We start from the raw sequence: 55,240 nt of genomic DNA, 5'->3' as shown, positions 1-55,240 counted from the left end.
GCCGGGGTCGGCGCGGGGGTCGCGGCTGACGCCGGAGCCGCCGCCGGAACGACGGCCGGAGGCGCAGCCGGCGCGCCCGCCGTCGCGGCGGCGGCGCGGGCCGCGTACTGCTGCGCCTGGAAGCGCTTGGCCAGCTTCTCGGTCAGTTCGCGGGCGCCCGCGGGGGGCATCTGGGCCATGATGGCGGCCAGGGTCCGGGGCCGCATGGCGGCGGCGACCGGCAGGCGAACCGAGTCGTCCAGGGTGTTGAACACCGCCGCAGCCTCCTTGGGCCGCATGGCGGAATAGACGGCGACCAGACGGTCGTTCTCGGCCTTTTCCTTCTCGTCGACCTGACCGACCAGGGTCGCGATCTCGCCCTTGAGGGCTTCCAGCGCCTGCAGCTTGGCGTCCAGCTTCTGCTCGGCGGCGACCATCAGCGGCAGGGTGGTGGCGAAGTCGGCGTCGCGGGCGTCCAGGGCGTCGCGGCGCTTGGACAGGGACTGGATGATGCGCAGTTCAGCCGGGGAAATGCCCGCCTGCTGGGCCAGTTGTTCCGGCGTCAGGGCGCAGACGGCGGGCGCGGGCTTGGCCGCCGCCGTCCCGCCGCCCTCGCCGGGCGCCTCGGCGGTCACCGCGTCCTGGGCCCAGGCGGTCGCGCCCTGGAACAGTTCCGGCGCCACGCCCGCCGCGCGCACGGCCACGACCCCGCCGATGGCGATGGCGATCAGGGGCAGAAGGCGGGGCAGCTTGCTCATGGGTGGCACTCGAAAAGCGGTTCAGACGCCGCACAGGCATAGGGACTGCAAAGATGCTTCGCCCCTCAAGTCGTCCGACGCCGCGCGTCGGACATAGAGGCTCTTAGAATCATGCGGCGAAAAGATCTTCGTCCAGACTACGACGGGCGCGGTTTAGGCTCTGTTGCGCAGCGTGGTTAGCGGCGAGGGCCTGCATCACCGGAGCGAAGCGATCGGCGGCGGCCGGCGCCGGCGGCGCAGGGCGGGCGGCGGGGGCCTTCATGACAGCGCGAGCGCCCTCGATCCGTTCCATCAGCGACGCCATGCGACGGGCGCGGGACTCGTCGTCCAGCAGAGGGGCGACCGCCGAAGCCGGGACCTTCAGCTCCAGGGGCGGCTCCGGGTGGACCTCCGGTTGCGGCGGCGCGGCTGACCGCGAAGGCAGACCGGCAGGGGCGCGGGCGATTAGCACTTCCAGCTCCTGCTTCACCGCGCGGGCCTTGATGATCCGGTCGTGCAGCAGGTCGGTCTCCTGACCCGAGGCGCGCAGGGTGGCCAGGGCCTGTTCGGCGCGACCGGCGGCCGAGTTCAGCTCGCTCACGGCGCCGGCGAAAGCCAGCTGTCCCTCGCGCAGGGCCTTGAGCTTCTTCTCCAGCTTGATGCCGTAGCCGATGGCCGCGACCAGCAGCAGCATGAGGATGGAATCGAGAATGATGCCGGTCATGTCAGCGTTTCCCTCTGCCCAGGTTGGAAGCGATATCGGGGTTGATCGGGCCTTCGACCCGCACGGCGATATGCTGGCCTCTGCGGCCCATCTTGCCGGTCGTCAGCGGAATGGTGCCGGCCCGGATCGACACTTCGCAGTCCGGTGAAACGTTCAGCATCAGGGTGTCGCCGACCTTGAAATCCAGCACCTTGGACAGGGGGATCTGCTGCTCGTCCAGCACGCAGCGGACCTCGGTCTCCGTGGTCCACAGCTCGGTGGCCAAGTGGCCTTCCCAGATGTTGTCGCGGCCGAACTTCTCGCCCATGAACTGCTGCAGCAGCATCTTGCGAATGGGCTCCAGCGTCGAATAGGGCAGCAGCAGTTCGACCCGCCCGCCCCGGTCTTCCATGTCGATGCGCAGCTTGACCAGGATGGCGGCGTTGGCCGGGCGCGCGATGGCGGCGAAGCGCGGATTGGTCTCCAGCCGGTCCAGGTTGAAGTGAACCGGCGTCAGCGGTTCGAAGGCCTGGCGCGCGTCGTTCAGGATGACCTCGACCATCCGCTGCACCAGCACCCGCTCGATGGTGGTGTAGGGCCGTCCCTCGATGCGCAGCGCCGCCGTGCCGCGACGCCCGCCCAGCAGGACGTCCACAATCGAATAAATGAGATTGGAATCGACCGTCAGCAGGCCGTAGTTGTCCAGTTCCTCGGCGCGGAACACCGCCAGAATGGCCGGCAGCGGGATCGAGTTCAGATAGTCGCCGAAGCGGATCGACGAGATGGTGTCGAGGCTGACCTCGACGTTGTCCGAGGTGAAATTCCGCAGGCTGGTCGTCATCAGCCGCACCAGGCGGTCGAAGACGATCTCGAGCATCGGCAGACGCTCGTAGGACACCAGCGCCGAGTTGATGATGGCGCGAATGCCGCTGCGCTCGCCATCGTCGCCGTCGCCCATGTCGAAGCCCAGCAGGCTGTCGATCTCGTCCTGGTTCAGCACGCGCTCGGACAGGGCCGCGCCCGCGTCGGGCTCGCCGCCGAAGGGATCCAGTTCGTTCTCGGCCGCCAGGGTGTCGGTCATGCCTACTGCACCAGCATTTCTTCGATCAGCACGGCGTCCACCTTGCCTGGGGCGGCGATCAGGTTAACGCGGCGTAGGATCTCGGCGCGCAGCTGATAGGAGCCGGCCGATCCGGCCAGATCCTCAGGCCGCAGTTCGCGCAGAAAGCCCTGGAACATGTCCTGCATCCGCGGGGCCTCGCTCTGCAGATGGGTCGCCAGCTCGGCGTCCTTCATCTCCAGCGTCAGCTTCAGCTTCAGATAGGTCGGACGTCCGTCCGTCGACTGAATGTTCACGATCATGTCGGGCAGGGTGTAGAAGGTGACGCCGTCAGGTCCGGGCGCGATCTTGCCCAGCGACGGGTCGGCCGCACCGCCCTCGCCGCCGCCGTGATCGCCGCCCTTCTTCGCAGCCTTCTCGTCCTTCTTCGCAGGCCCGCCATGGTCGGCGCCCGCTTCGGCCTCGGCCGGCTTGGGCTTCATCAGAAGGAAGGCCGCCGCCCCGCCGCCGCCCAGCACGACCAGCGCCGCCGGGATGATGATGAACAGCAGGGGCAGCTTCTTCTTGGCGGCCGAGCCTTCGCCGCCCTCGCCGTCCGACACGGCGGGCAGGTTGGCGTCGTCGCCGCCCGGCGTCGCATCTTTCTTCTTGCCCAGCTTGAGCTTCAGCATCCGCACGTCGCCCCGATCCTCACAGCCTTCCTGATGAGGCGTTTTTGGTTAACGAGGCGTTTACAATCGGCAAATCCTGCCGGGCGCCGCAGGGGGTGAAACCGCTCAAACCCCCATTCCGCCTGGATTAACCCTGTTGGCACGGTCGTTGCGACGAGAGGGGCGAAGGAGCCGCACTCGTGGAAAACGCCGCCTATATCGGATTGTCACGCCAGATGACGCTGCGCCGCGAGCTGGACATCGTGGCCAACAACGTCGCCAACGCCGACACCACCGGATTCAAGGTCGAACAGCTGATGGTCGGGACCGAGATCGGTCAGCGCGCCCGCAACGACAACATCCGCCCCTCGGCCAGCTTCGTCCTGGACAAGGGCGTGGGCCGCGACTTCGGCCAGGGCTCGATGAAGCAGACGGGCCGCACCCTGGACTTCGCCATCGAGGGCGAAGGCGCCTTCTTCACCGTGCAGACGCCGACGGGCCCGGCCTATACCCGCGACGGCGGCTTCACTACGGACGCCGAAGGCAGGCTGACGACCAAACAGGGCCTGCCGGTGCTGGGCGACGGCGGCGAGATCGTTCTCGACCCGCAACGCGGTCCGGTCAGCGTGGGCCAGGACGGCACCATTAGCCAGCAGGGCCTGCCGGTCGGTCGCCTGAACGCCGTGCGCTTCGACGCCCTGTCGGTGCTGCAAAAGAGCGGCGACGGTCTGTACCGCAACGCCTCCAACGCCCAGCCGCAGGCCGCGCCCGACGTGCAGATTCGCCAGGGGATGCTGGAAGGGTCGAACGTCAACACCCTGCTGGAAATCACCAATCTGATCGAGATCAGCCGCGCCTACGAGCGCATCTCGAAGATGATCGAGAACACCAACGACCTGTCGCGCCGCTCGGTCGAGCGGCTGGGCCGGGTCGGCTAGAAGGAACGCTGAACGATGCGCGCTCTCAGAACCGCCGCCTCCGGCATGCTGGCCCAACAGCTGAACGTCGAGGTCATCTCCAACAACATCGCCAACATGAACACGGTCGGCTTCAAGCGTCAGCGAGCCGAGTTCCAGGACCTGCTGTACCAGAACGTCGAGCGCATGGGGGCCCAGTCGTCGACCCAGGGCACCGTCGTTCCGACCGGCATCCAGATCGGCGCGGGCGTCAAGGCCGGCAGCGTCTATCGCATCACCGAGCAGGGCAGCCCCAGCCACACCGGCAACACCTATGACGTGGCCATCGACGGCAAGGGCTATTTCCAGATCACCCTGCCCTCGGGCGAGATGGCCTACACCCGCGCCGGCAATTTCTCGGTCAACGGCGAGGGGCAACTGGTCACCGACGACGGCTATGCGGTCGAGCCGGCCATCACCATCCCTCAGGACGCCATCGACGTCTCCATCTCCAAGTCGGGCCAGGTCCAGGTCACGACCCAGGGCCAGAGCACGCCGCAGGTGGTGGGTCAGCTGGAGCTGGCGACCTTCTTCAACGAGGCCGGTCTGGAAGCCATCGGCGACAACCTGCTGCTGGAGACCGCCGCCTCGGGCGCGGCGACCGTGGGGGCGCCGAACGAACCGGGCTTCGGTTCGCTGATGCAGGGCTATACCGAAGCGTCCAACGTGGATGCGGTCAGCGAGATCACCGCCCTGATCGTGGCCCAGCGCGCCTATGAGATGAACTCCAAGGTCATCAAGACCGCCGACGAAATGCTGTCCGTCTCGGCCCAGGTGAAGAACTAGGTCATGGGCATGATCCGTCTCCTCGGCCTGACCCTTCTCGCCGCCGCCCTCGCCGGTCCAACCCTGGCCGGCCCCGTCAGCCTGCTGCCCGATCCGACGGACGACGACGGTCGCGTCACCCTGGGCGAGTTGTTCGACGACGCGGGCGCCGCCTCGGGCGTCGTGGTCGGTCAGCGCACCGGCGCGACCGCCGTCTTCGATGCCGCCCAGATTCAGGCGGCCGCCCGCCGCGCCGGTCTGGAATGGAGCAATCCGCAGGGCCTGCGCCGCATCGTCGTGCGCGCCGGAACGGGCGGGGCCCTGCCCGCCGAAGCCTCCGCCCGCCCCGCGGTCGCCAGTGTTGGGGCCAGCGCGGCTTCGCGACCCGGCGCCACGGTCGAGGTCCTGACCTACGCCCGCAGCCTGGCCGCCGGCGACATCGTGCAGCCGTCCGACGTCGTCTGGTCCGTGGTTCAGGCGCATCAGGCCCCGGCCGGCGGTCCCCAGGACGCCGATCAGGTTGTCGGCCTGTCGGCCAAACGGCCCTTGCGCGCTGGCGCCGCCGTCGCCAGCCGCGACCTGGCCTCGCCCCAGGTCATCGCCCGCAACGACATGGTCGAAGTCGCCTACATCGCCGGCGGCGTCGAACTGACTGTCACCGGCAAGGCCGTCCGCAACGCCTCGGCCGGCGAGGCGGTGCCGGTGCTCAACGTCCAGTCCGGCCGCACCATCGACGCCGTCGCCGTCGCCCCTGGTCGGGCCGTGGCCGGCCCCGCCGCCGCCGCCGCCCGCGCCAACCCGCAACAGTTCGCCGCCCGCTGAGAGCGCAGAAAGATCCTGTCATGCGTAAAGCCCTGATCCTCGCCGCCGCCGTCTCTGCCCTGTCCCTGGGCGCCTGCTCCACCGCCATCGAGGCGGTGAAAGGTCCCCAGTTGGCCCCCATCGGCTATCCCGCCGCCCTGGTCCCGGTCGAGCAGGCCTACCTGCCCGAACCGACCCCGGCCTCCGCCAACAGCCTGTGGCGCACGGGCGCGCGCAGCTTCTTCGGCGACCAGCGCGCGCGCCGCGTCGGCGACATCCTGACGGTCAACATCGACATCAACGACCGCGCCCAGACCCAGAACACGACCCAGCGCTCGCGTTCCAACAGCGCCTCGGGCGGCGTCACCAACTTCTTCGGCCTGGAGAACAGCCTGGGCCGCGCCTTCCCCGGCGGCTTCGACCCGGCCAAGATGGTCGGCACCGAGGGCGAGGCCAACGCCGCCGGTTCGGGCAGCGTCAACCGCTCGGAACGCGTCAACCTGACCGTCGCCGCCGTGGTCACCGCCGTCATGCCCAACGGCAACATGGTCATCCAGGGTCGGCAGGAAGTGCGCACCAACCGTGAGGTCCGCGAACTGACCGTCGCCGGCATCGTGCGGCCCGAGGACATCTCTTCGGCCAACACCATCGCCCACACCCAGATCGCCGAGGCGCGCATCAGCTACGGCGGTCGCGGCGACATCAGCCGGATGCAGGCCACCCCGGCGGCTCAGTCCCTGGTGGAGCGTTTCAGCCCCTTCTGACCCGCGTTCGATGAGGCGTGTGATTCCGGCGACAGGCGGTCACGGAATCGCGCGCGGCCAAGCGGGGCGGTGAACCCTTAACAAGCGACCCGCGTTTGCCCTGTCGAACGCGAGTGATTTGTAATGTTGAAGTCCCTGCTTCCCGCCGCCGCCGCCCTGGGTCTCGCCGCCCTGGCCGGGCAAGGCCTGACCAGTGCCCCCGCCGCCCCGGAAGAAGGCGCGGTCGGATGGCATCTGTTGCGTGAAGGAACGATGGCCAAGCTGGCTTACGGCCTGGCGGATTCAGACGAGGTGGCGCTGATGCTGACCTGCTCGCCCGGCGACCGGACGGCGGTGGTCTATGGCGATTCCCAGCCGCGCAGCCCCGCCCTGACGCCCGTCTCCCTGGGGCCGCAGCCGATCGATCCCCTGTCCGACGGCGAAGCCTTCGAGGCCCGTCTGCCCCTGACCGACGCGGCCCTGACCGGTCTGGCGCGCGGCGGGCGCATGGCGGTGCAGACCGAGGCCGGCGACCGGGAATTGCGGGCGACGCGCGCGGAGCGCCGCATGGTTCAAAGCTTTCTCGGCTATTGCGCTTCCAGCCACGCCTGATCAAAGTCCGCCCGAACCATTCAGCGGGGGCTGAACCATGACCGCCTTGCTGGGGCTTGCGCTCGCCCTGACCTTGCAGACCACGCCGCCGTCTGCGGCCCCGGGCTGGACCTGGACGCTTTATTCCGGCGACGGCCCTCTGGTGCTGGCCAACGAGATTCCCGACACCCCGCGCCTGCGCACCACGCTGGAATGCGCCCCGGGCTCCAGCATCGTGCGGCTGACCCTCTATGACGTCCCTTCGACCGACGGCTACGCCACCGTCACCGCCGGGGCCGCCGTCACCAATACCGAGATCCGCGCCCGCCGCGGCCAGCTTCAAACCATGCTGCGCGCCGACCACCCGGTCTTCACCGCCTTCATGGCCAGCGGCAAGCTGGAGATCACAGTCGGCGAACAGTCATCGGCGGTGGAGATCGATCGGGCGAATCTGTCCAAGCTGCGTCGGTTCGCCGAACTTTGCACTGGCTAGGATTCCCCATGCGTCCCGTTGTCTGGATCGCCCCCGCTCTCGCGGCGCTCGCCCTTTCGGCCTGCGCGCCGACGGTGAAGTCCAACCTGATCGCCGCCTCCAGCGGGGCGCCCGTCGCCACGCCCGGCTACGACTGGCACCTGAACGAGGACGCCGACGAAGCCAGCCTGTCCTACGGCGTGGCCGACACCGACGACGTGCCGCTGGACCTGTCCTGCCGTCCCGGCTCGGGCGCCCTGCAGATTTTGCAGACCGTGGCGGCGGGCCATCCCCGCGTGATCGGGCTGGAGTCGGGCGGCGACACGGAATCCTATCCCGCCAAGGCCGAACCCTCGGCCCTGCAGGACGGGCTGGACCTGACCGCCGCCGCCCGCGCCTCGGACCCGGTCTTCCTGCGCTTCCGCCAGTTGGGCTGGCTGGCGGCCTATGGCCCCGACTACCGCACCCCCTTCGTGGCCCAGCGCGGATCGACCAAACGGATCGACCGCTTCTTCGCCCTCTGCGGCTGAGGCCCGCCGAACAGCTTGACCGTCGCGCGCCGCCCCTGTCTGCTCCTCCTCGCTTGAGGGAGGACAGCATGGACAAGCAATTTCTGGCTGGGCGATTTCTGATCGGGGCGGCGCTGGCTGCCTTCATGGCGGCGACGCCCGCTCTGGCCGAGGGCGCCCAGACGGGTCCCGCCGCCGCCGCGACGACCGCCGAGGCCGGGGCGCTGGCCGGGGTTCTGGCCGGGGTTCTGGCCGACTATGAAGCCTATCTGCGTCGCGTCGATCCGATCAGTTCGGGCATGGACGGCGATCGCGACGCCCTGTCGCGCCTGCCCGACCCCAGCCGCGCCGGCGATCTGGCGCGTCAGGCCCCGCTCAAGGCCCTGCTGACCCGGCTGGACGCCATCAACCCGGCCGCGCTCGACGCCGACGCGCGGCTGAACCACGCCTTCTCCCGCTATCTGATCGCCCGCGAGTTGGAGCGCATCGCGCTGGACCCGTCGCGCCTGGCCTTCGATTCCGAAGGCGGCCCGGCCCAGACCCTGTCCTACCTCGCCGGTTCGACCCGCATCGCCACCCGCGCCGACGCCGACGCCTGGCTGGCCCGGCTGGAAGCCGCGCCCGCCTTCTACGACGCCGACATCTCCAACGCCCGGCGCGGCCTGTCTTCGGGTCTGATCCAGGCCAGGTCCGTGGTCGAAAGCGCCCTGGGTCAGGCCCAACGCGACGTCGCGGTCAATCCCGACGGCGACGTGCTGATGAAGCCCTTCGCCGCCCTGCCCGCCAATATTCCGGCGGCGGATCAGGAGGCCTTGCGCGCCCGCGCCCGCGCCCTGATCGACGGCCCCATCGCCGCCCGCCGTCAGGCCTGGCTGGCCATGCTGCGCGACGACTACCTGCCCAAGGCCCCGGTCGAGCCGGGCCTGGTCCACCGTCCCGGCGGCCGCGACCTCTACGCCTTCTTCGTGCGCAGCGACACGACCACCGATTTGACCCCGGATCAGGTGCATCAGATCGGCCAGGAAGAGGTCGCCCGCATCCGCGCCCGGATGCAGGACGAAATGCGCGCCGCCGGCTGGACCGGCGACTTCGCCGGCTTCCTCAACTTCCTGCGCACCGACCCGCAATTCTATGCGACCAGCCGCGAACAACTGCTGGAAAAGGCCTCCGAGATCGCCAAGCGCGCCGACGACGGTCTGCCGGCCCTGTTCGGAACCCTGCCCCGCCTCCCCTACGGCGTTAGGCCGGTCCCGCGCGAGATCGAAGAGACCTACACCACCGGCCGCTACAACTCCGGCTCGCTGCAGAACGGCGTGGCTGGCGGCTATATCGTCAACACGTCCAAGCTGGACCAGCGCCCGCTCTATGAACTGCCGGCGCTGACGGTGCACGAGGCGGTGCCCGGCCACCACCTGCAGATCGCCCTGCAACAGGAAGCGGCGGATCAGCCCTATTATCGCCGCGGCGCCGACGTGACCGCCTTCATCGAGGGCTGGGGCCTGTATTCCGAGTTCCTGGGCGAGGAGATGGGCGTCTATCGCACGCCCTACGAGCGCTTCGGCCGCCTCAGCTACGAGATGTGGCGCGCCTGCCGCCTGGTGGCCGACACCGGCCTGCACTGGCTGGGCTGGACCACCGAACAGGCCCGCGCCTGCTTCCGCGACAATTCGGCCCTGGCGCCGCACAACATCGAGACAGAGCTGCAACGCTACATCGGCTGGCCCGGTCAGGCCACGGCCTACAAGATCGGCGAGATTCGCCTGCGTCAGATCCGCCAGAAGGCCGAGCGCGAACTGGGCGACCGCTTCGACGTCCGCACCTTCCACGACGCCCTTCTGGTCGACGGCCCCCTGCCGCTCGACCTGCTCGACGCCCGCATGGACCGCTGGATTGCCGAACAGAAGGCCAAGTAGCGACCGCAGCCCCCTCCGCCGTCATCCTCGGGCTTGACCCGAGGATCCAGCACCACTGGCCGCGAAGCCATCAGCCGCCCCTCGGGTCAAGCCCGAGGGGAACGCCGCGCGCCATCCCCGCCCAGCCATCCTATCCGCCGCACCCAAGCCGTTGAAATCTCGTCACTCCCATCGACGCTCGCCCCCTTTTGCTCGCCTTGGTTCAACACCGGTTTAGGCTGCGCGCGTTCTTTGACATCGCCGCCCGCCTCCTCCGCTCAGGAACCCAGGCCCGCTCCCCGGCCCGACCGACCTCGGATCGCCGCGCCCGCCGTCATTGCACCAATTGCACTGTTTTTTTTCGCCGCACCGTGCAATGCGCCCCTCCTCTTTCCTCCCCATTCCATGGGGAGGGGGACCGCGTAGCGGTGGAGGGGGCGGCACAGAGATCGGACGTGGAGTCGCCCCCTCCGCCTCATCGCCTTTTCGGCGACGATCCACCTCCCCAATCGCTCCGCGATAGGGAGGAAAGGGATTCTAAAGCCCCAGTTCCGCCCGCGCCTTCTTCGTCAGCTTCCCAACGATAATCGCGTGCGCCGACCCGATATGGTCCGCCAATTCGTCGTCCGCCCAGTCGTCGATCTGAGGCAGGTTCACCCACTTGGCGCGCGCCATATAGGGCGCCGGCCGCGCACGGCCGCTCTCGGTCAGCACCTCATAGGCGATGTCCGAAACCTTGAACGACACGCCGCCGGTCGCCCCCACCATGACGAACATCTTGCCGCCGACCTTATAGGCGTCGTGGTCGTCGCCGAACGGATGCTCCAGCGTCGTCCCCGGCAGCGCCAGACAGACCTTGCCGACCCCCGCCCGGTCCATCAGGCCCCCACGCCCATATCGACGCCCACGCCGATGGGGCAGACCACGCCGGTCCCGCCGATGCCGCAGTACCCGGCCGGGTTCTTGGCCAGATAGCCCTGATGATAGTCCTCGGCGAAATAGTAAGGCCCCGCCGGTTGGATCTCGGTCGTGATCATCCCCTTGCCCGCCGCCGTCAGCGCCGCCTGATAGGCGTCACGCGAGGCCTCGGCCTCGGCCTGCTGCGCGTCGTTCAGCGTATAGACGGCCGAGCGGTACTGCGTGCCCTGGTCATTGCCCTGACGCATGCCCTGCGTCGGATCGTGGTTCTCCCAGAAGGCCTTCAGCAGGTCGCCGTAAGAAATGACCTTCGGATCAAACACCACCTGCACCACCTCGGTATGCCCGGTCCGGCCCGAGCAGACCTCCTCATAGGTCGGGTTCGGCGTGATCCCGCCGGCATAGCCCGCCGACGTCACCCAGACGCCCGGCAGCGACCAGAACACCCGCTCCACGCCCCAGAAACAGCCCATGGCGAAGATCGCCGTCTCGACCCCCTCGGGGTGCGGCCCCTTCAGCGCATGACCGAGGACAAAGTGAGTCGCATCGGTCGCCAAAGGCATCTCTCGACCAGGCAAAGCGGTCTCGACGGTCGGCAGTTCGGCGGTCTTGTGCAGCAACATGAGAAAAATCTCGCAGAATCGGGGGCAAAATCGACTTCCCCCCATATGGGACGTCACAGGGCGCTTGCCGAGGGGGTCATGCTGTTCTATCAGCCTCGCCTCCGCTGGAACGACCGTCCGGCGGCTACACGGCGACGTCGTGGAAACGGACAGGTGGCGGAGTGGTCGATCGCGCACGCTTGGAAAGCGTGTGTAGGTGAAAGCCTACCGAGGGTTCGAATCCCTCTCTGTCCGCCACCCCGTGAAAATAGTCGTGTAAAATCATAATTTTAAACCTCCGTTTGTCTAACATGTTCGATTTGGTTAGACAGATTTGTTCCGTCTTCGTGCCTCAGCCCACGCGCTTCATCGCGCCGTCGGCTAACCCCCGTCGATTGGCTTCACGCGTGTAGCGTTCCACCTCCTTGAGGCTTTGGTGGCCTGTGATCGCCATGATTTCGTGGACGGAGCAGCCCGCTTCAGCCAAACGGCGTGCTGCCGCTTTCCGCAGCCCATGCGCCGAGCAATGCGGAAGGCCAGCGCTTACCGCCGCCTTCTTGATCCAGTTCCCAAAGCCCTTCTCGCTGTACGGTTGTCCGTTTGGCGTGGTCAGAAGCACCAGATGCCCAAGCTTGCTGGCGGCCAGTGATGCTTGCAGGCAGGGGTGCTGCGGAATGTCGATCGGCTGACCAGTCTTCTCCTGGCGCACGATGACTCTGTCACCTGCAATCTGATGAATGGTCATCTGCCTCACGTCACCCGAGCGTTGGGCTGTGTGGAGCAGCAGATCGAAGCCCAGACGCTGTTTGGAACCAACGGGCCAATGGGCCTCGAACTGGGCGATTTCGTCATCGGTCCAAGTGTGAAATCCCTTGGCTCTGTACTTCAGCATTCTCACTCCTGTTGTAGGGTCCGATCGCGTGAAACCACGGTCCACCGCGAACCGCATGACTGCGCGTAATACCTTGAGCATGTTGTTGGCGGCGGTTGGATGAGCCGCCAGCTTATCCATCTGATTCCGGATATGCCTGGGTTCGAGCAGCGCCACCGGATTGTCGCCGTACTTGTCGCGGTAGCGGTCGAAGATGCCCTTGTAGGTCCGCTGGGTGCTCGGTCGCAGCCCCAAGAAATCGGCTGATTCATAGTACGCAACACCGAGCGCATGGATGGAGCCAGCCTTCGTTCGACTGGACGCCACCGGCTTCGGCTGCGCCACCGACGCGCCATGATACCAGGCCCACCAATCCTCAGATCCAAACAGGGCTGTTGTCTGAGACTCGGGCAAGCCGACGCGGCGATATCGCCACCTGAGCTTTCCTCTGACATCCCTGTAGGAGGAGGCGTGGGGCGGCTTTCTCTTCACGCCGCCGCGTCCCACGGGTTGTCTTGAGGGTCGGGGCCATCCTCGGGCAAAGCCCAGAACGCCGTGTCCAGGGCATCACGGTCCCACAGCTTACGACTGTCTATTCTTTTGGCAGCCGGCATCCTTCCTTCGTCAACGAGCTGATCGAACTTGGAGACGCTGATGCCGATGTATCGGCTCGCCAAGTCGCGGCTCAGGCCGCGAGGGGGAAGGCTGTTTGGAAAATCGGGCTGCTTGCGGGACATAATCTGCCATGCGTTGAGGACTACATTCCAATAGGAAATATTCAGAATGGACGATTGTCAATGTTCATTCCGATTTTTTCCGTTATAGGAGCGGCATGGCTACAGCTGGCGAAATGATCAAGGTGATCGCTGGAGCGATCGCTCGTCCGCAGGCGACGGTGACGTCCTATTATGCTGTGCTCCGCAAAGGCGGGATGATCTCGACGACAGGGCGAGGAAGAAGCGCTCAGCACCTCTCATCATTGGACGCCGCCCGGATCCTCATCGTCATGCTGTCGGCCGACTCCTTGCAGGAAGGCGAGGCTATCACCGAGCTTGTTGGTGAGCTGCGGCATGAGCGTTTTAATCGGAACATGGAGCTCATCGGCGACATCAAGTTCGAAGACGCTTTGGCTCATATGATCGAGTTCCATGCGGCCTTGCTACATGGGCGTGCACCCCCGGAATGCAGCCTTCTGGGAGACCTTCAGTCGGACGAAGTTCAGATCAGGGTCACTGCAACCCACATGCGGGCGGAGATCGTCGTCGAAGAGGAGGAGATCCAGTTCATCGACACGATGATGGAGAACCCAGGCATGACTTATCCCGACGATTGGGAAGGGATCTCCATGAAGGACCGTCTGATCAATAGGGCCATCATGGATGGGATGTCCGTCACCCGCGCGATCGATCAGCTGGCGATCAAGCGGATCGCGGCGGCGATGCCGTAGCGGTCACTATGTCTCGATCACCCATCTCTCGGTTCGGTTCGATTTGGCTTAGGCCGCCGACCGGCTGCCGCCGCCCGGTCCCCTCGCGTCCTGGGCCCTCATGAGATGCGAAAGGATGCGAATAGATGCGAATAGATGCGAATAGATGCGATTCCTTGCCTTCACGGCCGTCGGCGTTTCGTGGCGTCGGAAGGCAAAACAAGGCAAATCAAGGCAATAGCTGCGACGCGCGGTTGGAAGTGTGCCCCACTTGCCTTGAATCGCGTCCTTTTGCCTGCCGTTAGAGGGCAGGATATGCATTCCGATATCAGTTCGCGGTGCTCCCTCCATCGCAATGCGGCTTACTCGCCTTCGGCTCGACGCTCCGCTGGCGCGGGGTTTTGGAGGGCGGCAGCATGAGCGGCGCTCGGGAGCGCGGGCTTCGTATAGTGCTGAGTGACGACGAGCACGCGCGCATTAAGGCCACTGCCGCCTCGGTCGGGATGTCGATGGCGGAGCTGGTCCGTCGGCTCACGCTGGGGTACGAGCCTAAGTCCCGATTGGACGGCGAGCGGGTCGAGGAGATCATCCGCACCAGGGGCGACCTCAACCGCCTAGGCAACCTTCTGAAGCTTTGGCTCGATCAGCGGCCCGGCGAGGGCGCGAGCCCTGAGGAGGTCGCGGCCCTTGTCGATCAGATCGCCGCTACATCGGAGGAGATCCGTCACAAGGTGCGCGCCCTTTGATCGCGCATCACATCGCCCGCAAAGCGGGAGCCGGCGCCTATACCCGGCTCGGCTGCTACATCCTCGACATCAAACATCCCACCGACAAACAGGCCTTCGACCGGCTCGCCGGCTATGTCGTCGATCGCGTCGGCGGTGGGCATCGGGTGGTCGCTGCGCGGGTGACCAACTGCGCCGACGACGATCTCGAGATGGCCATCACTGAGATTGAACTGGTGCAGGCCCGGAACACGCGGTCGCAGTCCGACAAGTCCTATCACCTGGTCATCAGCTATCCCGAAGGCGAACGGCCGACCCTGGAGCAGCTCCGCGACATCGAGGATCATCTCGTTGCGGCCATAGGCTTCTCGGAGCACCAACGGATTTCCGCCGTCCACGACGACACGGACAATCTTCACGTCCATGTGGCGATCAACAAGGTGCACCCGAAGACCCTGAGGAATGTCGCCCCCCATAACGACTACCCCAAGCTGATGGCGGCGTGTCGCGAGCTTGAGCTGCGGCATGATCTCCTCCTGGATAACCATGGACTGGTCAGCGATCAGATCCGCAATCTTGGCCAAGAGGCTGAGCCGACGCGCACGCCGGAGCGGGCCAAGACGATGGAGGCGCATTCCGGGCGCCAATCTCTTTCAGGCTGGATCGCCACCCATGCGCGCGATGACATTCTGACGGCCGCCGCCACGGCTTCCTCGTGGGAGGTCGTTCACGAGGTCTTTGCCCGATACGGCCTGGAGCTTCGGCCAAAGGGGGCAGGGCTTGTTGCCGGCGTGCCGGGCTCAAAAACCTGGGTGAAGGCCAGCAGCATCGACCGGAGCCTGTCCGCCAAGGCGCTGACCGACCGTCTGGGCGCTTACAAGGCGCAGTCCTACGACTATGGGCGACCGCAACAGACCTATGACGGCGCCGTCCAGCGCAGCGCCCAGGCCCGCCGTCTCCACGCCGACTATCGGGCGGCCCGCACGGCGGCCGAGCGAGGGCGAGCCGCCGCCATGGCCGAGGTCAATACGCGGCACGGCGACTACGCCCAGCGTCTCCGCGAGCACTATCGCAAGGAGAAGGCGGGCATCCGCATAAGACACGACTTGCGAGGGCCGCTGCGCCGCGAAGCTCTCGGTCGCGTCGAAGCGTCCAGAAAGTCGGCCTATGTCGAGCGAGACCGGCTCCTGGCCGAGGACCGGGCGGCGGTGAAGGCCGCGCATCCTCTTCCGACCTGGCAGGGTTTTCTCGAGGAGCAAGCATCGCGTGGGGATGAGGCGGCGCTGTTTGCTCTCAGGTCGCGCACGGTTCGCCGAAGTGGCGCCTTTGGCGACATCATTACGGCCGAGGATCTCCGAGCGGTGCAGGACGTCCTGTATCAGCCGCGCATGCCGACGGTCATGCGGAACGGCGATGTGGTCTATCAGACCCCGGACGGGGGCCGCGTCACAGATCGAGCCGCCGAGGTGCGGACCGACACCCTGTCACGCGAAGCCGCGTTTTTGGCCTTGGCCCTGGCGTCGGATCGCTTCCCCGGCCAGCCGCTTGTTGTGGAAGGCAGCCCCGCCTTCCGGGCTGCGGTCCTCGAAGCGGCGGTTCTCGAAGTGTCGCTTCGCCCCATCTTCAAGGTGACGTTCGCAGACCCTGACTTGGAGAAGGCGCGGAGAAGCGTCGCGCACGAGGAAGAGCGGAAACATCCGGCGCCGGAGCCAGTCCGAAGGGCGACCACGCCTATTGCTGAACTGCGAGGTGATGACCGGTTGATCCCGACCGAGTGGGAGCGCGATCACTCAAGGGGTCGAAGCGGCCCAGAGCTCAGCCTTTAGGAACCCGAATGGCAAAGTCACGCCGCGCGAAGAAGGCCGCACAGTTCACACTCGAACGGGTGCTGTCCCACCTCGACAACAAACATCCTGCGCTCCCGCCCGAACTGCTTAATCGTTTCGGCAGCGAGATCGCCGACCGGCTTTGGCAGCCGCCGGTCAGCCTTGGACAGGCCGTGGGCATCGTGATGTCCACCTATGCCCGGCACGAGCGGACCGACTACGACGCCCTCCTGCACCGCCATAAGCTCACGCGGGACGAAGCCCGACAGGTGGTGAAGGCGGAGCACGACGAGATGCTGCGCTCGTGGTTGAAGCTCGCGGACAGCGAATGAATGCAAACCGAGGCTGTGTACTCGCTCGTCGAATCTCGCGCAAATGTTAAACTTAGACGGATCAGTTCAACCCAAGTAGTGCCCCGTATTTAACTCGGTGAGAACTAAGAAAATGTCTGTTCTGTTCGGACAGGTTAGGGATCCTGATCTTCGGATGTAAAGCGAACGCCTCTCTCGTATGGGGCGCTATCGCGTTGGATAGGATCGCGCTCCCATCATCGCCGAACGACAGAAAGCCCCTGTCGAACAGGCCGTCGAGGTGCACGGCGAGCAGGAGGCCGTTGTGGGGATTGATCCGCTCGTGAGCGGTGCTGTCCCGCCATGCTTTTATGTGGGAGGCCCGTAGAATTTCTGGCATGGCGATCTGCGTGACGGCGCAACGGCCGCTCCAACGTTTGAGCAGATCCGACCGAAATTTGGCCTGTCCCAAACGCTGCGCGCGCAGGTATTCGCCTTCCGTCACAGGATCGATGTCGGCACTCAAATCTGGTGCACTGAGAAGCGCTGGAGGCTTGGCCAAAGGCAGCTCGAATACCCACGTTACGCACACGGGACGCGTATCGCGAACAGTTTCCGCGATCGCGATGCCTTGGTATTCGAACGGCTCGCGATCGCGTGTTCGCGTAAAAATGTGAACGGGCAGGGCTCTCCCGACCATCGCCTGGACCTGGGGTTGGCCAATGTGACTGCGGCCGTTTGCTTCCCAGACGAGACGGGTTCGATCGTCTTCCCAGTAGTTTGAGTAGTCGTGCCCGGTGCGGCCTGGGACGCCCACCGTGGCAAAGACATAGAAGGCGTCGTTGAAACGGGTGTAGCCCGTCAGCCAATCTCCTTTCCGCTTGTCCTCGGGCACGCCGAGAATCGTGTAAAGGGCCAACCGACTGTATTTCAGACCCGGTATCAGCTGGGCTGGCGCCATCGCGCATGCTCCGGGCAATCGATCGACTGGTGACCATGCCAGGTTCGATTAAGGCGCACCAGGCTGCGTTTCGGCCAGGCAGCGAGAGCACCTGCGGTAGCCGCCTATGCGGTGGCGTCGGTCAATAGGGTCTTCAGCACTTCGTCATCCTTGAGATCGCATTCCCAAAGGACCAACACACGCCATCCTGCGGCCTGGAGAGCTCGAATTTGTTGCGCATCCCGCTGCACGGTCGCAGCGAACTTCGCTTTCCAAAATTCTTGGCGGGTGCTCGGCGTCGTCGCACGCCGACACCCTTCGTGGCGATGCCAGAAACAACCATGTACGAAGACGACGAGCCGGTGCTTCGCGAACACGAGATCGGGCGTCCCGGGAAGATCCTTCCGGTGAAGTCGAAACCTCAATCCCATGCCATGCGCAACGCGTCGCACGCGCAGCTCCGGGGCAGTGTTTTTGCCTCGAACTTTCGCCATCATCGCGCTGCGACGGACCGGATCGACGGTGTCGATCAAGGCGCAGTTCGCCCATAGGGGGCCGGACCCACGCCGCGCTCAGGATTCAACCGCGTCGGGCGCAATGAGTTTGCCCGCGTGGACCTGGTCGTGATGGACGTTGCACAGGGTGACGAGGTTATCGGGTGTGTTGGCACCCCCATCCTTGTGATGCTGGACGTGATGCAGCTCCAGGAATTTCCGTGGATCTTCCGGCCTCAGCTGTTCCCGCTTCCAGCCGCAATGTCGACAAGCGAACCCATCTCGCTCGAGAACCTGCACGCGCACGTCATCGGGAATCTGACGGTCGTGCTCTGGCGCTTGCTTGTCTTCGTCAAGGACATAGCTGCCGACAGGCAGGTCTGGGCGTCCTTGCATCCGGGTGAAGATGGGCCAGCCGTCCTCTGTCCGGAGTTCCCGCACGCGCCTAGCCCATTCACTTCGGTCGCCGGCCAGGTAGCGCAGCTCTTCCAAAGTAACCGGCATTCCGACGTTGGCCCGCAGATAAGCCAGAATCTTGGCTTTTACGCCCATCTCCTGTTTGCGAATGCCGTTCAGCAAGTTCCAGCGATGTGCCGCGTCCCGATCCTGCTCGCTGCTGACTAGGAGATAGTGGTCCGGGCGGATCCGGTTGATCGGCACCCCCAGACGTTCGCTGAGATCGGCGGCGGCTTCCGGATTCTCTTCCGCGAGTTCTCGGAGCGTGACGCCAGTGTAGATCCACCAGCCGAACTGAACACGCAACTCCCGGACTCGCCGTGCCCATTCGCCAATACCGGATATGACGAGCAGCTCATCGCCGTCGATCAGCGTCATTGGGTACCGGCGCAGATAGGCGATGATCCGATCCCTAGCTGATCCGGGGTTCTCTGGAAGAAGTCCGCAGCCCAAGCTTCGCAGTTCGTGGAACACCGGAATGAGACTGCGGACCTGGTCCCTGAGATCTGCATGGGCCAAGCGTTCGGCGAAGGCGTCCAACAACGCCTTCAGCCGCAGTATTTCCGCCGACCGATCGACGGGTCCGGGCGACGACAGGTCCGTCAATGTTCTAGGCGCTCATCGCTAGGGGATTGAGCATCCGCACCACCATTCGCCCCAGTGCTGCCGCCAAGGCAGGCGGAACGGCATTTCCGATCTGGCGGGCGATCTGGGTCTTGTTGCCCACGAACGCGAAGTCGTCGGGGAAACCCATGATGCGAGCGGCTTCGCGGTGGGTGATAGGCCGGTGTTGTTCCGGGTGCAGATAGCGGCCCTTTTCCGGCTTGAAGAACTCTGTCCGGATTGTCACCGACGGCCGGTCCCACCACAGGCGGCCGAACAAGTCGGTGCCGCCCGATGTCTTGCGTATCCAGCAGTCGGGCGTCAGCTCCGGCGCGTTGCGCTGAAGATCGAAACGATTGCCGCCGAGCGGGACGGATTTGTAGCGCGCGATGCTGCGGTCGGTCGGGGTGCGTCCGAAATGGAGGTCCAACGGTGCCACCGTACCGATCTCCGTGCCCACGGGTGCGGGCAGGTCGCCGATGACCTGGCGGACGGTTCGCCATGGCGGCAAATTCAGCTTCTTTCCGGGGTCGGCGTGGGTAGGGCGCGGTGGAAAGTCGGGTTCGGCGATCGAGCGCCAGCCGACGACGATCGTGCGTTTGCGCGTTTGGGCCGCGCCGTAGTCGGCTGCGTTCACGATCGAAGCCTTGGTCTCGAACCCGAACTCGCCCGCCTTGGCACGGATCGCCTCCAGTTCCGGCGATCGGAACAACTCGGCGACGTTCTCCATGATGAAAACGCGAGCGCCTGAACGGTTCGCGATCTCGAGATAAGGCTCCCACAGGGCCCGTCGGCTGTCACCGTCCCGCTTCTTATTGAGAAGACTGAAGCCTTGGCATGGCGGGCCGCCGATCACGACATCCGCCTGAGGGATACTGGCTGTTTGAAGCCATTCTTCGATATTGGCGCAATAGGCCTCGCCGTCGAAATTGAGTTTGTGAGTCTCAACTGCGTGGGCGTCGTTGTCCAATGCGAGAATGGGTTCGATGCCTTCGTTGCGGAAGCCCAGCGACATGCCTCCGGCGCCAGCGAACAGATCGATGAGCTTGTACGTCATTGGCGTTCGATCTCACGATTCGAAAAGTTCAGGAAAAGACCTGTTCATACCGCTTCGTCAAGAACATTTGGGGAACGGCGCGTGTTGGCGGCCTCGACGGCAGGGATCGGGTCGGCAGCGGTGGCGGGGATGCCATCCTGTGCATCATCGCGCCCCAAGAAATCCAGGCCGACGCGCGTCATGGACGAGCCCAGACGATTCATAAAGTTCAGCGCGTACTCGTACCGCAACTGTCCAACTATCTCCGCCCGGAACGGCTTCGCCCGCAGCGTTCCTCGACTGTCAAGCTCGACACGCCTGAAGCTGAAGCCGCCGCCTTTGAAGCGGCCTTCATTTGCCGCGTACAGGTTGAACCAGTGAGGATTAGCTCCCTCTTTCTCAACTAGACTAAAGGCTTTCACATCTCCGTCGATGCGCAGGAAAATATAGCGATTGGACGAAACGTCCTTCGCAGTCGTGACCTTCACGCTGTGTAGCCGGACCGCCACGAACGGCATCGTGCCAGCCATCTTGCCGTACCGGGTCGATTTGGTCTTCTGGCCCGGAACCAGGTCACACATCGGCGTCAGGCAAACCCAAGTCGCATTATCGGCATAAAAGACGTGCCCGGTAGCCAGGTGGTGGCCCTCCGGCTTTTTGCTGCAGACGAAGACATTGTGCTCTGTGTTGGCATTGTCGATGGCCGAATCTTTGGCGAAGTCCACTTCGAAGTAGCGCTTGCAAAGTTCGGTTACTGCGCCATCTGCCGCATCAGCCCGGATCATTTCGTCTGCGAACTTGGATACGGCAGGTAGGATCTCGGCCATTAGTAGGTCCGAGTGACGACCGACGCTCTCTTGAATGAGGTACTCCCGCGACGATTCATCCGCCTCGAGCAGTGTCTTGTACCATCGCGCCAGTACCGCCTTGTTTCCCAGGGCCGTCGATTCTGCAGTGACGCCGGACCTGTCTATCTGTGCGCGCATCTTCGCCAGAAACAGCCGAGAGGGGGGTGGCCGCCACGCCATCAGAGATTCCACGAGCTCGTCAAGGAGGTTGGCCTTATCCTGCTTGGCCGTGAAGGCAATGAACCCAGCATCCGAGCGGATCCAAGGGCGCTCGCCGATTGACCAAGAAAGATTGGGGATCGGCTTCTGCAGCATACGTGTGGCCATGACGGCCTCCCGGCGACTGAACAGGAAATGCGCAAGGCGTTTTTGGTCGGGGAAGCGAGTATATCCGAGCTGCGCCGCCGCTGCCGCAAATGCCGCTATCGGAGGCGCATTTTCCGGTGGCCGCAGGGGCCAGCCATTACCTTGATAGCGGAAGGCGAGGTAGTGTTCCTCGCTCAGGGTGGCATCGAGACGTGAGAGAATGTCGGGCTCGGCGTCTTCAAACTGGCCGATGTGAGCGAGCATTGCCTCGCGTTCGTCGTTTGTCAGGAGCGCGCCGTTCGGAGCAAGAAGCCCAACGAGCATTTCTCGAAAGACTTTTTCGAGGTTCTCACTGGTGTGCAGAACTACCAGGTTAAAATGGTCGTTGGCCAGTATACGCCGAACAATCTCGATGGCCTTGGTGCCGTCACCTTGGTTCCGTTTGTCTAGGGAATAGTCCAGGACCAGCAGGTCGGATTGATGTAGATGTTCGGCGACTGCGGACTCGCGGCCGGACGTGATATTAAATCCATCGTGAATGTCCACGAGCAGCGGAGGTGAAGACTTCCTGAAACTGTTCATAATAGACTGAACGCGCTCGGGATCCTTGCGCCAAGTTTTGGCGCGAGACGCTCGCGCGAGCGCACTCCGAGACTTTGGCTTCAGCAACATTTCTTCGAACGTCGGATAGTCGTCGTCTACGATAAGCACAGAGCGAAGAGGTGCAACAAAGGCATCCTCGAGAAATCGCTTATAGGTTTCATCGTTCACAGAAATTCGCCCCCGCGAAACTCGATGACAAAATTGGCGCCGTCGAGCACATGTGTAGGGCCGCCCGTCGCGTAGCTGATCCTGTGCCCACCCGCTGCGAGGTTGGCACGACTGAGATAAAGACCCACGCCCCGCCCCCCCCTAGCTCGACGGGTGAAGAACAGGCCGAACAGATTCTCGACGTCTTCGGCCGCCACACCGGGACCGCTGTCCGACACCACGACAAGACCATCGACAACGCTGAGCCGTATCTCGCGGTCCTTGTTCGAGCCGGTGGCGACCCAATACAGGCTATTGTTGACGAGGTTGATGAACACCGGAAACAGGCGCGACTGCTGATCAAACACGCGGAAGCGAAGGAAGTCGTCGTCGGCCGTCAGCCGAACTTTGTTCCGCTTCAGGGTAAGGTCAAAAAATTCATGGAGATAGCTGGCGATGTCCGCCCCGGTGATCCATTTTTCTATCCGCTGGCCCGCTAGCCGAAGCGGTGACAGGAAGCGAAGTTGGTCGGTGATGCCCTCGTAACCGAACTCAATATCCTTTGCCGCTTTGGACTCTCGCACAGCGGCTGGGAGCGCGCGCAGACCTGCGGCGATGATGTCGTCGAAAGACTGCAGTTCATGACCGACGATTTCCACGGCGATCCCAAGCTGGGCCAAGCTGTTCAGCCTATCCAGCTCCACGCGCAGTTCGGACAGTTCCTCGATCCCAGCGGTCGCTAGATTCTGTAAGTCGATGCTGTCTCGCAGACTCTCGAGAGCGCCGATGTAGGGAATTAGGGTCTCAGCATTCTCGCGGTCCACCCGAATGCGGATTTCCTCAACGAGGCGAGAAGCCTCGGCGAAATCGATCTCGCCCGACTTCAGGTGATCGAGAATGGGATCGGCGAAAGAGGAAAACGCCGTCTGCCGGGTGACGATGATCGCATCGATCCGCTCCCTTTCCTCGACCTGGAGTGCCCTGATCTCGTCGCGCCAACCATCAACCCGCGCTTTGACCTGCAGTCGATTGCGGACGATCTGCTGGGCCAGGATTTCGGTCGGATTGTCGAACGTGAAGGAAGAAACATGCAGGCGTAGACGCCCCACAGACTCTTGCAGTTCGCGCTGGACCCCCCCCATCTCGCGTCGATAACGACCGTAACCCTCCTCCAGCGTTCCGAGAGGTTTTGGCGGTTCGCCAAGTTGCAGCCGGAGAAATCGGTCTTGAAAAGACTCGATCGCGGTTTGGGCATTGATGATGCTCTGTTCGCGGTCGAGTTTCAGTTCGGCCGCGAAACGATGAACGTCATTGGAGAGGTTCGTCGCCTCCTTCAGGTACTGGGGGAGCCGGGTTCTAAATTCGTTCCGATGCCGGGTTTTTAGCTTTTCGCGCGCCGCTGCTGCCTTTTCCCGAGCATTGGCGTTGCGGATTTCCGGCAGGAGCTCCGCCCGGATAGCGGACGCCGAACCAAAGAAGGATCGTGCCGACTCCTTGAGGATATTTTCGACCAAGCTCTTGAGCGTTTTCGCTGCGGTGTTGTCGACCAGGCCCTCGCGCCCGGCCTTGTCCTTCAAGTTGGGATTTCGGGCCCGGCTGATCGCCAGCCTGCCGAACATCTGTCGCTGGTTCCAGAATTCCCGGCCCGCGCTTCTTGTGCGCCGGGATTCGATTTCGAAGAAGTCGTTGTCGGGCCGCCCATAGGGCATGACTCGCAGACCGTCACGGAACATCAGGAACCCAGAGAACTGTTCTGCCAGCTCCTTGAACCGGACGAACTCCTGCTGGGTATGGGTCGTGTTGGCTCCGGAAAATTCCATCGATGCGATGTAGAGGTCGATCGGCCCCACAAGCGTGTCCGCTCGCCCGCTGCCGCTAATGTCCGCAGGGGGATTGATGACGCACTCGCCGTCCCGCCACTCGCCGAAGGCCTTAACGCGTCCACGAAACACGCCGTCAGCTCCGATCCGGCCTTCTAGCTGGTGTTCCATCGGTTCGACTGTGTGCCGGTCGAACTGCTTGTCCGAACCGACTACCAGCTGGGCGCGATCGCCTCGCCAAGTCCGGACGGCGTATCGGAAGTCAGTTTTGACGGCATTCAGCTCGGGGTGCGCCGGATCGACGAAGGGATCGACGAAGCTGGAGAGCGTCTCAACCAGCTTCCGACTGGCCTTGTCGGCGATCGAGTTACGGGTCGTCTCCTGAACCTGGACCGACAGATCATAGGTAAGGCCACTCATCAGCAAGGCCGTGCCGTGATCGGAAGCGCCGGTCCACGCGCTCCATTGCGCGAAATGCCGATCTTTGAACTGAAGCTTCGTGATGTCGTCCCGCACGGCCGCCGATGGCGCACGGTTGCGAACGGCAGTCCCGAGGCGCACCTCCTCCGTGTGCAGCGCGTCGAAGGATGACCAGGCTGCCTTTACCCGGTCGGCATGAGCCTTGTCGGAGCCACCGTCGAGATTCTGGAGGAGCTGAGCCGAGAGCGCCGGCAGTTGGGGCAACAGTTCGGAAGGCTGCTGAAACTCAATGACGGGCAGCCGGATGTCGCCAAGCGTGAGGAAGGGGTTCTCAAACAGGCGCCAGTCTACGAGCGCGGCGACGAACGATTGGCCGCGACGCTTCGAAACGAAGAGTAGGATAGGGGCAAGATTGGCGCACGACAGGCGCCCAATTCCCTTCTGGCCTTGCCGCGGCCGGATCGGCAACCCATTGCGCTCGGCCGGAGAGGTCGTATCGGCCAAAATCTTCGACTGGGTGCCGACAACGAGCCATCGGCTTACGAAATCGTCGCGGTTCATGCCGTGCCCGTCGTCCAGAAGGGCGGCGACGGGCACATCCCCATCATAGAGGTTCAGCTCAACCGACCGAGCATACGCGTCGTACGCGTTCTTCCACAGTTCAGAGATCGCTGTCGGAGTGTCGGCAATCTGTTCTCGGCCCAGATGATCGACCGTGCGCGCCGCTGTCTGAAAGGAAATCTGGTCGATCATCAGGTCGGGGCGCCTTATCCTGTTTTGCGGGTCAGCTTGCGCCTCTTAGCCAGTCTGGAATAACAAGTTTCGGTAAACAACTACCTTCGCTGTACACGCTCTGAGGTTGTCGCGTCGATTCGCCGATCCTTGGATCCTTAACGTGCGGAATCTCGGCCGTTGATCCGCAGAACAGTTGGGTCTTCAGTTGCCTTCAAGTCGTGACTGCAGCTTCCTTGACCGCACAGCGTAGACTAGCCGGTTTGTGGAGAGGTTTTTCTCAAGGCTGCTTCAAGCGCGTCAAGCGCTCTCGTCAGGGGGGTCAGATCGTTGCTGCAACCCTTATCTTTCTTGGAATATGTTTGAGGACGTTGACGCTTTGCGCGCTGCGGATGCTTGGGCAACATCAGATCACGGGCAAGCTCGTGGACAGCCCTTTCATCCTCTTCGGATTGGACGCGCCATCCGCGCCTGGCAGGCGAAAAATGCTGACCATGCCTCTGGGCGACACGGGCTATCCGATTAAGATCGGCCAACTGTACAAACTCGTGCTTCCGATCTGCAACCTCGTCCAGAACGCTCCTCTCATCGTCGTCGAGATCCCATCGAATGGCGCTTAAGCACGCCACTGCGGAGGATATTGCCACCCCGTCAGACTCCGTTCGTCGCCGGCGCTCTATCCACATGTGATAAAGCGTAGAAGCTTGGCGGGGCGACAGCGGCACCTGATTGAGCATTATGATAAGCGGCCTGACGAACTTATCCTCCCATTCATTCAACAAACCAGCCTGACTTAGCTCCATGACGTCCTGAGCCATTTCAGTTGCCGCGTTTCGATCAGCAACCAATTCAGCAATCTTGTAAATCGACATGAACCAAGCTCCGAGGCGCCAAGTTCGTCGAACGATGTTTTGATTCCCAAGGGACGTAAACCTCGCCGGGGGCAAGATGCACTGCCCCAACTCAAGCAGTTTGTTCGCGTAGTGAATAGCTGGTGCTGCGCCCGCCCCCAGCATCTCGCACAAGATGTCCTCGGCTGACTAAATCGTTGATATCGCGCAACGCCGTGTCCGAAGATGTCTTCGCCAGCGCAGCCCATTTGGCGTTGGTGAGCTTGCCCTCGAAGCCGTCGAGCAGGCGGTTGAGAACCTTCCTTTGGCGTTGGTTCAGCGGTTGGCCAGCCAGAGCCTCCCAGAAGCGCGCCTTGCGGATGACGCCCGCAAGGATGGTTTCCGCGCCGTCGAAGGCGCGGTCCAAGCAAGCAATGAACCACAACAGCCAAGGCGTGATGTCGAGGTCGGCCTTTTGAGTGGCCTCCAGCCTGTCGTAGTAGGCGTTCCGTTCGGCACTGATCTGGGTGGACATGCTGTAGAACCGCTGCGAGGTTGCTTCTGCACGGGCCAAAGCGAGGTCGGCGATGGCGCGGGCGATGCGGCCGTTGCCGTCATCGAGCGGGTGGATGGTGACGAACCAAAGGTGGGAGAGGGCGGCCTTGAGCACAGGATCGGGCGTGGCGGTCTCAAACCAGTCGAGAAACGACGTCATTTCCCCGTCCAGCCGTTCGGCCGCCGGCGCCTCGTAGTGGATGCGTTCACGGCCAACAGGGCCTGAGACGACCTGCATCGGGTCGCCCTCTGGCGTGCGCCAAGCCCCAACGGTGATCCGGTTCATACCGCTACGTCCGGTCCGGAAGAGAGCTGCGTGCCATCCGAACAGGCGTTCGGCAGTGAGGGGTTGGGCGTAGTTCTGGGTGGCGTCGAGCATCATTGAAACAACGCCCTCTACGTTGCGATCCGCAGGGACTAGGCCAGCGACGTCCATGCCTAATCGCCGGGCAATAGAGGAGCGGACTTGATCGCGGTCCAAAACCTCGCCCTCGATCTCGCTAGATTTTAGCACGTCTTCCGTCAGGGTCCGAAGGACGGCTTCCTCGCGCAGTGGGAAGCCGAGAGCTTCCATCCGCCCAATCAACCTACCCTGGCGGTGGCGGACGGCGGCCAGTGGTTGGGCGAGGGCCTTGTCATCCCAGCGGAAGCCGGTCCAATCGTTCCGTTCATGGATGTAGGTCATATTCAACGCTCGATGTGCGGTGAATGTGAGGGGTGTTCACCGCAAGAGCAAATGTATTTGCCGCATATCTTGCGGGTAATAGGCGGGTTATTTGCCGCGCACGCCATCGCTCAAGCCGCCATGTGCCCGGCCTCGCGGGGCCGAAATGCGATGGATACGCCCTTCGCGGCTAAGGCGGTGCCGACCAGCTCCTGGAGCCGGGTGAAGCCGATGGAACTCCTGCAGATGATCCGGTGGCCGTCGGCATCCCAAGCGGCAGGGTCCAGGTAGCTGATTGTCCGGCCCTCACCAAGGAGCCGGCTCACCGTCTCCCGAATGTCGGCCTGCGAGAATGGATCGACCGACGCGAGTTTGCCTTCGCCGCTGGACGGTCGCCGGCGTTCGGGCGGCGGAAATCTATTAATGGGTTCATAAAGGAATTGTCGGACGCCCATGTCCGGTTTTCGTGACGTGGATGTCCGGTTTTTTGGCGTTTGAGCGGTCACCTGTGTCCGGTTTTCAGCGATTTGACCGGTCGTGGATGTCCGCTTTTGAGGGGCTTCAGCCTGATCAGCAGGAAGGGTGGCGCGGTAGATGTTGGTCCGACCGCGACCTTTTTGAACTTCGATCTGCAAATAGGCGGCGGTTTCGAGTTGCTTGAGCAGACGCCTCAGTTGCCTGTCGCTGAGGTCGAGACTGGCTGCCATGCTGCCCTGGCCCCGCCAGGCGCCGCCCTCGCTGGGATTGAGGTCATGGAGGAGAAGGCTGGCGACGGATTTGGCGGACCGACAAACAGCGGGGTCATGCATGATCCGCTGATGCCAAGCCAGCTTCTCGGCGACGAAGTTCTCAGGATCGAGGCGGCGGCTCATTGGCGAACCTCCGACGTTGCGACCGGGCAGGGCAGCGGGTAAGATAGCTGCGGCCTTGAGTGTTGTGCCAAGCCCATTCGAACCCCGCCGAGCGCTGCAACGCCGGCGGGGTTTTTTGTGTCCGAGAGGCGTCCCGAGGGGTTAGCCAAACGAGAAAAATCCCTAGGGATTTCAATATGCGCCTTACACCCCGTTAGACGGCGTAAGGCGTGGAATTCATGAGAAGAAACGACTTCCTCTCTGTCCGCCACCCCCTAAGGGTTCTTTTCTTCTTCAACGAGTTGCGGTCGGTGCCCCCGAACAAGAGGTGTCACACGCAGTCCGTCGGGCTGGCTGATGCTAACGGCACAAGCGCGAGAAAAGCCTCCGCGAGGCGTGACGGCTTGACGCTGTTGGAAACCACGAAAGCGTATTCGTGCAGGATGGGAGGACTGAAGCGGCGCAGCACCATCTGGTCGCGCACATAGGCCTGGGCCAGGCGTTCGTTGACGATGGCGACGCCGACGCCGCGCGCGGCCAAGGCGCAGGACGAGGCGACGGTGTGGGTTTCGACGCGGACGCGGGGCGCGACGCCGGCCTCGGCGAAGGCGGCCTCGACCTGGGCGCGGAACCGCCGTCCCTGCCCCAGCAGGACCAGGGGCGCGTTCTTCAGATCCTCCGCCGTGATCTCGGACAGGGCGGCTAGCGGATGATCGCAGGGCAGGACGCAGGCCGTTTCGCTGACCAGAACCGTGCGCGCCTCGAGGTCGTCGCGGTTCAGCGGCAGCTTGACGAAGCCTGCATCGACGGCGCGCGCGGCGATCATCCCCTTGGCCGTCTCGACCCCGTGGGAATCGATCGACAGGTGGACGCGCGGATACCGGTCCAGGAAGGCGGCGATAACGTCGGGCAGGACCGCTTCCAGAAAGCTGGGCGGGGCGACCAGACGCAGATGACCGACGCGAAAATCCGAGATGTCGCGGGCCAAATCCTGAACCCGGTCGACATTGTCCAACGCGCGTTCGACCTCCTCATACAGGATCAGGCCGTCGGCGGTCGGGACCAGTCGGCCCCGGTCGCGGTGGAACAGTTCGAAGCCGAGATCCTGCTCCAGTTGGGCCAGCAGGCGGCTGGCGGCGGGCTGGGTCAGGCCCAGCGAACGCGCGGCGGCCGTCACCGATCCCAGTTGCAGGATGGCGCGGAACGCCCGCATGGCGCGCAGCCGGATAGGACGCCGGGCGCCGGCCGAGACCAGCGCCATCAGTCAGCCCCTTCGCGCTGGAACGATGGGCAGGACCAGCCGCGACGGCGCCGCTGGCCCGACATGGATGCGATTGATCGCGACCACCGCGTCGCTGACCTCGCCCGCTGGCGCGCCTGTGCCCGGATTGACGTCGAAGTGCGGGAAGTTGCTGCTGGCCACGTCGACGCGGATCCGGTGCCCCGCCGCGAACAGGTTGCTGGTCGGAAACAACTGGATCTCGACGTCATATACTTCACCCGGAACCAACGGGCGCGGCGCCTCGAAGGAGTCCCGGAACCGTAGGCGCAGCACGCCGTGGGTCAAGTTCAGGGCGTAGCCCAGGGGATAGTCGGGGCTGGGCGGATAGACGTCGACCAGCTTGACCATCAGGTCCGTGTCCAGCGCCGAGGACGACACCGACAGGCGCGCCGTGATCGGCCCCGTCACCTCGACGGCTTCGTCCAGCAGCGGGGACTGGAACACCAGAACGTCGTCGCGGTCCGCGAGGGCGCGGTCGATCGCGGTCGCACCGAACAGGCCGGGCGCCTCGCGCTGATCAAAGCCGCCCGCCTCCATGACCGGCGCGCCCGAGGCGATGGCGCCGCCGATGGTCGGCACGGGACGGGCCGGGTCGTGACGCCAGACCCGCTCCCCGGGCTGGGCCGCATCGGGCGACAGACCGCCGTCGGCGTGCAGGTGGAAATCGGTGAAGACCGTGCCCGGCAGAGGCCAGTCGGCCTCGGCCCGCCAATGCCCGCCATGGTCCAGCCGGCCCTCAGGCGTGCGCCGCCCGCAGCCGCCGCCCATGACGAACAGGCTGACCGGCGAGGCCAGATAGTCGGGCGCGCCCACCCCCTTCAGCCACAGGTCGAACCAGGCGCGGCGCAGGGTCACGTAGTCGGGGGCCAGGTGACCGTCGAGCGTCGCCTGGGAGCCGAAATCCACGTCTCCGGCAAAGGCGATCGAGCGCTGACCGTGCGTCCACGGCCCCATGACCAGCCGAACCGGCCCGATCTTGCTGCCGCTGAGGCGGGCGTAGTTGTCGGTCGCCGACAGGGCGTAGGGGTCGTACCAGCTGCTCATGAAGACCATGGGCGCGTCGGTGAAGGTCTCGTCGTGGCAGGCGGCGCAGACGTCGGGCGCGCGCCAGAAATCGGTCAGGGTCTCGCGGCTCCACATCTCGTGGATGAAGGCGTCGTATTCGGGCGCGGCGGCCAGCGGCGTCTGGCCCGGCCGCCACGGATTGACCGCCATCCAGTCACGCACGTCCTCGGCGGCCAGGGCGGCCAGACGCGCGGGATCGGCTTGGCTGGCGGGCGACAGCCGGGCGTGCTTCATCGCCCAGGTCAGTTGCTTCAGCTCGAACGCCCCGCCCTGACGCACGCCGCTGTGGAAGGCGCTGGAAAACCCGCCGGAGTCCATGAACATGGCCTTCAAGCCGGGCGGGTTCAGACAGGCCGCTGCCGCCTGAACGTGCGCGCCGTAGGACAGGCCCAGCGTGCCGATCCGGCCGTCGCACCAGACCTGCTGGGTCAGCCAGGCCATGACGTCGAAGCCGTCCTCGGCCTCGTTGGCGTATTTGGTGAAGACACCCTCAGAACCATAGCGCCCCCGGCAGTCGACCAGGACATAGGCATAGCCGCCGCGCGCGAATTCGGCCGCCATCTCGGGCTTGGAGCGCGGCGTCGGGTCGGCGACCGTACGGTCGGCGTGGTTGGTCCCGCGCCGGTCGTAGGGGGTGCGTTCCAGCAGGGCGGGCAGACGCCCCTCCCCGCCTTCGGGCAGGTAGATGTCGGCGGCCAGACGGACGCCGTCGCGCATGGGGATCATGACGTCACGCAGGACGCGGACGTCGGAAAGGATCGGCAAGTCAGTCAACGGCGTCGGCCTTCCCGGAGACGGGCTTGTGGGCGACAGGCGCACTGGCGGCGGCCGGCGGCGACGGCAGGTGATAGGCGGCGGGCGCGCCCGGCCCGACCGGCAGCTGGAACCCGACCCAGGCCAGGATCAGCAGCATCCCCGCCGCGCCAAAAGCGGCGCTGTAGGGCAGCATCAGGGCGATCATCGACCCGACGCCGAACTTGGGCTTCCACTGCTGGCACATGATCAGCACCAGGGGGAAGTTGCTGGCCAGGGGGGTTACGATGTTGAAGATGGAATCGCCCATCCGGTACGAAGCCGTGGTCATCTCGGGCGAGACGCCCAGCAGCATCAGCATCGGCACTACGACCGGCGCCATGGCGCTCCACTTGGCCGAGGCCGAGCCGATGACCAGATCCAGCACCGACGACATCATCAAGAGGCCGACCAGCAGCAGCGGCAGCGGCAGGGCCAGGTCCTTCAGCCCTTCCGCGCCCTTGACCGCCAGCACCGGCCCCAGGTTGGACCAGCTGAACATGGCCACGAAGTGGGCGGCGAAGAAGGCTAGGACGATATAGGGGGCCATCCCCTTCAGCCCCTCGGCCATCATCTTCACCAGGTCGCGGTGCGAGCGGATCGTCCCGGCCGCTGCCCCATAGGCCCAGCCGGTCGCGACGAACAGCAGCATGAAGGCGGCGATCAGCGCGCCGTAGAAGGGGGCCAGACGGCGCGGCCCGACGGCCTCATGATCGACCAGAGGGTTGAACCCCGGCCACAGGGTCAGGGCGGCGAACAGGCCGACCACCAGCAAGGCGGCGAGCCCTGCGCGACGCAGGCCGCGCTTCTGATCCAGCCCCAGAACGCCCAGGCCCGCAGCCTCGGCCTCGCCCGCCGTGTTGTCGCCGGTCCACGCCCCCAGACGCGGCTCGACCACGCGGTCGGTCAGGAACCAGGCGATGGGGGTGAAGACCACGCCGATGGCCAGGGTGAACCACCAGTTGCCCAGAGGATTGACGCTGAAGCCGGGGTCCAGAAGCTGCGCCGCCGGGGCGGTTATGCCCAGCATCAGCAGGTCGAACTGTCCCGGCAGGACGTTGCCCGCGAAGGCCCCCGAAATGCCGGCATAGGCGATGGCCACGCCCGCCAGCGGATGGCGCCCGGCCTTGGCGTAAACCAGCGCCGCCAGAGGGATCAGCACCACATAGGCCGCGTCCGAGGCATGGTGCGACATCAGGCCGATGACAAAGATGGCAGGCGACAGGAAGCGGGTGTGCAGCCGCCTCACTCCGCCGCCCAGCAGGGCCGCGAACAGGCCCGACCTTTCCGCCACCGCCGCGCCCAGCATGACCACCAGAACCAGCCCCAGAGGCGGGAAACTGGTCAGGGTCTTGGGCATATCGACCAGCAGACGGGCGACATTGGCCTCGGACAGCAGGCTCTGGGCCTGAAGCCGTTCGCCCGTCACCGGGTTGATCGCGCTCCACTGGGTCCAGTCGGCCACCACCGAGGCGGCCACCAGCACGCCGATGCAGAACAGCAGGATGAAGACCGGATCCGGCAGGGCGTTGCCCAGCGCCTCGATCCGGTCGAGCCAGCTCCGTTTCCGCCGGCCGATGTCAGCCGGCGGAGCCTCGGTATCCCTCATGGAAAACGCCTGATCCTAGAACTGGAAGCCGAGGCGAACGTAGGCGCTGCGGCCCCGCACGTCATAGGTGTACATGTCGAAATTGATCGGCGCGTTGGCGTAGGACGCCGGCGGCATCACGTCGAAGACGTTGTTGATCCCGACCGTCAGGGTCGTGTCGTAACGGTCGAAACGATAGCCCGCCTCGAGATCCTGATAGAAGACAGCGTCGGTCTTGTCGTCCTTGACGGTGTTCACGATGTCGGTGCTTTCGCCGATATAGCGGCCGCGCCACATGAGGTTCGCCGGACCGTCGCTCCAGCGCAGCGAGGTCTGCCCCTTCCAGTGCGGATAGGTCGAGCGCGCACGGTCGCCCTTGCCGGCCCGGTCGTCGACGATGGGCGCGCCGCCCGCCGGATCGGGGCTGACCGTCGAGAACTCGCTGAGGTAGGAGCCGTCGATCACGGCCGCGAAACGACCGATCGCGGTGTTGAACTCATAGCGCGCCGTGGCGTCGACGCCCGAGGTGCGGATCTCGTTCAGGTTCTGCGCGCCCTGCACCAGGTTCAGCACCGCGCCGGTCGAGGGATCGCGGGTGATCAGCGAGCAATAGACCCCGCCGCGCGTGGCGCACAGGCTCATGATCTGGGCTGGCGACTGGGAAGCGATCGCGTCCTGAATCTTGATGTCGTACCAGTCGACCGTCAGGCTCAGGCCCGGAACCCAGTGCGGCTTGACCGCGACGCCGAAGCTCAGGGTGTCGGCGGTTTCAGGCTTCAGATCGACATTGCCCGAGGTCGTGCCGGGGATCAGGCCGTTCAGGTTGAATCCGCTCTGGTTGTAGCCGGTCGGCACGCCGACGCAGCCCGGCAGGCTGGGGTTGGCCGAAGCGCCGCCGTTGCAGGGGTCGATGACCTGCAAGGAAACCTCGCGGCCGCCCTGGAACAGCTCCAGGATCGACGGGGCGCGGAAACCTTGCGACCAGGTGCCGCGCACCAGGATGTCCTGAACCGGACGCCAGCCCACGCCGACCTTCATCGTCGTGGCGTCGCCGACCGTGTCATAGTTCGAGTAGCGGGCCGCCAGGCTCAGATCCAGGCTCTCGGCCATCGGCAGGTCGCGCAGCAGGGGCGCGGCCACTTCCAGATAGGCTTCGTGCAGGCTGTACTGGCCCGTGGTCGGCACCCGCGTCTGACCCGTGGTGGTGGTGTAGGCGCTCGACAGGTATTTCGGCGTGGCGTTGACGTAGGGGTCGGGCGCGTCGGTCGCCTTGTTCTGGCGATACTCATAGCCCGCCGCCACGGCCAGCGGACCGGCCGGCAGTTCATAGACGTCGCCCGTGATGTTGAACGCCAGATCATAGATCTCGGTGCTGTTCGTCTCGCGCGTGGTGTAGCGGATGAAGTTCGCCGCCTCGGCCGTCATCGGCGCGAACAGGTTGACCGGGACGCAGCCCGCCGTCGCAGCGCAGGTCGCAGGCGCGCCCAGCCCCAGGAACAGGTTCTCGTAGTTGATCCCGTTCAGCGCCGACGACTTCATCTCGTTGCGGGCGTAGCTGCCGTAGGCGTCCCAGCTGAAGTCGCGACCGAACAGGCTGACCTCGCCGTCGAAGCCCGCGCCGAAGCGATAGGTCTTCACGTCCTGGACGTTGTCGCGGTTGCCCACGTCGGTCATCACCTTGCGCACGCGCCAGGCCTGATTGGCGGCGAAGGCCAGGGCGTTGGCGGTCGGCACGCCGTTGGCGGTCCCGAACGGGTTGAAGGCGTGGGTGGACGGCAGGCTGAAGCCGCGGATGGTGCCCGCCGTGCCGCCGATGTCCAGCAGGACCGGCGAGAACATCTGATCCGAGACGCGACGGTTGAACAGGGCCTCGGCGTGGAAGGACAGCTTGTCCGACAGGTCGCCGCGATAACGGCCATAGAAGCCGTAACGCTCGCTGGGGCCAGTCGTGTAAATGCCCTGCGCCTGGGTGTTGTAGTAGTCGCCCGGCAGGGCGGCCGTGTGGAAGCTGTTGTCCGCCGCCGCGCCCGCGCCGTAGCCGGCCAGGCCGTTGGCGACGATCGGCGAGGCCGAGGAAGCGAAACCCGCGCCCGTGCCGAAGTAGGCGTTGTTGGCCAGGCCCGGCAGGATGAACAGACCATAGGGGCTGGTGCCCGGCGTCGTCACCGGCACCAAGCTGGTGCGCGTCAGATCCCGGTCGTCCGTCAGGATCGGGCTGTCCTTCACATAGCTGGCCGAGAAGACCAGGGCGCCATTGTCGAAGCGCTTGCCCCAGTTGGCGATGGCCTGGAACTGTTCGCCGTCGCCACGATCGGTCGAGCCGTAGCGGGTGCTGAGACGCAGGCCGTCGAAGTCGCGCAGGGTCTGGATATTGACCACCCCGGCGATGGCGTCGGCGCCGTAGATGGCCGAGGCGCCGTCCTTCAGCACTTCGATGCCCTCGATCATGCCCAGCGGCATGGTGTTCAGGTCGACGAAGTCGCGGAAGCCGCGCTGGCCCACGCCGTCGACCCAGCGGTGGCCGTCAACCAGAACCAGGACGCGGTTGCCGCTGCCCTCGGCCCCGCCGAGGTAGCGCAGATTGATCGAGGAGGCGCCGTAGGAGGTGCCCTGGGTCCCGTTGCTGTTCAGGCTGACGCCCGCCGACGGCAGTTTCTGCAGCAGTTCGCCGATTGAGGTCGCGCCCGAGTTCTTGATGTCCTCGGCGGTCAGGGTCAGCACCGGCCCGACCGAGTCGGCGTCCTTGCGCTGGATGCGCGAGCCGGTGACGACGATCTCGCCGACCGAGGTGCTCGCCTCGGGCTGCGCCGCCGCCTGATCCTGCGCCCATGCCGCGCCCGCGCCCACCCAGGCCAGCACCGCCAGCGCCGCGCCGTTGCGCAGACGTCGCGCCTGTCCGTTCACCGATACCGACATAGTCACTCCCCGATTTTCCGATGCCCTGTGCCGCCCCTGTTTTTGATCGAGGCGTGCGATTGAGCCGGAGGGAGCCGGGTCGCGAGACCGAATGCAACAATATTGCCGTTTCGTATCGGCCTATGCGCATACGGCATGAGCTACCCTCAAGCTCGTCGCCAATCTTATGGTGGTCAAAACGGGAGAGGCATTATGGATCGACGGGGTTTTCTGGCGGCCGGCGCGGCACTGGCTCTGGCGTCGCCCGCGACCGGGCGCCCCCGGCCCTTGCGCCTCAGCCTGCTGGGGCAGGCGCTGATCGAACACGCCCCCGGCGCATGGCCGGGTCGCGAAGCCCTCGCTGTGCGCCTCGCTCGCGGCGACGTGGTCTTCACCAATCTGGAGACCGTCATCCAGGGGCTGAACGCCGGCGCCCCCACCCGTGAACTGCTGACCCTGCATGCGGCCCAGCCCGAGGTCCTGTCGACCCTGCGGTCCCTGCATCTCGGTCTGATCGCCACCGCCAACAACCACGCCTTCGACCTGGGACCCGGCGGCATCCGCGATACGGTGGACGCCCTGCGCGCGGCGGGCCTGCCCTCGACCGGCAGCGGCGCGGATCTGGCCGCCGCCTCGGCCCCCGCCTATGCGTCATCGGCAGCGGGCGCGGTCGGCCTGGTCGCCTTCGCCACCGGCAAGGTCCGACCCGGCGGCGCCGCGACGGCGGACCGCCCCGGCGTCAACGAACTGCGCCGCGACGCCGCAGGGCAGCCTTTCGCCGAGGACGTCGAGCGCATCCTCCACGCCATCGCCGCCGCCCGCCGTCAGGCCCAGGTCGTCATCGCCTGTCAGCACAACCACGACTGGGAGCCGGACATGGCCCAGGTTCCCGACTGGCAACGCGCCCTGGCCCGGCGCTGCATCGACGCCGGGGCCGCCGTCTTCGCCGGTCACGGCGCGCCCCTGCTGCAGGGGATTGAATTCCACCAAGGCGCCCCGCTGTTCTACGGCCTAGGCAATTTCGTCTTCCAGACCGAAAAGCCGATGGGCGCCTATCCCCCGGAATCCTGGGAAGGCGTGATCGCCGAATGCGCCTTCGACGGCGGCCGCTGTCGCGAGGCGCGGCTGGTTCCGCTGACACTCAATGAAGTCGGTCTGAACGGCCCGAACGACATGGCGACCCGCGGTCTTCCCGCCCTGGCGTCCGCGGAACGGAGCGCCGCCATCCTCAACCGGATCGCCGTCCGCAGCCAAGGCTTCGGCACGAGCGTCGACCGCCGCAGCGGGCGGATCGCTCCAGACCACCGCCCTGCCCGCCGATGACGGCCCGGGATCGCGCCGATCTCAGCCCGCCGCGTTCCCGCCGAACGGGTCGTCCAGGCTGTGGGAGGGGGCGGTGAACCAGGCCGGGCCGCTGTCGGTCATGTAGAAATGGTCCTCCAGTCGAACGCCGAACTGGCCGGGGATGACCAGCATGGGTTCGTTGGAGAAGCACATGCCCGCCTCCAGAACCGCGCGATCGCCGCGCACCAGATTGGGCGCTTCGTGAATGTCCAGGCCGACGCCGTGGCCGGTGCGATGCGGCAGGCCGGGCAGGCGATAATCGGGGCCGTAGCCGAGGCCGGTCAGATAGTCGCGTGCCGCGGCGTCGACGCTTTCGCAGGTCGCGCCCAGTCGCGCCGCTTCGAAGGCGAGGGCCTGGGCCTGTTTTTCGTGCTCCCAGACCCGACGGAACTCGGCCGTAGGTTCGCCGAAGACATAGGTGCGGGTGATGTCGGAGTGATAGCCGTCGACCAGGGTGCCGGTGTCGATCAGCACCACATCGTCGGTCTGCAAGGCCCGGTCGCCCTCGCCGCCGTGCGGCAGACAGGTGTCGTCGCCAAAGGAAACGAGGCAGAACCAGGAACCGCCCTCGCCGCCCAGGGCGCGATGCTCGGCGTCGACGAACTGTTTCACCTCGGACGTCAGGACGCCCCCCCGAAGCCAGGCGTGGGTGCGGCGCTGCACCTCCAGCGTAATAGCCTTGGCGCGCGTGAGAAGCGCGATCTCGGCGGCCGATTTGAGGCGGCGCAGGCCGACGGTCAGCGGGCCGCCGTCGGTCAGACGATCCTGCCCCAGCGCGCCGGCCAGCCCCAGCCAGACGAAGGCCGCGACCTGATCATCCACCGCCAACCTCCCGCCCGCGGGTAGGCGACCCGCCACCAAGGCATAGGGGCTGTCTTCCTCCTCCCACGTCAGGATGTCGCCGGAAACGGCGCCCTCCGCCGCGGTCAGCCCCCCGACCTTGTCCAGTTCGAAGCGGGGGCAGACATATTCGACCCTCCCGTCGGCGTGGATCAGGGCGCCGGTCAGGCGCTCGGACGGATGCCAGTCCAGTCCCGTGAAATATCGCAACGACGTCGTGGGACCGAGCAAGAGGGCCGAAAGACCCTGGGCTTGCAGCAGGGTCGCGAGCGCCTGGATGCGGCCACGCCGTTCGTCGGCGCTGATGGGGCGGGCGGGGGGAGCGATGAAGGACATGGTCAGCGACCCTATATGAGATCGGCCGGCGGATGGAGAGGGGCTGTTTCCGGCTCAAGCCAATTTACGTATCGGCCTCTTCCGCAAGCAGTCGGCGCCCTTTGGCGAGATAGGCTTCCATCTCGTCCGGCGGCGCCATGCTGCCGCCCGTCGCCCAGGCCAGATGGGTGGCGCGCGCCAGGGCTTGACGGTCCAGGCCCATGCGCGTCCGATAGCCCTGCTGCTCGCCGCAGACCCTGGCGATGCCCGGCACGCCGGCCAGCGCGGACGGCTCCAGACGCACGCCCTCGCTGCGCTCCATCAGCGCCAGCAGGCTGTACATCTCCTCGTCGCTGAGGGTGTAGTAGCCGTCCACCAGACGCTGCATGGCCTTGCCGACAAAGCCGGATGGCCGCCCGACCGCCAGTCCGTCCGCCGCCGTGACATTGTCGATGCCGAAGTCCTGCACGGAAATCGCATCGTTCAGACCCGTATAGACCCCCAGCAACATGCACGGCGAATGGGTGGGCTCGGCGAAGATGCAGTGAACCGCGTCGCCGAACGCCAGCTGCAAGCCGAAGGCGACGCCGCCCGGCGCGCCGCCGACGCCGCAGGGCAGATAGACAAACAGCGGATGCTCGGCGTCCACGACGATCCCCGCCGCCGCCAGCTGCTTTTGCAGCCGCTCGGCCGCGACGGCGTAGCCGAGGAACAGGGTGGTCGAGTTCTCGTCATCGACAAAATGGCAGGTGGGATCGGCCTCGGCCTGCTTTCGTCCTTCCTCCACAGCCACGCTGTAATCGGACGCATATTCAATGACGGTCACGCCGTGCGCGCGCAGCCTGTCCTTCTTCCACTGACGGGCGTCGGCGGACATATGCACCGTCACCTGAAAGCCCAGCGCCGCCCCCATGACGCCGATGGACAGGCCCAGGTTGCCGGTTGAACCAACGGCGATCTTGTATCCGCCGAAGAAGGCCCGCGCCCTGTCGCTGTCCAGAACCGCATAGTCGTCGTCGAGCCTCAGCAGCCCGCCCGCCAGGGCCAGGTCTTCGGCGTGCTTGAGCACCTCATAGATGCCCCCGCGCGCCTTGATGGAGCCGGATATGGGCAGGTGACTGTCCCGCTTGAGCCACAGCGCCCCCTCCAGCGTCTGGCCGTAGCGCTCGCTCAGGAAGGCCTGCAGATGCGGCAGGGGCTGAATGTCCGACTCGATGATGCCCCCGCTGGGCTCCGTCTCGGGAAACGCGCGTCTGATGTAGGACGCAAACCGTGTCAGGCGCGCACTGGCGTCGGCGACGTCGGCGGCCGTCAATCCCACATCGCCAATAGCCTCCGTGACAGGCGCTGTGGCGGGGTTGAACCAGGTCACCTCTCGCAGAGCGATCATGTCGCGAATTAGTGGATAGGCTGAGCACCAGTCATCGAGCGACCTTCCCAGAACCATAGCCCTATCCATTTGACGCTCCGGTTGAAAGCAGGAGTGGATCACCGGCCCGCGCATGCCGCAAGCCGGTGAGGATAGGCGGGCTGGAGGTCAGTCCTGGCCGACGTCGAAAGGCGAAGGACGCCTCGTTTGCCGGGGACGTTCTCGCGGCTTCGCGCTTTTACGATGGCTTGGCGTACTGCTCGGCGCCCATGACTTCGATACCCACAAAGCGCTCGTCGCCTTCCACCCAGGCGTCATGGCCGGGCGGAATTGTGTAGGAGGTGCCTGGCGTTAAGGTCTTCTGCGTTCCGTCATCCATTCTGACGGTCAGGGTTCCGGACACGACGTGACCGACATGCGGCACTTGGCAGCTGTCCGTCTTGACGACCGGCTTGACGCACTCCGACCATTTCCATCCCGGTTCGAAATTGAACCGTCCGAGCGTAAAGTCGGAAAGCCGCACCAACTCGACGCGGGTCTTGTCGGGCGTCCGGAGTTCGTCCGGGTTGTCGTGAGATTTGGTCTCGAATTTCGTGACCTTCATTCCGCTATCGGCCATGGCGTCCTCCTGATCCTCAACACGCGGTCTGACGTTTGCGGTCCCATAACGGCGGCGCATCCTGGACGTTCCCCCGCAGGCCGGCCGCGCGCCTCGCCGCTTGACTCGTTTCGATAGTTAGCCAATTATCGAAACATGAACCTGATCTTCAAAGCGCTGGCGGACCCGACCCGCAGGAAGGTGCTGGAACTGCTTCGCCGGGGCCCGATGACGGCTGGCGAGTTGTCCGACCATTTCGCGGTCTCCAAACCGACCATGTCGGCGCACTTCAACGTCCTGCGCGAGGCGCGACTCGTCGATGCCTTCAAGCAGGGCAAGACCATCACCTATCGGCTCCAGTTGTCTGTCCTCGAGGACGCGCTTTTGAGCTTCAGCAGTCTTGTGGGCATCGGCCTGACCGCCTCCGCCCCCGCAACCTCCGACGAAGGATCCCCTCGATGATGCTCACCCGATCCGCGGGCGCCCTCGGCCTGGCGGCCGCCCTGCTCGCCGCAGCGGCGCTTCTCAAGTTCGGCTCTCACAGCGGCTGGCTCGACGGCGACAGCGCGACCCGCTTTCTGATGGCGTTCATGGGCCTGTTGGTGGCCAGCATGGCCAACGCCGTGCCCAAGCAGTTGAAGAGCCCGCGCGCCGATCTGGACGCAGAACGCCGAGTGCAAGCGGGCTTGCGTCGCGTAGGATGGACCATGACCCTTGCCGGCGTCGTCTGTTTCGGTGTCTGGCTGACCCTGCCGCAAACGGCCGCCTGGCTCATCTCCGTGCCCGTCCTCGGATTCGCCGTGGTCGTCGCCCTGACCACCCTGTGGTCCTGCCGCAACCGCGTCATCCGCCAGGCTTAACTGCCGCCCGAAGGTTGTTCCCTCCGAGATGCGGCCCGGTCGCCGCAGGAGGGGGCAAGACAAACGATCCGGGCCGCGCACGACCCTCTCAGGACAGGTGTGCGCAGTCGATAGCGCTCCGGCAAGGGTTGAGTTCCGCGAAGTCGGGACGGACGAATTTCCCATCGGAACTGCGCGAGCAGAGCCTCGTTTTCCCTTCAGAGGAGAACAGCAATGCTAAAATGGGCTCTGATATTCGCAGTCGTCGCCATTATCGCCGGCCTTCTGGGCTTCGGAGGAATCGCCGGGGCTGCAGCCGGAATCGCCAAATTCCTCGCCGTTCTGGCCCTGATCATCTTCGTGGTGTTCCTGGTTCTCGGCGTCACCATTGCCAAGAAGATCACCTGACGCGGCGCCCGTGCGCCCGGGGCGCGGCGACCCAGGGCTATAGTGAAGCCAGTCTCCAACCGTGCAACTGGCCCGGCCCCAAGGTGACGGCGACAACATCACCGATAAGGCTGACTTCCGATTGACGGTCGCCGACGCCGAGAACATCCAGTTCGTGGTTGTTCGCCAAGCGAACTCGCCGCCCGCCTTGCGGCAGAAGACCGACCACATGAGCGGCCATGGTGATGGGATTATGCCCCGCCGGCGTGTTCCTGGCGGTGATCTCGTGAAGCTTGATGTTAGCCATTATGCAGGCGCTCTCATCCAGCCCGCCCCGGTGATCGACGATAGATGGGGAGGAGGCCTGCTTTCCCAGCGTGGCTGCAAAATCTCGCGGCGACAGGCGCGACAGAGCGACGCGATGATCAGCCAAGCAGATCGAGCTCATGGGTATGGCGACCCCGGAGGGACTCCAACCCCCGACCTCGGCTTTAGGAAAGCCTTGCTCTATGCAGCTGAGCTACGGGGCCACGCGGGTCGTCCCTAGCGAGTTGTGCGGGCGAGGGAAAGACGGGCGAGTCGAGTTTTACACCCGGCAAGAAAATCCTAGCGATTAATCCTCGTTAAGCTACAATATGTTGTGTGGAACAAACCCTGAATCGGGCCGAGTCACTGATTCGGTCCTGATTCGTTTCGCGCCTGTTCCGCCCTGCGAGCCGAACCTGTTTACCAATGACCCGCAGGCGGTCCGAAGGCGCCGCGACCATCGCGCCGCTTGACCGCCCCGGAGAAGTCGCCACCTTCGTCATGACATGAGCGACCGTTCTGCAGGTCTGGCCCCATCGCGCGTCACGGCGATCCTGGGCCCCACCAACACCGGCAAGACCCATCTGGCGGTCGAGCGGATGCTGGGTCACGCCTCGGGCATGATCGGCCTGCCGCTGCGCCTCTTGGCGCGCGAGATCTATGAGCGCATCGTCAAGCAGCGCGGGGCCTCGGCCGTCGCCCTGATCACCGGCGAGGAGAAGATCGTCCCGCCGCGCCCCGCCTATTTCGTCTGCACCGTCGAGGCCATGCCGCTGGAGCGTCAGGTCGAGTTCCTGGCGATCGATGAAATTCAGCTGGTCGCCGACCCGGAACGCGGCCACGTCTTCACCCAGCGGCTGCTACACGCGCGCGGCCGGTTCGAGACCATGTTCCTGGGGGCCGGGACCATGGCGCCTCTGGTGCGGACCCTGGTTCCCGACGCCGAGATTATCACGCGCGAGCGGCTGTCCACCCTGTCCTACGCCGGGTCGAAGAAGCTGACCCGCCTGCCCCGCCGCAGCGCCGTCGTCGCCTTCTCGACCGAGCAGGTCTACGCCATCGCCGAACTGCTGCGCCGCCAGAGGGGCGGCGCCGCCGTGGTCATGGGGTCCTTGAGCCCTCGCACCCGCAACGCCCAGGTCGAGTTGTTCCAGTCTGGCGAGGTGGACTTTCTGGTCGCCACCGACGCCATCGGTATGGGGCTGAACATGGACGTCGACCATGTCGCCTTCGCCGGCTTGCGCAAGTTCGACGGCCGCCGCACCCGCTGGCTGCACGCAGCCGAGATCGGCCAGATCGCCGGGCGCGCCGGGCGCCACCTGCGCGACGGCACCTTCGGCGTGACGGGTGAGGCCGAAGATCTGGACGAAGACATCCTCGAACAGGTCGTCAGCCACCGTTTCGATCCGGTCGAGGCGGCCGAATGGCGCCACGGACGGCTGGATTTCGACACCCTGCCCGACCTGCTGCGCTCGCTGACCGTCACGCCCGAGCGCTTCGGCCTACGGCTGACGGCCCAGGCCCTGGACGAGACCCTGCTGCGGCGCTTCGCGGCGGACGAGGACGTCAAGAAGATCGCCCGCTCGCGCGGCGCCCTGATGCGGCTGTGGGAGACCTGCCAGCTGCCCGACTTCCAGAAGACCACGCTGGACGAACACGCCCGCCTGTCGAAGGAGATCTTCACCGCCCTGACCGGTCGTCGCGGCCGTCTGACCGAGGATTGGGTCGCCCCGCGCTTCAACGATCTGGACCGCGACGACGGTCAGATCGACCAGTTGTCGGCGCGCCTGTCGGGGGTGCGGACTCTCAGCTACATCGCCAACCGTCCCGACTGGATGGATCAGGCGCAAGGCTGGCGCGACAAGACCAAGGCGCTGGAGGAACGTCTGTCGGACGTCCTGCACGAACGGCTGACGGCACGCTTCGTCGACCGGCGCACCACGGCCCTGATGCGGGCGCTGAACGTGCGCTCGGACACCCTGGCGGGCGTGGCCGAGGACGGCGAGGTGACGGTCGAGGGCGAGGTGGTCGGCCATCTGGAGGGAGTGCGCTTCACCCCCGACGCCGGCGGTTCGGCGCTCGCCGACCGGGCGCTGCGTCAGGCCGCGACGCGCGCCGTGGGGCCGGAGATCGCGCGGCGGCTGGGTCGGCTGGCGTCCGAGGCCGACGACGCCTTCAGCGTCACGCCCGACGGCGATGTGATGTGGCGCGGCGCCCTGACGGCCAAGGTGACGGGCGACGATCCCTTCGCGCCACGCGTGCGGCTGCTCGGCGACCTCGGCCCGGTGCCGGCGCGCGAACGGGCCCAGCGCCGCCTCGAGGCCTGGCTGGCGTCGGAGGCCGGGCGGGCGCTTCGCGAACTGCGCCGCCTGCGTCAGGCGGTCGACAGCGGCGCCCTGACCGGCCTGCCGCGCGGCCTGGCCTTCCGCCTGATCGAGGCCGGCGGCGTCATTCCGCGCGCCGAGGTCGAGCGCGATCTGGCCGCGCTGAGCCAGCATGAACGGCGCACGGTGAAGACCTTTGCGATCCGTATCGGCGCCCACTGCGTCTGGCTGCCCGGCGCGCTGAAGCCGCGCGCCCGGGCGCTGGCGCAAGCCTTCACCGCCGGCGAGGCCTTCCGCCCCGTCGGCGAGGGCCTGCTCCCCCTGCCCGCCACCGCGCCGTCCCCCCGCGCGCTCTCGGCCTTCGGTCGTCGCGCCGTCGGCCAATGGAGCGCGCCCGTCGAGGCGCTGGAACGCTTCGCCGACCTGTCGCGCGCCGCCGCGAAAGCGCCGCTGTCAGCAGATGCCCTGACCGAGCTGGGCTGGACCGCCGAACAGGCCCGCGCCGTTCAGGCCGCCCTGCGTCCGCCCCGCGCCGACAAGGCCCCGCGTTCCGGCCAACCAGCGCCCCCGCCCATCGATTCCCCCTTCGCCCTGCTGGCTCAACTGACCCAGCCGCCCGCGCCCCCGCGCCGCAAGCGCCGCCCGAGGCGCAAGGCCGCCACCGCGTGAGCCCCATCGCGGAGAGCGCGCTGAGCTGCCGCATCGACCTCTGGCTGTGGCGCGCCCGCTTCGCCAGGACCCGCGGCCTGGCCGCCGCCATGGTCGAGCGCGGCGCCATTCGCTTGACCCACCACGGGGTCCAGACCCGGATCGACAAGCCCAGCCGCAGCATCCACCCCGGCGACGACATCCTGTTCGCGCAAGGCGGGCGGCTGATCGCCGTCCGCGTGCTCCATCTAGGCGAAAGGCGCGGCCCTCCCGAGGAAGCCCGCGCCCTCTATGCGGCGCTCGACGCGCCGGAATAGAAAATCTCCTCCCACAAATGGGGAGGAAAGGCTCAGCCCTTACGGCTTCCCGAACTCGCCTTCGATGTGCAGCTTCACCTCGTCGCCGATGGCGGGCAGGCCGAAGTTGATGCCGAACTCCGAGCGTTTGATCGTCGCCTCGCCGTCGAAGCCGGCCTTGTAGCCGTTTCGCGTCTGGCCGGCCTGGTTGAACGCGACCTGCATCGTCACCGGCTTGGTCACGCCGCGCAGGGTCAGTTCGCCGTGGACCATGGCCTCGTTCGGCTTGGACGGGTCCAGCATGATGTGAACCGAGCGGAAGGTCGCGGTCGGATGATTGGCGGTGTCGAAGAAGTCCGCCGTCTGCAGGTGCTTGTTGAGGCCGTCCGAGTTGGAGGCCACCTCGGTCAGCGGAATGGTCGCCGTCAGTGTGCTGGCCGACGGATTGGCCGGGTCCAGCTTCAGCTCGGCCTGCACGTTCACGAACTGGCCCGTATAGGTCGAGAAGCCGAGGTGATTGACCGACCAGGTGATCTTGCCGTGAGCGGGATCCAGCCTGTAGTCGCCGGCCTGGACCTCGGACGGCACCTTGGTCAGAGCCGCCTGGGCGACGACCGCGCCCCCGGCCAGAAGGCTGAGCGCCAAGGCGGCGGCGGCGCCGACGACAACGGAACGGGCGGTGAAACGCATGGGCGAACCTCCTTTGAACGGTGATCTGTAATCGTATGGGATGCAGACGAGACGGCACGCCGTCAAGGCAAGGCTTGAGGCGACAGCGCGCCCTCGGTTGACAGTTGGGTCCGGCGGGGTCATGTCCCCTGCCCTCGACCCTTCCCGTTGCTCAACAGGCTGTTGCCCGCCCGCCATGACCTACATCGTCACCGACGCCTGCGTGAAATGTAAGTTCATGGACTGTGTCGAGGTCTGTCCGGTGGACTGCTTCTACGAGGGCGAGAACTTCCTGGTCATCGCGCCGGACGAGTGCATCGACTGCGGCGTCTGCGAGCCGGAATGCCCCGTCGACGCCATCGTCCCCGACACCGAGGACGAACCGGACGGGAAGTGGCTTCAGGTCAACGCCGAATACGCCAAGACCTGGCCCAACATCACGGTCAAGGGCACGCCGCCCGCCGACCGCGAACAGTTTGAGCGCGAGACCGGCAAGTTCGAGAAATACTTCAGCGAGAAACCCGGCAAGGGCTCCTAAGGTCTCAACACAATCCGGTCACAAAGTGCCGGAACCGCTCAGTCGTCCTGTGGATGTTTTGAGATTTCCTAATTTTATGATAGGTTCCTCCCTATTCGAGACGGGCGGTTCCGCAGCTATGCGCGCCGCCCGCGTTTGCGACAGTCCCCCGTCGAACAGCCGGGGTCGGCCAGAGGTTCGGTGATCCGCTTTCGCTTTTGATGTGCGCCCTATCCGCCCAACCGACGGGACCAGTTCCGGCGGCGGGGTTGTTTTCGCCCATCAACAGCAGGCGCCTCGCTTGATCCCTGTTCCGGGAAAGGAATGACATGACGAGCAAGACCGGTCTGGAATTCAAGGTTGGCGATGCGGTGGTCTATCCCGCCCATGGCGTGGGCAAGGTCGCCGCTGTCGAGACCCAGGAAGTCGCCGGCATGTCGCTGGAAGTCTATGTCGTGACCTTCGACCACGAGAAAATGACCCTGCGCGTCCCGACCAAGAAGGCCAAGACCGCCGGCCTTCGCACCCTGGCCGCCGACGACACCGTCACCAAGGCCCTGACGACCCTCAAGGGCCGCGCCCGCGTCAAGCGCACCATGTGGTCGCGTCGCGCCCAGGAATATGAAGCCAAGATCAACTCGGGCGACCTGATCTCGATCGCCGAAGTGGTCCGCGACCTGCACCGCGCCGACACCCAGCCGGAACAGTCCTATTCGGAGCGTCAGCTCTACGAATCGGCCCTGGACCGCATGGCTCGCGAAGTCGCCGCCGCCAACCGCATCGACAAGGACGCCGCCGTCGCCCTGCTGGCCAAGTCGCTGAGCGCCAAGAAGCCGATCCCGACCGCCGCCGAACTGGAAGCCGCGGCCGCCGAGGCCGAGGCCGAAGCCGCCTGATTTCACGACGCCGACCGGCACGACCAAGGCCCGGCGGCGACGCCGGGCCTTTTCTTTCTACCGCCACGGCTCGCCGCAAGGCGCGCCGTGGCGTCCGTCCGGGGCTTGCGAGACGCGACCGTTAGCGGTCGTGTCATCATCGTGTTAAGAGCCCCGCCCTTTATAGCGGCAGCCATGTCGCCAGAGCATTTCAGACTTCAGGAGAAGCCACACATGAGCAGGGTGCTGGTTATCGGTGCAGGCGGCGTCAGTTCCGTCGCGGTCCACAAGATGGCGATGAATTCGGACATCTTCTCGCATATCACCTTGGCGAGCCGCACGAAGTCCAAGTGCGACGCCATCGCCGACTCCGTGAAGTCGCGCTTCGGCGTGACCATCGACACGGCCAAGATCGACGCCGACGACGTCGCCGCGACCACGGCGCTGATCCAGGCCGTCAAGCCGGCCCTCGTGGTCAACCTGGCCCTGCCCTATCAGGACCTGGCCATCATGGACGCCTGCCTGGCCGCCGGCGTGAACTACCTCGACACGGCCAACTATGAGCCGCGCGACGAAGCCAAGTTCGAATACAAGTGGCAGTGGGCCTATCAGGAGCGCTTCAAGGAAGCAGGCCTGATGGCGCTGCTCGGTTCAGGCTTCGACCCGGGCGTGACCTCGGTCTTCGCCACCTACACCAAGAAGCACCTGCTGGACCGGATCGATACGCTCGACATTCTGGACTGCAACGGCGGCGACACGGGGCTTCCGTTCGCCACCAACTTCAACCCGGAAATTAACCTGCGCGAAGTGACCGCCGAGTCGCGTCACTGGGAAAACGGCCAGTGGGTCGAGGGCCCAGCCCTGACCCAGAAGCAGGCCTTCGACTTCGAGGGCGTGGGTCAGAAGAACATGTACCTCATGTACCATGAGGAACTGGAATCGTTGGCCAAGTTCTACCCGGAAATCAAACGCATCCGCTTCTGGATGACCTTCGGCGACAGCTACCTGAAGCACCTGGAAGTGCTGGAAAACATCGGCATGACCTCGATCGAGCCGATGATGTTCCAGGGCCGCGAGATCATCCCGATCGAGTTCCTGAAGGCCCTGCTGCCGGAACCCTCGTCGCTGGGTCCGATCACCAAGGGCAAGACCAACATCGGCACCATCGCCACCGGCGAAAAGGACGGCGTCGCCAAGACCTTCTACGTCAAGAACATCTGCGACCACGAAGCCGCCTATGCCGAAACCGGCAACCAGGCTGTCAGCTACACCACGGGCGTTCCGGCCATGATCGGTGCGGCCATGATGCTGACCGGCACGTGGAAGGGCGAAGGCGTCTTCAACATGGAGCAGCTGGACCCCGATCCCTTCATGGACATGCTGAACAAGCACGGCCTGCCCTGGACGGTCGAGGAGCTGGACGCTCCGCTGGCCTTCTAAGTCGAGACCAGAACACATGGAAACCAAGGCCGGTGATCCCGGCGCCTTCGCGCATTTCGATCTGAACCGTGTCGCCTCGCCCGCCTTCGTGGTGGACGAGGTCGCGGTGCGGCGCAATCTGGCCGTGCTGAAAGACGTGCGCGACCGGGGCAATGCCCGGGTCCTGCTGGCGCTCAAGGCCTTTTCCATGTGGTCGCTGGCGGACGTCGTCGGGGAATACCTCGACGGCGTCTGCGCCTCCGGTCTGTGGGAGGCGCGGCTGGCGCGGGCCTTCTACAAGGGCGAGCTGACCACCTATTCGCCCGCCTACAAGGCCGAGGATCTGCCCGAGATCCTGCGCCTGTCCGACCACGTCATCTTCAACTCGCCGGATCAGGTCACGCGCTTCGCCGATCTGATCGCCGCCGCGCGGGCTGAGGGCGAGGTCTTCGAGATCGGCCTGCGGCTGAACCCCGAACATTCCGAGGGCGAGGTCGCCAAATACGACCCGGCCCAGCCCTGCTCGCGTCTGGGCTTCCCGGTGTCGCAGCTGAAGCCCGAACATATGCAGGGCATCGACGGCCTGCACATCCACGCCCTGTGCGAGCAGGACTTCGAGCCGCTGGCCCGCATCTGGGCTGCGATGGAGCCCAAGCTGACGCCCCTGCTGGGCGGGGTGAAATGGCTGAACCTCGGCGGCGGCCACCACGTGACCCGCGCCGACTATCAGACTGACGCCCTGGTCGGCTTCCTGAACCAGATCGCCGCACGCCACGGCGTGCAGGTCTATCTGGAGCCCGGCGAGGCCGTGGCGCTGGACGCCGGCATCCTGATCGGCGAGGTGCTGGACGTCTTCGACAACGGCATGCCCATCGCCATCACCGACCTCTCGGCCACCTGCCACATGCCCGACGTGATCGAGGCCCCCTACCGCCCCGCCATGCTGCATGAGCCCGAAGAGGGCGTCGCCGTGCGCCTCGGCGGCCCGTCCTGCCTGGCCGGCGACATCATCGGCGACTACGTCTTCGCCGAACGCCCCGTGCCCGGAACGCGCCTCGCCTTCCTGGACCAGGCCCACTATTCGATGGTGAAGACCAACACCTTCAACGGTGTCCCCCTGCCCGCCATCGCCCTGTGGAACAGCGCCACGGACGAGCTGCGGATGGTGCGCGAGTTCGACTGGACGGAATTCCGCGACCGGCTGTCGTGATCCGAGGGGCGGCGTCGAGAGGCGCCGCTACATGGCGGCTTGGTCCGCTATGGCGTGGGCCGCGAAAGTTGACGAGCCGTGCCCACCTGGGTGATCGTCAGTAGATGAACGTCCAGGCTCCACTGTACTTCTTAGCTGCGATCTTCGCGGCGACCGCCGCACCTGCTGATGACAGAGAGCGTGCGCAGAGCGAGTATGGGTTCGTGGTCCGATTTCCGGCGGGCAAGGCAATCTGCGACAGCCGCTCCGGCGAACACCCTCAGGGCTGGGTTATGCCGCTGGACGGCGATTGCGCAGCCTCCACTCGGCGCATCATCGTTCTCGCCAACTACAACGCGGCCTTCCGAGCCTCACCACGGGCCGCAACCAACTGTTCGGTTGAAAAGTTCCGCGCCGCGGGCCGGGCAGGGTTGGCACTGTCCTTTAATGGGCGTCCCTCCGCGACATGCTTGGAGAGGCGATCCAATGGGACAGTCCTGGTCACGGTCGCCACGCAAGCTGGGCAATGGCCCTTACCTCAACCCGACGATCCAGCGGCCTATCGCACCCCGTGGATCAACTACTACGCCTATCTCGAAACCACCCGGGCTAAGCTGGATGAGGATTTGAAGCTGTTCCGATCTGTGATCGACAGCGTGCGCATCAACACGCCATAGCCAATAGCGGACAGCCAAGATGCCTGAGTTGGGCCGGAAGCAGCCTTTCCCCCGACCCTTCTCGCCCCGCTTCAGAAATACTCCGCCCCCGCCGGGCACTGGGCGGCGAGGCGACGGGCGGTGATGCTGGCGGGGATGTAGGGCGTGCCGCGCAGCAGCTGGGCGCCGCCGTTGAAGTGGAAGCTGTCGTCCTGATAGGTCCCGTTCAAGCGCACGTTGACGCGACGGCCCTTCTTGTCCTGACAGGTCCCTTCGAAACGGGCGCGGCCGTCGCCGACCACGCGGGTCGGATAGGTGCATTTCCAGCGGTTGGTCGACAGGCCGCCGAAGAAGCGGTTGATCTCGCTGGGGCGCACACAGCGCTGCTCGGTGTCGCGGCTGCCCAGGGCGCTGGTGGTGTATTCCCAGTATCCCGGCAGGACCGGCTGGGCGCTGGCGGCGGTCTGGGCCTGGGGGGCGGCGGCCGGCGCGGCCAGCATGACGGCGCCCGCGACGACGGGGGCGGCCACAGCCGCAACACGGGCCATCACGCGAGGAAGGGCGCGGGCGAACGAAACAGGCAGCGTCTTCATGGGGAACAGCTTCCAATGAGTCTTCATGCGATCCTCTATATAGCAGGTCGTTGAACAGCGGCTGAACGAAGCGAGGCCGCGCGGATCACCTCGCCTCAATCCCCAGCCTGACTCGACTCCAGCCTTGACGGCCTCCGAGTCCTTCCTCTATACGGCCCCCTCTCTCGCAGGGGTCCGCCCGCTGCGTGCACCTGTTTCATGCGTCCGCAATGTTCGCGGATGTGACCTTGAGGATCTTAAGATGTCGCGTCGTTGCGAACTCACGGGTATCGGCCCGATGGTCGGCCACAATGTGAGCCACTCGAACATCAAGACCAAGCGCCGGTTCCTGCCGTCGCTGAAGACGGTCAAGCTGGCTTCCGAGTCGCTGGGCCAAACCTTCTCGCTGCGTATCTCGAACGCTGCCCTGCGCACGCTCGACTACAAGGGCGGCCTGGACGTCTTCATCGTCAAGGCTCGCGACGAAAAGCTGTCGACCGCCGCCCTGCGCATCAAGCGCCAGGTCAAGGCCAAGCTGGCCGAGCAAGCCGCCGCCTAAATCAGGCGTCGTCTGACGGAATTTGAAGAGGCCGGTGGAAACACCGGCCTTTTTCTTTTGCGCGATTCTCCGCTCGCTTCCCCACCACCGTCATCCTCGGGCTTGACCCGAGGATCCAGCGTAGGGGTGTGCTCGACCTTGCCGAGGTCGCGCAGCCGGACATGCCGATCCTCCTGTCAAATCGGAGGATGACGGCAAGGGAGAGAGGCTTGCGGAGCGCACTCCACCCGCTACCCTCCCGGCTCGTTCTTGCCGGAGCCGTCCCTTGCGCCTGACCGCCGCCCTCTGCTTGACCACCGCCCTGCTCAGCGCGCCCGCTCTGGCGCAAGAGGCCGCGCCGGCCCGCGATTCGACGCCCTTCACCCTGTCCAGCGGCACGGCGCGCACGCCGGAACAACTGGCGCTGCGTTTCGACAAGGCCGACCTGTCGTTCAAGCTCCTGCCCGACAGCCAGTCGATCGAGGGCGTCGCCGTCCTCGACTTCACCGCCACGGCCCCCGCCGCCGCCGTCGTGGTCGAACTGGACACCCTGTTCGCCATCGCCTCGATCACCGTGGACGGCCAGCCGGTCGCCGACTGGACCAACCCGGACGGACGGCTGACCATCCCCCTCCCGCACGCCCTGACGCCCGGTCAGACAGCTTCCGTCCGCATCGCCTACGCGGGCCGCCCGCATCAAGCCCAGCGCGCGCCCTGGGACGGCGGCTTCGTCTGGACCACCACGCCCGACGGCAAGCCATGGATTGCCAGCGCGGTTCAGGGCGAGGGCTGCGACCTGTTCTGGCCCTGCGTCGACCATCCGCAGGGCGAGCCGGACCGCGTCGACCTGCACATCACCGTCCCGTCCGACCTTTCCGCCCCCGCCAACGGCCGCTTCCTGGGCAAGACCGACAACGGCGACGGCGCCACCACCTGGAACTGGACCGCGCGCCAGCCCGACACCTACGCCATCAGCCTGAACGTCGCCCCCTTCGTGGAAATGAGCGCCGACTATCCCAGCCGCTTCGGCAATGTGATTCCCCTGCGTTTCTGGCGCCTGGCGTCCGACGATCCGGCCAAGGCCGCCGCCCTGTTCGCCGAGTTCCCCAAGCAGCTCGACTTCTATGAGGCGACCATCGGCCCCTTCCCCTTCGGCGACGAGAAGATGGGCGTGGTCGAGACCCCGCACCTGGGCATGGAGCACCAGACCATCAACGCCTATGGCAATGGCTACAAGCTGGACGGCAAGGGCTACGACTGGCTGCTTCAACATGAATTGGCGCACGAATGGTTCGGCAATCAGCTGACCAACGCCGACTGGGACGACATGTGGCTGCATGAGGGCTTCGGCACCTATATGCAGCCCCTCTACGCCCGCTGGCTGAACGGCGAACGGGCCATGCAGTCCGAACTTCAGACCATGCGGCTGACCCTCTCCAACCGCTTCCCCGTCGTCTCGGGCAAGCCGCAGGACGCCGCCACCGTCTATGACGCCAAGACCGGGCCGGGGCTGGACCTCTATTACAAGGGCGCCCTGATCGCCCACACCCTGCGCCTCTACATCGGCGACGACGCCTTCTATGAGAGCCTGCGCCGGCTGGTGTACGGCCGCCCCGATCCCAAGCCCGGCAATTTCACTCCCCGCTACGCCACGACGCCGGAGTTCATCGCCATCGTCAACGCGGTGACGGGCCGCGACCTCGGCTGGTTCTTCGACGCCTATCTCTATCAGGCCGCCTTGCCCGATCTGGTCATGACCCGCGACGGCGAGCGCGTGACCCTGGAGTGGAAGACCGGAAACGGCCGCCCCTTCCCCTTGCCGGTGGATGTCGAGGTGGATGGCCGGGTCCGCACCCTGCCCATGACCGACGGCCGCGCGACCTTCACCGCCCCGGCTTCCGCCCACGTCCTGCTGGACCCCGGCTCGAGGGTGCTTCGTCGGCTGGAGTATCTCGAAGTCTGGAAGGCCTCGCAGGCCGCCAAGGACTGACGCCCTAGCCACCGCCGCTCCAAATGGTAGAACGCCATTACACGAAGTGGCGAAAACCATGCTCAGACTGATCTGCATCCTCGCGGCGATCCTGGTCGCCAGCCCGGTCTTCTCGGCCGAGGTTCCGACACGCGGCGCGGCGCCCGCCTGGGTCGAGGTCATCGCCCGCCCGGACAGCGAGACCGACGCCTCCGACGGCGGCCCGGTCCGCATCCTCCTGCTGGACCAGCAGACCCGCTTCGCCCCGGACGGCGTCCACATCTATGTCCGCCAGCGCTATCAGATCCAGACCATCCAGGGACTGGCCGTCGCCGGAACGGTGGCCATCGCCTGGAACCCCGCCAGTCAGTCGATCAGCCTGCATCATCTGAACATCCTGCGCGGGGACCGCGTCATCGACGTGCTGGACCAGCAGCAATTCGACGTCCTCCGCCGCGAGCGTAATCTGGATTCGGCCATTCTCGACGGCGTGCTCACCGCCACCCTGCAACCCAACGGCCTGCAGGTCGGCGACATCATCGACCTGGCCTATACGGCGACGACGCGAGACAGCGTGCTGGGCGACCACGCCGAGCACGTCGCCGGCGGCCTGACCCTGGGATCCATCGACCGGATGCGCGTCCGGGCCAGTTGGCCTGGCGGCAAGACCATGCGCATCCGCGCCACCGAACCCTGGCAGACCCCGAAAATCGTACGCGACCGTGACGGCGGACACGTCGAGATCGACGCCCGAGACATCCATCCGCTGCCCATCCCCGAAGACGCCCCCGCGCGCTTCGCCCAGGCGCAGCAGTTGGAACTGACCGACTATGCGTCGTGGCGCGACGTGTCGGCCCTGATGGCCCCGCTCTACGCCCGCGCCGCCGTCCTTGAGCCCGGCTCGCCCGTGCTCGCCGAGGCCGAACGCATCCGCGCCGCCTATGCCACGCCCCTGGAACGCGCCTCGGCGGCGCTGCGTCTGGTCCAGAACGACATCCGCTATCTGGCGCTGGCGATGGGCGAAGGCGGGCTGACCCCAGCCTCGGCCGACGACACCTGGCGCAACCGCTTCGGCGACTGCAAGGGCAAGACGGCCCTGCTTCTCGCCCTGCTCAAGGCCCTCGACATCGACGCCCAAGCCGCGGCAGTCAGCATGTCGCTCGGCGACGGCCTGGACCAGCGCCTGCCGATGGTGGCGTTGCTGGATCATGTTCTGGTCAGGACGCAGATCGACGGCCGCACCTATTGGATCGACGGCGCGCGCATGGGCGACACGACGCTGGAGGCCGCCCCGATCCCGAACCACCACTGGGCCCTGCCGATCAGCGCGCCGGGCCAGGACCTGGTCGCGCTGACGCCGCCGCCTTCCATGGTTCCGCTGTCGGAAACCGAAATCCGCCTGGACGCCTCCGCCGGCCTCGACGCTCCGGCCCGGGTCGAGGCCGAGGCGCTCTACCGCGGCGATCTCGCCACGACGATGAACATCGGCATGCAGACCCTGGCGCCGCAGGATCGCGACCGGATCATGCGCGACGTGTGGAAGGCCCAGCTGACGGAGATGATGATCGAGACGGTCGCCTCCGCCTATGATCCAGAGCGGAACGAGTATCGGCTGACGGTGACGGGCGCCATGCCGCTGAACTGGACGGCTGACACCGGCGGCTCGGCGCGCAAGCTGGACCTGCCGGGCGGACGGGTCGGCTTCGCCTTCGGCGACGGCCGCGACATAGGCCCCTATCGCGACCTGCCCGTGGCCCTGCCCTACCCCGCCTATTTCCTGACCCGCACCGTCCTGACCCCGCCCGGCGCCGGGTTCCGGCCCGAAAGCGCCGATGTCGACCTGACTGTGGCCGGCTTCGAACTGAAGCGGCGCACGTCAGCGAAGGACGGAAAGATCGTCATGGAATGGTCCACCCGCACCCTGGCGGCCGAGATATCGGCCGACGCCATCCGGGCGGCGCCGGATCAGGTCAAGGGAATCGACCGCGACCGTCCGCGCGTGCGCGCCCCTATCAGCTATCGGGCGACCGAGGCCGACCTCAAGGCGATGGCGGCGTCCGAACCGACCACGGCCCAGGACTACCTCAATCGCGGCCTGAAACGGAACGAGGCGGGCGACGGCGTCGG

General features: G+C 65.6%; 53 protein-coding genes and 2 tRNA genes (1 of these 55 running past the window's edge). 27 read left to right on the top strand and 28 right to left on the bottom strand.

The features are described from left to right. The 4 genes from AB4Y68_RS12945 to AB4Y68_RS12930 form a co-directional block, all read right to left on the bottom strand. On the bottom strand, positions 1 to 737 hold a 737-nt coding region (locus AB4Y68_RS12945), incomplete at its 3' end, for a MotE family protein (RefSeq protein WP_441456167.1). A gap of 109 nt (positions 738 to 846) precedes the next feature. Then, complete coding sequence (locus AB4Y68_RS12940; protein WP_441456166.1) at positions 847 to 1,440, bottom strand: DUF6468 domain-containing protein; 594 nt, start codon at positions 1,438 to 1,440, stop codon at positions 847 to 849. Position 1,441: 1 nt separating this feature from the next. Continuing rightward, complete coding sequence (gene fliM, locus AB4Y68_RS12935; protein ID WP_441456165.1) at positions 1,442 to 2,500, bottom strand: flagellar motor switch protein FliM; 1,059 nt, start codon at positions 2,498 to 2,500, stop codon at positions 1,442 to 1,444. A gap of 2 nt (positions 2,501 to 2,502) precedes the next feature. Continuing rightward, entirely contained in the window at positions 2,503 to 3,150 is a 648-nt protein-coding gene (locus AB4Y68_RS12930) for a flagellar basal body-associated FliL family protein (RefSeq protein ID WP_441456164.1), read from the bottom strand. 179 nt (positions 3,151 to 3,329) lie between these two features. Here AB4Y68_RS12930 and flgF point away from each other — a divergent pair, with 179 nt between their 5' ends. The 8 genes from flgF (at position 3,330) to AB4Y68_RS12890 (ending at position 9,879) form a co-directional block, all read left to right on the top strand. After that, positions 3,330 to 4,067 carry a flagellar basal-body rod protein FlgF gene (flgF, locus tag AB4Y68_RS12925; RefSeq protein ID WP_441456163.1) on the top strand — a complete coding sequence of 246 codons (738 nt, stop codon included), beginning with the start codon at positions 3,330 to 3,332 and terminating at the stop codon, positions 4,065 to 4,067. A gap of 15 nt (positions 4,068 to 4,082) precedes the next feature. After that, positions 4,083 to 4,871, top strand: a complete 789-nt coding sequence (gene flgG / locus AB4Y68_RS12920; RefSeq protein WP_441456162.1) for a flagellar basal-body rod protein FlgG — start codon at positions 4,083 to 4,085, stop codon at positions 4,869 to 4,871. Between the two features lie 9 nt (positions 4,872 to 4,880). Further along, positions 4,881 to 5,672 carry a flagellar basal body P-ring formation chaperone FlgA gene (flgA, locus tag AB4Y68_RS12915; RefSeq protein ID WP_441456161.1) on the top strand — a complete coding sequence of 264 codons (792 nt, stop codon included), beginning with the start codon at positions 4,881 to 4,883 and terminating at the stop codon, positions 5,670 to 5,672. 20 nt (positions 5,673 to 5,692) lie between these two features. Then, complete coding sequence (gene flgH / locus AB4Y68_RS12910; protein ID WP_441456160.1) at positions 5,693 to 6,415, top strand: flagellar basal body L-ring protein FlgH; 723 nt, start codon at positions 5,693 to 5,695, stop codon at positions 6,413 to 6,415. Positions 6,416 to 6,538: 123 nt separating this feature from the next. Continuing rightward, positions 6,539 to 7,006, top strand: coding sequence for a hypothetical protein (locus AB4Y68_RS12905; protein WP_441456159.1), 468 nt, complete (start codon positions 6,539 to 6,541; stop codon positions 7,004 to 7,006). Positions 7,007 to 7,043: 37 nt separating this feature from the next. Continuing rightward, positions 7,044 to 7,478, top strand: a complete 435-nt coding sequence (locus tag AB4Y68_RS12900) for a hypothetical protein (RefSeq protein ID WP_441456158.1) — start codon at positions 7,044 to 7,046, stop codon at positions 7,476 to 7,478. An 8-nt stretch (positions 7,479 to 7,486) separates the two neighbouring features. Then, complete coding sequence (locus AB4Y68_RS12895; protein ID WP_441456157.1) at positions 7,487 to 7,987, top strand: hypothetical protein; 501 nt, start codon at positions 7,487 to 7,489, stop codon at positions 7,985 to 7,987. A gap of 68 nt (positions 7,988 to 8,055) precedes the next feature. Further along, positions 8,056 to 9,879, top strand: coding sequence for a DUF885 domain-containing protein (locus AB4Y68_RS12890; RefSeq protein WP_441456156.1), 1,824 nt, complete (start codon positions 8,056 to 8,058; stop codon positions 9,877 to 9,879). A gap of 516 nt (positions 9,880 to 10,395) precedes the next feature. Here the strand turns inward: AB4Y68_RS12890 and AB4Y68_RS12885 are convergent. Both AB4Y68_RS12885 and msrA read right to left on the bottom strand, forming a co-directional pair. Further along, on the bottom strand, positions 10,396 to 10,737 hold the full coding sequence (locus AB4Y68_RS12885) for an MmcQ/YjbR family DNA-binding protein (RefSeq protein WP_441456155.1): 342 nt from the start codon (positions 10,735 to 10,737) through the stop codon (positions 10,396 to 10,398). Next, positions 10,737 to 11,444 (bottom strand): peptide-methionine (S)-S-oxide reductase MsrA, encoded by a 708-nt coding sequence (gene msrA, locus AB4Y68_RS12880; RefSeq protein ID WP_441456154.1) that lies wholly within the window; start codon positions 11,442 to 11,444, stop codon positions 10,737 to 10,739. Before msrA ends, AB4Y68_RS12885 begins: the two co-directional genes overlap by 1 nt. A 102-nt stretch (positions 11,445 to 11,546) precedes the next feature. Between msrA and AB4Y68_RS12875 the strand changes: the two genes are divergently transcribed. Next, a tRNA-Ser gene (locus AB4Y68_RS12875) sits at positions 11,547 to 11,636 on the top strand. A 94-nt stretch (positions 11,637 to 11,730) separates the two neighbouring features. Here AB4Y68_RS12875 and AB4Y68_RS12870 read toward each other — a convergent pair. Together AB4Y68_RS12870 and AB4Y68_RS12865 are read right to left on the bottom strand one after the other, a co-directional pair. Continuing rightward, positions 11,731 to 12,594, bottom strand: coding sequence for a tyrosine-type recombinase/integrase (locus AB4Y68_RS12870; protein ID WP_441456153.1), 864 nt, complete (start codon positions 12,592 to 12,594; stop codon positions 11,731 to 11,733). Between the two features lie 143 nt (positions 12,595 to 12,737). Then, entirely contained in the window at positions 12,738 to 12,986 is a 249-nt protein-coding gene (locus AB4Y68_RS12865) for an XRE family transcriptional regulator (protein WP_441456152.1), read from the bottom strand. A gap of 113 nt (positions 12,987 to 13,099) precedes the next feature. Here AB4Y68_RS12865 and AB4Y68_RS12860 point away from each other — a divergent pair, with 113 nt between their 5' ends. The 4 genes from AB4Y68_RS12860 to AB4Y68_RS12845 all read left to right on the top strand — a co-directional run bounded on the left by AB4Y68_RS12860 (position 13,100) and on the right by AB4Y68_RS12845 (position 16,558). After that, positions 13,100 to 13,696 (top strand): hypothetical protein, encoded by a 597-nt coding sequence (locus tag AB4Y68_RS12860; protein ID WP_441456151.1) that lies wholly within the window; start codon positions 13,100 to 13,102, stop codon positions 13,694 to 13,696. Positions 13,697 to 14,091: 395 nt separating this feature from the next. Next, positions 14,092 to 14,421, top strand: coding sequence for a plasmid mobilization protein (locus tag AB4Y68_RS12855; protein WP_441456150.1), 330 nt, complete (start codon positions 14,092 to 14,094; stop codon positions 14,419 to 14,421). Beyond that, positions 14,418 to 16,226 (top strand): TraI/MobA(P) family conjugative relaxase, encoded by a 1,809-nt coding sequence (gene traI, locus AB4Y68_RS12850; protein WP_441456149.1) that lies wholly within the window; start codon positions 14,418 to 14,420, stop codon positions 16,224 to 16,226. Before AB4Y68_RS12855 ends, traI begins: the two co-directional genes overlap by 4 nt. Before the next feature lie 8 nt (positions 16,227 to 16,234). Continuing rightward, positions 16,235 to 16,558 (top strand): DUF2293 domain-containing protein, encoded by a 324-nt coding sequence (locus AB4Y68_RS12845; protein ID WP_441456148.1) that lies wholly within the window; start codon positions 16,235 to 16,237, stop codon positions 16,556 to 16,558. A 61-nt stretch (positions 16,559 to 16,619) separates the two neighbouring features. Here the strand turns inward: AB4Y68_RS12845 and AB4Y68_RS12840 are convergent, their stop codons facing one another. From AB4Y68_RS12840 to AB4Y68_RS12780, 13 genes are all read right to left on the bottom strand, one after another. Continuing rightward, positions 16,620 to 17,477 carry an HNH endonuclease gene (locus tag AB4Y68_RS12840; protein ID WP_441456147.1) on the bottom strand — a complete coding sequence of 286 codons (858 nt, stop codon included), beginning with the start codon at positions 17,475 to 17,477 and terminating at the stop codon, positions 16,620 to 16,622. A 104-nt stretch (positions 17,478 to 17,581) separates the two neighbouring features. Then, a complete protein-coding gene (locus tag AB4Y68_RS12835) occupies positions 17,582 to 17,989 on the bottom strand; it encodes a very short patch repair endonuclease (RefSeq protein ID WP_441456146.1) in 408 nt (135 codons plus the stop codon). Between the two features lie 39 nt (positions 17,990 to 18,028). Next, positions 18,029 to 19,012, bottom strand: a complete 984-nt coding sequence (locus tag AB4Y68_RS12830; RefSeq protein ID WP_441456145.1) for an HNH endonuclease — start codon at positions 19,010 to 19,012, stop codon at positions 18,029 to 18,031. 4 nt (positions 19,013 to 19,016) lie between these two features. After that, complete coding sequence (locus AB4Y68_RS12825) at positions 19,017 to 20,066, bottom strand: DNA cytosine methyltransferase (protein ID WP_441456144.1); 1,050 nt, start codon at positions 20,064 to 20,066, stop codon at positions 19,017 to 19,019. A 44-nt stretch (positions 20,067 to 20,110) separates the two neighbouring features. Next, complete coding sequence (locus AB4Y68_RS12820) at positions 20,111 to 21,970, bottom strand: response regulator receiver domain (protein ID WP_441456143.1); 1,860 nt, start codon at positions 21,968 to 21,970, stop codon at positions 20,111 to 20,113. Next, positions 21,967 to 24,942 (bottom strand): ATP-binding protein, encoded by a 2,976-nt coding sequence (locus AB4Y68_RS12815; protein ID WP_441456142.1) that lies wholly within the window; start codon positions 24,940 to 24,942, stop codon positions 21,967 to 21,969. The genes AB4Y68_RS12820 and AB4Y68_RS12815 overlap by 4 nt, the downstream gene beginning before the upstream one ends. 233 nt (positions 24,943 to 25,175) lie before the next feature. Further along, complete coding sequence (locus AB4Y68_RS12810) at positions 25,176 to 25,793, bottom strand: hypothetical protein (protein ID WP_441456141.1); 618 nt, start codon at positions 25,791 to 25,793, stop codon at positions 25,176 to 25,178. Between the two features lie 91 nt (positions 25,794 to 25,884). Then, positions 25,885 to 26,991 carry a Fic family protein gene (locus AB4Y68_RS12805; protein WP_441456140.1) on the bottom strand — a complete coding sequence of 369 codons (1,107 nt, stop codon included), beginning with the start codon at positions 26,989 to 26,991 and terminating at the stop codon, positions 25,885 to 25,887. Between the two features lie 110 nt (positions 26,992 to 27,101). Continuing rightward, a complete protein-coding gene (locus tag AB4Y68_RS12800) occupies positions 27,102 to 27,842 on the bottom strand; it encodes a hypothetical protein (RefSeq protein ID WP_441456139.1) in 741 nt (246 codons plus the stop codon). A 310-nt stretch (positions 27,843 to 28,152) separates the two neighbouring features. Further along, positions 28,153 to 29,082, bottom strand: a complete 930-nt coding sequence (locus AB4Y68_RS12795) for a LysR substrate-binding domain-containing protein (protein ID WP_441456138.1) — start codon at positions 29,080 to 29,082, stop codon at positions 28,153 to 28,155. 3 nt (positions 29,083 to 29,085) lie between these two features. Further along, positions 29,086 to 30,942 (bottom strand): CocE/NonD family hydrolase, encoded by a 1,857-nt coding sequence (locus AB4Y68_RS12790; RefSeq protein WP_441456137.1) that lies wholly within the window; start codon positions 30,940 to 30,942, stop codon positions 29,086 to 29,088. Further along, complete coding sequence (locus AB4Y68_RS12785; RefSeq protein ID WP_441456136.1) at positions 30,935 to 32,569, bottom strand: AbgT family transporter; 1,635 nt, start codon at positions 32,567 to 32,569, stop codon at positions 30,935 to 30,937. Before AB4Y68_RS12785 ends, AB4Y68_RS12790 begins: the two co-directional genes overlap by 8 nt. A 15-nt stretch (positions 32,570 to 32,584) precedes the next feature. After that, positions 32,585 to 35,464 carry a TonB-dependent receptor gene (locus tag AB4Y68_RS12780; protein WP_441456135.1) on the bottom strand — a complete coding sequence of 960 codons (2,880 nt, stop codon included), beginning with the start codon at positions 35,462 to 35,464 and terminating at the stop codon, positions 32,585 to 32,587. Between the two features lie 192 nt (positions 35,465 to 35,656). On the opposite strand from AB4Y68_RS12780, the gene AB4Y68_RS12775 reads away from it, so the two are divergent. Beyond that, positions 35,657 to 36,766 (top strand): CapA family protein, encoded by a 1,110-nt coding sequence (locus AB4Y68_RS12775; protein ID WP_441456134.1) that lies wholly within the window; start codon positions 35,657 to 35,659, stop codon positions 36,764 to 36,766. Between the two features lie 21 nt (positions 36,767 to 36,787). On the opposite strand, the gene AB4Y68_RS12770 is transcribed toward AB4Y68_RS12775, so the two are convergent. From AB4Y68_RS12770 to AB4Y68_RS12760, 3 genes are all read right to left on the bottom strand, one after another. Beyond that, on the bottom strand, positions 36,788 to 37,963 hold the full coding sequence (locus tag AB4Y68_RS12770; protein WP_441456133.1) for a M24 family metallopeptidase: 1,176 nt from the start codon (positions 37,961 to 37,963) through the stop codon (positions 36,788 to 36,790). A 64-nt stretch (positions 37,964 to 38,027) separates the two neighbouring features. Beyond that, entirely contained in the window at positions 38,028 to 39,389 is a 1,362-nt protein-coding gene (gene dsdA, locus AB4Y68_RS12765) for a D-serine ammonia-lyase (protein ID WP_441456132.1), read from the bottom strand. 160 nt (positions 39,390 to 39,549) lie between these two features. Beyond that, the gene (locus AB4Y68_RS12760; RefSeq protein WP_441456131.1) at positions 39,550 to 39,930 is read right to left on the bottom strand and encodes a cupin domain-containing protein; all 381 of its coding nucleotides are present in this window, start codon (positions 39,928 to 39,930) and stop codon (positions 39,550 to 39,552) included. A 135-nt stretch (positions 39,931 to 40,065) separates the two neighbouring features. On the opposite strand from AB4Y68_RS12760, the gene AB4Y68_RS12755 reads away from it, so the two are divergent. The 3 genes from AB4Y68_RS12755 to AB4Y68_RS12745 all read left to right on the top strand — a co-directional run bounded on the left by AB4Y68_RS12755 (position 40,066) and on the right by AB4Y68_RS12745 (position 41,156). After that, positions 40,066 to 40,371 carry an autorepressor SdpR family transcription factor gene (locus tag AB4Y68_RS12755; protein ID WP_441456130.1) on the top strand — a complete coding sequence of 102 codons (306 nt, stop codon included), beginning with the start codon at positions 40,066 to 40,068 and terminating at the stop codon, positions 40,369 to 40,371. Continuing rightward, on the top strand, positions 40,371 to 40,769 hold the full coding sequence (locus AB4Y68_RS12750) for a hypothetical protein (protein WP_441456129.1): 399 nt from the start codon (positions 40,371 to 40,373) through the stop codon (positions 40,767 to 40,769). Before AB4Y68_RS12755 ends, AB4Y68_RS12750 begins: the two co-directional genes overlap by 1 nt. A gap of 213 nt (positions 40,770 to 40,982) precedes the next feature. Further along, positions 40,983 to 41,156, top strand: coding sequence for a DUF1328 domain-containing protein (locus AB4Y68_RS12745; protein ID WP_441456128.1), 174 nt, complete (start codon positions 40,983 to 40,985; stop codon positions 41,154 to 41,156). A gap of 37 nt (positions 41,157 to 41,193) precedes the next feature. On the opposite strand, the gene AB4Y68_RS12740 is transcribed toward AB4Y68_RS12745, so the two are convergent. Both AB4Y68_RS12740 and AB4Y68_RS12735 read right to left on the bottom strand, forming a co-directional pair. Next, positions 41,194 to 41,568 (bottom strand): hypothetical protein, encoded by a 375-nt coding sequence (locus tag AB4Y68_RS12740; protein WP_441456127.1) that lies wholly within the window; start codon positions 41,566 to 41,568, stop codon positions 41,194 to 41,196. A gap of 20 nt (positions 41,569 to 41,588) precedes the next feature. Continuing rightward, positions 41,589 to 41,665 (bottom strand) — tRNA-Arg (locus AB4Y68_RS12735). A gap of 282 nt (positions 41,666 to 41,947) precedes the next feature. Between AB4Y68_RS12735 and AB4Y68_RS12730 the strand changes: the two genes are divergently transcribed. Next, positions 41,948 to 44,434, top strand: coding sequence for a helicase-related protein (locus AB4Y68_RS12730; RefSeq protein WP_441456126.1), 2,487 nt, complete (start codon positions 41,948 to 41,950; stop codon positions 44,432 to 44,434). Next, a complete protein-coding gene (locus tag AB4Y68_RS12725) occupies positions 44,431 to 44,730 on the top strand; it encodes an RNA-binding S4 domain-containing protein (RefSeq protein ID WP_441456125.1) in 300 nt (99 codons plus the stop codon). The genes AB4Y68_RS12730 and AB4Y68_RS12725 overlap by 4 nt, the downstream gene beginning before the upstream one ends. 39 nt (positions 44,731 to 44,769) lie before the next feature. Here the strand turns inward: AB4Y68_RS12725 and AB4Y68_RS12720 are convergent, their stop codons facing one another. Next, complete coding sequence (locus AB4Y68_RS12720; protein WP_441456124.1) at positions 44,770 to 45,399, bottom strand: YceI family protein; 630 nt, start codon at positions 45,397 to 45,399, stop codon at positions 44,770 to 44,772. 175 nt (positions 45,400 to 45,574) lie between these two features. On the opposite strand from AB4Y68_RS12720, the gene fdxA reads away from it, so the two are divergent. The 5 genes from fdxA to AB4Y68_RS12695 all read left to right on the top strand — a co-directional run bounded on the left by fdxA (position 45,575) and on the right by AB4Y68_RS12695 (position 50,055). Beyond that, the gene (gene fdxA, locus AB4Y68_RS12715; RefSeq protein WP_441456123.1) at positions 45,575 to 45,916 is read left to right on the top strand and encodes a ferredoxin FdxA; all 342 of its coding nucleotides are present in this window, start codon (positions 45,575 to 45,577) and stop codon (positions 45,914 to 45,916) included. A 308-nt stretch (positions 45,917 to 46,224) separates the two neighbouring features. Continuing rightward, positions 46,225 to 46,791, top strand: coding sequence for a CarD family transcriptional regulator (locus AB4Y68_RS12710; RefSeq protein ID WP_441456122.1), 567 nt, complete (start codon positions 46,225 to 46,227; stop codon positions 46,789 to 46,791). Positions 46,792 to 47,004: 213 nt separating this feature from the next. After that, positions 47,005 to 48,210 carry a saccharopine dehydrogenase family protein gene (locus tag AB4Y68_RS12705; RefSeq protein WP_441456121.1) on the top strand — a complete coding sequence of 402 codons (1,206 nt, stop codon included), beginning with the start codon at positions 47,005 to 47,007 and terminating at the stop codon, positions 48,208 to 48,210. A 16-nt stretch (positions 48,211 to 48,226) separates the two neighbouring features. Then, complete coding sequence (locus tag AB4Y68_RS12700) at positions 48,227 to 49,399, top strand: carboxynorspermidine decarboxylase (protein ID WP_441456120.1); 1,173 nt, start codon at positions 48,227 to 48,229, stop codon at positions 49,397 to 49,399. Positions 49,400 to 49,503: 104 nt separating this feature from the next. Next, positions 49,504 to 50,055 carry a hypothetical protein gene (locus AB4Y68_RS12695; protein ID WP_441456119.1) on the top strand — a complete coding sequence of 184 codons (552 nt, stop codon included), beginning with the start codon at positions 49,504 to 49,506 and terminating at the stop codon, positions 50,053 to 50,055. Between the two features lie 71 nt (positions 50,056 to 50,126). Here AB4Y68_RS12695 and AB4Y68_RS12690 read toward each other — a convergent pair whose 3' ends face one another. Then, positions 50,127 to 50,654, bottom strand: coding sequence for a DUF3617 domain-containing protein (locus AB4Y68_RS12690; protein WP_441456118.1), 528 nt, complete (start codon positions 50,652 to 50,654; stop codon positions 50,127 to 50,129). A gap of 214 nt (positions 50,655 to 50,868) precedes the next feature. Between AB4Y68_RS12690 and rpmB the strand changes: the two genes are divergently transcribed. The 3 genes from rpmB to AB4Y68_RS12675 form a co-directional block, all read left to right on the top strand. Further along, on the top strand, positions 50,869 to 51,165 hold the full coding sequence (gene rpmB, locus AB4Y68_RS12685; RefSeq protein ID WP_441456117.1) for a 50S ribosomal protein L28: 297 nt from the start codon (positions 50,869 to 50,871) through the stop codon (positions 51,163 to 51,165). Between the two features lie 265 nt (positions 51,166 to 51,430). Continuing rightward, a complete protein-coding gene (locus tag AB4Y68_RS12680) occupies positions 51,431 to 53,134 on the top strand; it encodes a M1 family metallopeptidase (RefSeq protein ID WP_441456116.1) in 1,704 nt (567 codons plus the stop codon). Between the two features lie 58 nt (positions 53,135 to 53,192). Further along, positions 53,193 to 55,240, top strand: the 5' portion of a protein-coding gene (locus AB4Y68_RS12675; protein WP_441456115.1) for a DUF3857 domain-containing protein. It continues 1,219 nt past the right edge of the window; the window shows 2,048 of its 3,267 coding nt (coding positions 1-2,048); it begins with the start codon at positions 53,193 to 53,195; its stop codon lies beyond the right edge, outside the window.

The organism is Brevundimonas sp. 2YAF1 (genome assembly GCF_052114745.1).
Taxonomy (GTDB): Bacteria; Pseudomonadota; Alphaproteobacteria; order Caulobacterales; family Caulobacteraceae; genus Brevundimonas.
Note: the sequence above shows the minus strand (reverse complement) of the source record. Positions and strands in the feature narration are given on the sequence as shown.

Excerpts from the sequence above, each read along its gene's own strand:
- AB4Y68_RS12745 (WP_441456128.1), top strand. The coding sequence starts at position 40,983 with ATGCTAAAATGGGCTCTGATATTCGCAGTCGTCGCCATTATCGCCGGC.
- AB4Y68_RS12795 (WP_441456138.1), bottom strand. The coding sequence starts at position 29,082 with ATGGCGCTGGTCTCGGCCGGCGCCCGGCGTCCTATCCGGCTGCGCGCC.
- rpmB (WP_441456117.1), top strand. The coding sequence starts at position 50,869 with ATGTCGCGTCGTTGCGAACTCACGGGTATCGGCCCGATGGTCGGCCAC.
- AB4Y68_RS12815 (WP_441456142.1), bottom strand. The coding sequence starts at position 24,942 with ATGATCGACCAGATTTCCTTTCAGACAGCGGCGCGCACGGTCGATCAT.
- dsdA (WP_441456132.1), bottom strand. The coding sequence starts at position 39,389 with ATGGTTCTGGGAAGGTCGCTCGATGACTGGTGCTCAGCCTATCCACTA.
- AB4Y68_RS12775 (WP_441456134.1), top strand. The coding sequence starts at position 35,657 with ATGGATCGACGGGGTTTTCTGGCGGCCGGCGCGGCACTGGCTCTGGCG.
- AB4Y68_RS12785 (WP_441456136.1), bottom strand. The coding sequence starts at position 32,569 with ATGAGGGATACCGAGGCTCCGCCGGCTGACATCGGCCGGCGGAAACGG.
- AB4Y68_RS12895 (WP_441456157.1), top strand. The coding sequence starts at position 7,487 with ATGCGTCCCGTTGTCTGGATCGCCCCCGCTCTCGCGGCGCTCGCCCTT.
- AB4Y68_RS12885 (WP_441456155.1), bottom strand. The coding sequence starts at position 10,737 with ATGGACCGGGCGGGGGTCGGCAAGGTCTGTCTGGCGCTGCCGGGGACG.
- AB4Y68_RS12855 (WP_441456150.1), top strand. The coding sequence starts at position 14,092 with ATGAGCGGCGCTCGGGAGCGCGGGCTTCGTATAGTGCTGAGTGACGAC.
- AB4Y68_RS12770 (WP_441456133.1), bottom strand. The coding sequence starts at position 37,963 with ATGTCCTTCATCGCTCCCCCCGCCCGCCCCATCAGCGCCGACGAACGG.
- AB4Y68_RS12825 (WP_441456144.1), bottom strand. The coding sequence starts at position 20,066 with ATGACGTACAAGCTCATCGATCTGTTCGCTGGCGCCGGAGGCATGTCG.
- AB4Y68_RS12695 (WP_441456119.1), top strand. The coding sequence starts at position 49,504 with ATGAACGTCCAGGCTCCACTGTACTTCTTAGCTGCGATCTTCGCGGCG.
- fdxA (WP_441456123.1), top strand. The coding sequence starts at position 45,575 with ATGACCTACATCGTCACCGACGCCTGCGTGAAATGTAAGTTCATGGAC.
- AB4Y68_RS12760 (WP_441456131.1), bottom strand. The coding sequence starts at position 39,930 with ATGGCCGATAGCGGAATGAAGGTCACGAAATTCGAGACCAAATCTCAC.
- AB4Y68_RS12780 (WP_441456135.1), bottom strand. The coding sequence starts at position 35,464 with ATGTCGGTATCGGTGAACGGACAGGCGCGACGTCTGCGCAACGGCGCG.
- flgA (WP_441456161.1), top strand. The coding sequence starts at position 4,881 with ATGATCCGTCTCCTCGGCCTGACCCTTCTCGCCGCCGCCCTCGCCGGT.
- AB4Y68_RS12730 (WP_441456126.1), top strand. The coding sequence starts at position 41,948 with ATGAGCGACCGTTCTGCAGGTCTGGCCCCATCGCGCGTCACGGCGATC.
- AB4Y68_RS12890 (WP_441456156.1), top strand. The coding sequence starts at position 8,056 with ATGGACAAGCAATTTCTGGCTGGGCGATTTCTGATCGGGGCGGCGCTG.
- AB4Y68_RS12810 (WP_441456141.1), bottom strand. The coding sequence starts at position 25,793 with ATGTCGATTTACAAGATTGCTGAATTGGTTGCTGATCGAAACGCGGCA.
- AB4Y68_RS12940 (WP_441456166.1), bottom strand. The coding sequence starts at position 1,440 with ATGACCGGCATCATTCTCGATTCCATCCTCATGCTGCTGCTGGTCGCG.
- AB4Y68_RS12700 (WP_441456120.1), top strand. The coding sequence starts at position 48,227 with ATGGAAACCAAGGCCGGTGATCCCGGCGCCTTCGCGCATTTCGATCTG.
- AB4Y68_RS12905 (WP_441456159.1), top strand. The coding sequence starts at position 6,539 with ATGTTGAAGTCCCTGCTTCCCGCCGCCGCCGCCCTGGGTCTCGCCGCC.
- AB4Y68_RS12860 (WP_441456151.1), top strand. The coding sequence starts at position 13,100 with ATGATCAAGGTGATCGCTGGAGCGATCGCTCGTCCGCAGGCGACGGTG.
- AB4Y68_RS12930 (WP_441456164.1), bottom strand. The coding sequence starts at position 3,150 with ATGCTGAAGCTCAAGCTGGGCAAGAAGAAAGATGCGACGCCGGGCGGC.
- AB4Y68_RS12750 (WP_441456129.1), top strand. The coding sequence starts at position 40,371 with ATGCTCACCCGATCCGCGGGCGCCCTCGGCCTGGCGGCCGCCCTGCTC.
- AB4Y68_RS12900 (WP_441456158.1), top strand. The coding sequence starts at position 7,044 with ATGACCGCCTTGCTGGGGCTTGCGCTCGCCCTGACCTTGCAGACCACG.
- AB4Y68_RS12755 (WP_441456130.1), top strand. The coding sequence starts at position 40,066 with ATGAACCTGATCTTCAAAGCGCTGGCGGACCCGACCCGCAGGAAGGTG.
- AB4Y68_RS12710 (WP_441456122.1), top strand. The coding sequence starts at position 46,225 with ATGACGAGCAAGACCGGTCTGGAATTCAAGGTTGGCGATGCGGTGGTC.
- AB4Y68_RS12805 (WP_441456140.1), bottom strand. The coding sequence starts at position 26,991 with ATGACCTACATCCATGAACGGAACGATTGGACCGGCTTCCGCTGGGAT.
- fliM (WP_441456165.1), bottom strand. The coding sequence starts at position 2,500 with ATGACCGACACCCTGGCGGCCGAGAACGAACTGGATCCCTTCGGCGGC.
- AB4Y68_RS12720 (WP_441456124.1), bottom strand. The coding sequence starts at position 45,399 with ATGCGTTTCACCGCCCGTTCCGTTGTCGTCGGCGCCGCCGCCGCCTTG.
- AB4Y68_RS12840 (WP_441456147.1), bottom strand. The coding sequence starts at position 17,477 with ATGGCGCCAGCCCAGCTGATACCGGGTCTGAAATACAGTCGGTTGGCC.
- flgG (WP_441456162.1), top strand. The coding sequence starts at position 4,083 with ATGCGCGCTCTCAGAACCGCCGCCTCCGGCATGCTGGCCCAACAGCTG.
- flgH (WP_441456160.1), top strand. The coding sequence starts at position 5,693 with ATGCGTAAAGCCCTGATCCTCGCCGCCGCCGTCTCTGCCCTGTCCCTG.
- AB4Y68_RS12705 (WP_441456121.1), top strand. The coding sequence starts at position 47,005 with ATGAGCAGGGTGCTGGTTATCGGTGCAGGCGGCGTCAGTTCCGTCGCG.
- msrA (WP_441456154.1), bottom strand. The coding sequence starts at position 11,444 with ATGGGGGGAAGTCGATTTTGCCCCCGATTCTGCGAGATTTTTCTCATG.
- AB4Y68_RS12845 (WP_441456148.1), top strand. The coding sequence starts at position 16,235 with ATGGCAAAGTCACGCCGCGCGAAGAAGGCCGCACAGTTCACACTCGAA.
- AB4Y68_RS12690 (WP_441456118.1), bottom strand. The coding sequence starts at position 50,654 with ATGAAGACTCATTGGAAGCTGTTCCCCATGAAGACGCTGCCTGTTTCG.
- AB4Y68_RS12800 (WP_441456139.1), bottom strand. The coding sequence starts at position 27,842 with ATGAGCCGCCGCCTCGATCCTGAGAACTTCGTCGCCGAGAAGCTGGCT.
- AB4Y68_RS12865 (WP_441456152.1), bottom strand. The coding sequence starts at position 12,986 with ATGTCCCGCAAGCAGCCCGATTTTCCAAACAGCCTTCCCCCTCGCGGC.